Below are 57,671 nucleotides of genomic sequence, written 5' to 3' on the forward strand. Positions count from 1 at the left end.
AATTCACTCCTCTAAAAATATTTCTATCTGCCATCAGGCAAAAATAATAAATTGCGACCTAAACGCCTATACCTATATTTGAATTTTACTTTTTTCTTAGACATAGAAAACGAAGAATTCATCATTACAGAAGGAGTTTTCAATAAAACTAAAACGGCGATTCAGCTCCGTAAAATCCAACAGGTAAATATCAATCAGTCTTTTATTCAAAAAATAATTGGTGTTTATGAACTCGATGTGGATACAGCCGGCAGCAATAAAAAAGAAGGCGCCATAAAAGCGATTTCACATGAATTGGCGTTGGAATTAAAATCTCGACTATTAGATAATGAAGAAAAAAAGAGTGTAAGTGAATCTGAAGCATTTCAATTTAAGGAAACGGAAGACAAACCACTTGAAGCAGAACATCCTTTTATAAAAATAAGTTTTTTGAGTTTATTAAAAGTTGGAATCACCTCTAACTATGAAAGAAGTATTGCTTTATTGCTGATTTTTTTTACTACTCTTTATGAGAATTTTCAAAATTTTGGAGATGAAAATGGTATTTATAAAGAAAGAGTCGGGTCATACATAGACGAAAATTTAGTTCTTCAAACTATTTTATTATCGATAGTATTCTTTTTTGGTGTTGTTTTGGTTGTGAATGTGATACGTGTTGTTTTTAAATATTTTGATTATAAAATTACTAGACAAAAAGGGTCTTTATTGCTTTCTTTTGGATTGTTAAATACAAAAAGTACCATTATCAAACCCGAAAAAGTTCAGATAACAACTATTACCAGAAATTATTTCCAAAACAAAATGGGTATTTTGGAAATGAAAATAAAGCAAGCAACCAGCGGTGAAAAGGAAGAACGCAAATCAGCGATTGAAATTCCGGGTTGTAGCGAACCCGAGCGGGATGCTATATTGAAATTATTGTTTCATAAAATTCCGGAAAAAGGATTGATGCTTCAGCCTAATTTTCGTAAACTTGTTTTTTCAATTTTCTTGACAATAGGTTTACCTTTGTTTGGTTTTATAGTTGTTGGTTATTGGATTGAGCCAGTTTTTTTTGAGTATGGTTATTTAGTGCCTGTTTATGTTATTTTTATTGGATTGATCCAATATTTTAAATTCATAAATAACCGACTATTCATCAACGATAATTTTATAATAAAGCAGAGTGGGGCCTGGGATGTTAGTAATGAGATTATTGAGCCAAGCAAAATACAGGCAATTTCTACTTCTCAGCTTTTCTGGCATAAAAAGTTGAATATAGGTTCCATAACGTTGCATACGGCTGGAGGAAATATTGCTTTTCAGTTAGGGAATTACATAATAATAAAACAACAAGTCAACCTTTGGTTGTACGAAATAGAAACTTCCGATAGTAATTGGATGTAAACAAAATAGTTTAAGGTTTAAAGTTGTTGTTACGACAAACCTTAAACCTTAAACTTTTAAACAAAAAGATATGAAACACTGGATTGAAGCTGCACGTTTACGAACATTGCCCTTGTCAGTTTCCGGAATAATTGTAGGGAGCATGTATGCTTTGGCACACCCAACGGACAACATATTGACGCCAACGGAAGTCTTTAATTGGAGGCTCTTTGGCTTTGCCATATTAACTACACTTGGACTGCAAATACTGTCTAATTTTGCTAATGATTACGGCGACGGCATGAAAGGAACGGATAACGAAGACCGTGTTGGTCCAAAACGTGCCATACAAAGCGGCGTAATTACGCCCGAAGCTATGAAACGCGCCATTATAATCACATCGGCATTGACGTTGCTTTCGGCGATGTTATTAATTTACTATGCGTTTACAGATACTAATTTATGGTATTCCTTATTTTATTTGGTTTTGGGGATTTTATCTATAGTGTCGGCAATTCGTTATACCGTGGGAAATACAGCATATGGATATCGCGGATACGGAGATTTATTTGTCTTTGTGTTTTTCGGTTTAGTAAGCACTTTAGGGGTTAATTTTTTGTATTCAAAACAACTGGATTTTGAATTGTTTTTACCTGCAACAGCCATTGGATTATTGAGTGTTGGAGTTTTAAATCTGAACAATATGCGTGACGAAGCATCGGATAGAAAATCAAATAAAAACACGATTGTCGTAAAAATTGGCGGAGCCAAAGCTAAAATATACCATTATTTCCTAATTGTTTCAGCTATGATTTTGGTGTTGGTTTTTGCAATTATAAACCATTTTCACTTTGATCAATACTTATTTTTGCTAGCTTATATCCCTTTAACTAAACATTTAATTACCGTTTATAAAAATCACAATACTAAGGAATTAGATCCCGAATTAAAAAAACTATCGCTAAGTACTTTTGCACTTTCTGTATTGTTGGCATTGTGTATGATTTTCTTCTTTTCGGACTTGATTGTCAATAATTATTAAAGGTAAATTAAAACTCAAATCAGTCCATTTTTAGATCTTTAAATTTAATTCAAATGAAAATAACATTTTACGGTCATGCCTCTTTGGGGATAGAAGTTGGAGGCAAATACATAATTGTAGATCCTTATATTTCTGCTAATCCAAATGCATCACATATTGATATCGACACATTAAAAGCAGACTTTATCTTAATAACTCATGCGCACGGAGATCATATTCTGGATGTGGAGGCAATTGCCAAAAGAACCAATGCAGTAATAGTTTCTAATGCTGAAATTGCGGGCCATTATTGCCAAAAAGGTTTTCAGACACACCCCATGAATCACGGAGGAAGCTGGAATTTTGACTTTGGAAGACTGAAATATGTCAATGCCATTCACTCCAGTTCTTTTCCTGACGGCAGTTACGGAGGAAATCCGGGCGGTTTTGTTATTGAAGGGGAACATAAAAATGTATACATTGCTGGAGATACGGCGCTTACTATGGATATGAAACTCATTCCTATGCGTACCAAACTGGATTTGGCGATTCTGCCAATAGGAGATAATTTCACCATGGATGTCGAAGATGCTATTGTTGCTTCTGATTTCTTGGATTGTGATAAAATTTTAGGATATCATTACGACACTTTTGGCTATATCGAAATCGATCATGAAGACGCCATTCGTAAATTCTTCAATAAAGGAAAAGATTTAATGTTACTGGAAATAGGAAGTTCCATCGAATTATAATTTTTTATTTAAAGCTAATCCAGCTATACGTTGCAAATGAAATTCACTGAACTCTTATGAAAATAAAAGTATAGTGAAGTAATCTTTTTTATCCGTTGAAAAGGCTGTAAAAAGGATTTCCACTGCAAACGAAGTTCACTGAACTCAGATGAAAATAGAAATTAAGTGAAGTAATCTGGGCTAAAAAACGTTAATCAAGAAAATGAACATTCAAAAAATTGCTTTAATAGTATTAACAACTATTTCGTTTCAATCTGTTTTTTCTCAAAAAGATGGTTATTGGGATAAAACCCGCGCTACAACTGAAGAAATTACAGTTTCCGCAAGAGATAGAATTATCATAAAAACCCAAGATTTTCCTGAAGGAACTACTGAAGTAGTTTACAGAATAACACTTTTGGATAAAAATCAGCAAATGGCGGGCAGTTTAGTTTCTGTTTTAAAAGCTATTCCAGACCCAACAGGAATCAGTCAGGGTTCAGCAGGAGCTGTTTTTATCTTGTCTAAAATCTCTGGAGATGATAAATGCAAGTATGCTGTTTTTTCTAGCGCAGACTTGGCTGTGAAATACAAAGAAAACGGAAAAACTGACGATGCTTGTTTGGTTCAGGATACTCCTGTAAGCAAAGATGCGAAACGACTTTCTAGAGAGAAATCGGCTTGTATGAAATCCAATTCTGGAAATTTATGGTTTGGTTTCGAAAGTAAAAACTGGATCATGAATCAAAAAATTATTCTCGAAGTCGTGCCGTGGGTTGATAACAAACTCAGCCGCGGATGGACTCTGGAAAACAGAAAACAAATCATTGATCAATGCAAAACATCGAATATGGCTCAAAAAATGACCAATTCAGATGATTTTTGCGTTTGTATTCTGGATAAAATACAATCTAAATATAAGTTTAAGGAATTCCAAAATTTATTAGCGATAGAGCGTTCTAAAGCGTTTAAAGACTTTGGTAACAGTTGTTTTGGTGAAACAAGCTTTTCTAAAGGGGTTTATGATGATTTGCGAAAACAAGCGTCTCTATTGGTAAAACAAGGAGAGCAAGGTGGAGCAATTATGAAATTGACAACTATAATCAATGATGGAAAAGCAACCGCTTTGGATTATAATGCAATTGGAAACAGTTATATTTTAACCAAACAATATGGAAAAGCGATTAAATTCCTAAAAGAAGGCGAGAAGCTCGATGATTCGGAATTATTGATAAAACTGAATTTGGCACACGCATATTTATTGAATGATAATTATGCGTCGGCAAAAGCTATTTACAAAGAATACCAGTCACAAAATGTAACAGACAGTTTGAGCTGGATTCAAAAAGTAAAACAAGATTTTGAGACTTTCAAAAAGGTGGGCATTCAAAATGATGATTTTGAAAGAGTTTTGAAGTTAATCGAAAAGTAGATTCACTTTTCTAAAACTCATATTTTCTTAAATGTCTTATTATGGTTTAAAAACGGATTTATTGTTTTACCATATAAGGAATATAAGGACATTTAAGTCTGGATAAAATTAATTATTTTGATTTTAAATCTTTAAAAAATAATTTCCCAAAATGGGAACTTTTTTATTATCTTTGTAAAATAAATAGAATTTGAGAGTAATTGCAAAAAATACATTGAGAGATTTTTGGGTAGCTCATACTGATGGTGAACAGCAATTAATGTCTTGGTTTCAGGAAACGAGCAAAGCCGAATGGGAAAATCCCAACGTGATAAAACAACAATATCCAAGTGTAAGTATTTTAAATAATAATCGGTTTGTGTTTAATATCAAGGGAAATAATTACCGATTAATAGTTAAAATTAATTTTGACTACCAAATGGTTTGGATTCGGTTTATTGGAACGCATGCAGAATATGATAAAATTAACGCCAACGAAATTTAATTGCAATGGAAATTAAGCCTATAAAAACAGAAAACGATTATAACCAAGCTCTCGAAAGACTTGAAGTTATTTTTGATGCTAAAAACGGTTCGCCTGAAGGTGACGAATTGGAAGTGCTTAGTATTTTAATTGACCAATATGAGAATGACCATTTTCCTATTGGTATGCCAGACCCAATTGAGGCTATAAAATTCAGAATGGAGCAAATGGGATATAATCAAAATGATTTAGCCAATATTGTTGGTTTAAAAAGTCGTGCGAGTGAAATCCTAAATCGCAAACGAAAACTTTCTTTGGAAATGATCCGTCAACTGCATGAGAGGCTAAATATTCCAACAGATGTATTGATTCAGGCTTATTAAAAATAGGTGATTGGGTTATAGTAACTCATAATCTATAATTCATAATTTATAATTTATAATTTCTTGAAAGCAACCTACCACAAATACATTCTTAATTTCAAACGACCATCAGGAACTTCCCGTGGTGTTATGACCGAAAAAGAAACTTGGTTTATCATCTTGGAACAAGACGGTAAAAAGGGAATTGGAGAATGTGGAATTCTTCGTGGATTGAGTATTGATGATCGACCAGATTATGAAGAAAAATTGCGATGGACTTGTGACAATATTCACTTGGGGAAAGACTGGCTTTGGGAAGCGTTATTGGAGTTTCCTTCGATACAATTTGGAGTGGAAATGGCGTTCCAATCTTTGGCTAGTGAAACTCCTTTTTTACTCTTTCCTTCGAACTTTACAAATGGTACAAAATCCATCCCTATAAACGGTTTAGTTTGGATGGGTGAGGAGTCGTTTATGAAGCAACAAATCGAGGAAAAATTAGCAGATGGTTTTCGTTGCATAAAACTCAAAATAGGAGCGATAGATTTCGATAAAGAACTGCAGTTACTACGGTTTATTCGGGAACATTTCACTCCGGAACAAGTTGAAATTCGTGTCGATGCGAATGGTGCTTTTGATGAAAATTTAGCTTTATATAAATTAATACAACTATCTGAATTTAAATTACATAGTATAGAGCAGCCGCTCCAAAAAAATCATACTGACAGTATGGCAGAGTTGTGTAAAATTACTCCTTTTCCTATTGCTTTGGATGAAGAGCTAATCGGTGTATTTACACGGGTAGAAAAAGAGTTGTTATTGGAGAAAATCAAACCGCAATACATCATTTTGAAGCCTAGTTTTGTAGGCGGTTTTCGAGGAACCCAAGAGTGGATTTCATTGGCTGAAAAGCATAAAATTGGATGGTGGATTACCTCAGCTTTGGAGAGTAATATTGGGCTAAATGCCATCGCACAATGGACCTTTTTACAGCACAATTCAATGCCACAGGGATTAGGAACCGGAGCGCTTTATACGAATAATTTTGACTGCCCATTGGAGGTTTCACAGGGGCAATTATGGTATAAAACAGCGTTGGATTGGAAGTTTGATTTTGGTCTTTTAATGTAAATTATTTCGTAACTTTCTTTTGTTCGCCATCTCCCAGTAAAACGGATAATGTCTTTAAACTTGGTGTACGGTCGGCAATCAGTTTTATGATACTAATGAACGGGATAAACAATATCATTCCTGCAGCACCCCATAAAATGCCTCCTACAATTACCACAATAATGATGACAAGTGTATTTATTTTCAAACGGCTTCCCACTGCAAAAGGAAATATGATATAGGCTTCGAGTACTTGTACAATAGAAAAGACTATTATAACACCTAATGGGTACCAAATCGAATTATACGTTATCCAGGAAACTGCAATGGGTAAGAGTGATGAAATCATTATTCCCACGTAAGGTATAAATGTTAGAATTGAGGCTATAAAACCAAACAGAAATGGGTGTGGTACCCCGATAATCAGCAGTCCAATGCTGTTTAAAAGTCCAACTATTAAATATACCACTAACATTCCTTTGATGAAATTGTAATAGGCATGAATGGTTTCAATAAGGATTTCGTGAATGGTGCTTTTTCTTTCTGGTGGAAAAAGTTCATACAACGCATTCGATAACATCTGGCGATGGAATAGAATCAGCGCCGAAAAAACAGGAATCATTAATAGGTAAAATAGAGACTCTGATACAGAATATGCGGTATTTCGCAGCAAGGAAAAAGCTTCTGAACCAGAGTTATTGAGCATATTTTTGATGAATTCCGATTGTTTTTCAAGGCTGATGTCAAATCTTTCGGATAGGAAAGTACTCAATTGATTTATCGTTTCTGTAAGTTTAGCTCTCAAAGATTGCCATTCCTGAAGAAACTCTGAAAACTGTGCGAATAATAGATAAATTACCGCTCCCACCAAAACGGTTACTCCTAAAATGGAAATAATAATTGCAATTCCTTTGTTAATTCCCTTTGTTTGCATCCATTTACATATGGGATACAGAATAAAGCTAATGAGTAATGAAAAGCTTAACGGAATAAATAGTGTTTTACCAAAGTACAGAATCAAAGAGGCCAGTATGATGAGCTGAAGAATTTCTAAAACAGAATATTTTCTGTTTGATTGAAATGGAACGGGTGTTTTAGAAGATTGTATCATACAAATTTATATTGTAACCGTTATTCCTTGTCCCTCTTTAACTTTTTTATTCTAAAAATTAGTTGCGATTAAAGTATTAATCAAAACGAATAGTGTAGGTGTAAATTGTTTGTTAAGGCAAATTTTCAGGAGTCTAATAAACGCCTGTGGTAATTGATTTGTCCCAGATGATAGGCCAGGTGAGTGGTTAAATGAATGAGCATAAACTCAGTTGAAGTCTTGGTTTCAAAAACTAAAAGAGGAAACTCCATTTTTAATTCTTCTTCCGATACGTTATTAAGTGCATTGTTAACGACAACAATGGTTGCTTCGATTTTGTTTATTAATTCTGCTCTCGGAATATCTTTTTGTGAAAATTCGAGCGCTCTGTTTCTGATATAACCGGTTTTTCCAAATTCGGCTCCAATATAGGTATTAAGATTCCCAACCAAATGCAAGCAAAGATTCCCGGCTGAATTAGCTATCCCTTTTTGAATGTGCCAAATTTGACTTTCATTTTGGTAGAGCTCCATTTCTGCTTTAAGCTGTTTTAAATCTCTGTTGAATAGCGATTTTAAAGTTTCAATTAGCATGTTTCGTTTCTTTATACTTCTTCAATGAAAGAAGTGCTTTTTGGTGTATTTTGTTTTGAAAATAACCTGTCCATCCAAATAAATACCCCGGAATTCCTAATGCCTGCTTGGACCATTTCCAGATATCAAAATCATCAGTATGCTTGATAATTAGCCCATCCTTAAACTGAAATTGCGCATGAATAACGTTTACCACTTTTCTATTGGTTTTACTAAAGTTGTAAGTTGCTATCCATCTGACAGAACCAAGATATTCATCTGCTTTTATATCTGAGAATTCAATTTTTATATTTCCTTTGCTTTTTTCCATCAGCATTTTCCACATTTGACAAACATCATTTTCTTTTAATAAACCAAATACAGGATCACGAAACTGAATCGTTGGATGATAATATTCACACATTGTTGAAGCATCAGCATTGGCAAAAGCAGAATAGAATTTAATAAGATTTTGTTTGTTTGGGGTCATATATGCATAAAGTGAATAGTAAAAATAATAATTTTTTTGTTAAAATTTAGGTTTTAAAACACTAATGTAAAAAAAATAGATGCGGTTCATTTCTAATTTGAACAAATCAATGGTGTTGATTGGTTGTAATTCATCGATTTGCTTTGACTATAGATTTTAAATTTTAAACAAAAAAAGAGGATAGACTTTTAAGTTTCTATCCTCTTTTGTAATTTATAAAAATGTATTCTCTGTTATTTTGACTTATTTAGCAGCAGGAATAATATCAATTACTACTGTACGATTGTAAAAACGTTCTTCTGGAGTTTTGTTTTCAAAAGGAGATTTGTTTTCATCCTCACCGTATCCGAGTACTTCAAATTTTACGTCGTTTCTACCCGTTTTAGATAACCCACTTTGAAGAATGCTTTTCACATCGTTTGCACGAGCAAGTGATAAATCTTGATTGTGAACTTCTTCACCAATAATATCCGTATGGCCATGAATAATAACTGTCGCACCAACAGGAATTTTTGGTGTTACTACATCAGTGAGGTATTTTTCATAGATGGTAATCGCTTTAGATTTATTAAATTCATAAATAATACTGTATCTCAGACCTTCTTCCATTTTTGTAGGAGTCCAAAGTACCATATGTACCGAAGTTTCTTTTTCTATAATTTTACCACTTTTAGTTTGACCAATCATTTTCACTTTGTAATCACCTTCCGGACGGCTGCCTAAAATTGATTTTCCAGGAATACTAACTTCTTCCTGAGTATAAGGTCCAAAAGACTGTACTTTTCCTTGTTCGTCAGCTATTTGTAATGACCATGAAGATAATGCTTCACCAGCTCCTTTATTATTGAAGGTAACATAACTTTCAACAGGGGCTTCTTGTAGAGGAACAATTTGTACTGGTTTCAATTGGGTATCAGGGCCACTTTGAAATTCCATCAATAAATCTGGAGAAGCACTTTCGATAGAAACTCTACGATCTCCTTCACGTAGCAATTCTAATTCTAATGTTGCACCTGGTTGTTCAGATGGGATATTTGGTTTGTTTTGACCTTTTGTTGTAATTCTAGAAGGATTTATGACAAATACATTTACCAAATAGGTTTTGATTGATTCTGCCATTGCAAGACCATCTGCAGGACCTTTCTCTGATGAACCTACCAAAGTAATCGTTGAAGAAGGATTTTTTTGCATACGGTCTCCAAGGATGTTTAGTACATTATAATAAACAATCATTTGACGTTTTGAACGATCCGACAAGTTTTTTGGAACAAATACTTCCAATTGATCTTCTTTGAAATCTTTAACCTGATCTTTCGTTAATAAAACATAACGATTTGGGATTTCAGTTGATTCAGTATTGAAAAACACATAGTTTCTAAGTGGGAATATTTCACTCATTCTTCTTTCTCCAGGAATATTAGCAGGAGAATTTACAGAAAATTGAACTTCGCGATCTGGTAAAACATCTGTAGATTCTTGAATATTGCGCCCTTGTCCAAGTTTAAGTGCAACTCCCGCTCTAATTGTAGTTATATTCCATGTTTCTGTTGAACGTGGATTTTGACCAAAATAAGGTTGAAAAGAAACAAAAGGAGACAATACAAACTGTGTCTTGTTACTATCTGAAGAAAGCGGAATATCATAGCCAGCACCAATTTGCATTGACAAAATAGTTTTCTCAATCTCACTAAATTCACCTGTTACTGCTGGAGAAGGTGCCTGATCAGGAAATGCTGGGTTAATACCTAATTGATAGGTAAACGATTTATCTAAGTTGAAAGCCAAACGTGGACCTCCATAAAGATAGAAATTAGATTTGAAAGGAGCAAAGCGCACGCTTGGTTCCACCGTAATGTAACTTAAATCAGTAGATAAATCTGCTGGACAATCACATGCCGTTTTTACTTGGTCAAAAGAACCTTTACGGCTATCATATCCAGCTTGAAGCATAACGCCCCATCTTGAATCAGCAGGACGATATTCTAAAAGTGGTGCAATGAAAAGTCCAACACCATCTCCCTCATGAAACGTAGCCGGAGGCGTAAAACCAGCATTCAACTGATGAGTAGAACCCTCGTAAAAATTGAAATTGGCTCCACCAGCAACACCAAAGTACCAAGAAGGTTTCGCATATTTAACTTCTAGTGTTTGTTGTGCCTGAACTGGTGTTTGAACGCTTAACCATGTCAATGAGACTACTAAAAGTCCTTTGATAGGTAAGTTATTAAGGGACCAAGAATTGCGTAATCCCTTTTTTAAATTATTTATATTGTCCATGTTTTTTTATTTTGTTTGTTTCATTTTTTAAATAATTCCCGTCCTAAGACGGGATAAAATTGTTTGGCTGTAAAAACCTTTAGTATCAAATACCTAGTTATTAGGTACATTAATAGTTGTATTTACCATAGTAACTGAAGCCACTAGAGAAATCGCTCTACCATTTAGTACCGTTAAAAAAGGATTTGTACTATTGGCAGGAGAAGACAAAGTCACTCCAGAATTGGCGATAATGTTTCCAACCATAACTCCACCACCGGCGTAGTTAATAACAGCTGCTGTACCAACATACCAATAAACATTATTAGGATTACCAACACCGTTTAAAAATGTAACACTACTTGGCATTGAATCACCTACTGTTAAAGTCGAAGGTGCTTGAAAGTACCATTTTGCATTGGGATCACCATTCGCATTTAAAGTAAGATTTCCGTTAGTTATGCTAAAAGAGCTAGAGGCTGTATAAATACCAGGAGCTAACGTTAATCCACCTAATTCACCAGCACCCGGATTAGCAACGCCACCTGGCATTGAAGCTGGAGAAATACTGTTATAAAGATCTCTCGCTGCATTCAATCCAGCTAATGCAGTTGCTGCTTTAGTAGCATTTCCTGGTGCAGGTGCATCTGTAAATATTCCATCAGTTACAACTCCATTATTTAATGGGGTTACGGTATAAACATCTCCACTTGTACCATCTGTAAAACCTGTTACTAAAGTGGAAGCGGCGGTTGTACCGATTGCACCGTTAACCACAGTTAATAATCCTTGATTGGTTATTCCGGCATTTCCTCCAAAAACTCCAAAAAACAAACCGCTTGTAATTATTGGGGATGGAGTAGCTACATTTGCTGTGGTAAAATTCCAAACATAGTTATTCGCTAATGGAATACCTGCTGCACTTTTAGCACCAGTTGTAATGGTAGCTGTATAAACAAGTCCTGGATCAAGTGAATTTACCGGGTTAAATGAAGCAGTATTGCCACCGGTATAAGTAACAACACCCGGAATTATTGTAGTACCTTGTTTCAAAGTAAAAGTAGTTGTATTTATAGTCAAAGGATCCATTGCTAAGCTAAAGTTAGCTGTAACTGTTTTGTTTAAATCAACTGCTATAGCATTATTAAGCGGATCTGTAGCAGTAACTGTTGGTGCAGGCACTGTAGTAAAACTCCATACATAATTAGTAGCTAATGGTGTTCCTTGTAAACTTTTAGCACCTGTTGTTAAAGTAACGGTATAAACAGTATTAGTGGTTAATGGATTTGTTGGTGTAAAAGATACTGTTGATCCAGTATAAGTAATTACTCCGGCAATCGTGTTTGTTCCTTGTTTTACAGTAAATGTTGAATTGTTTATTGTCAAAGGATCCATTGGTACACTGAATGTTGCAGTAATTATTTTATTAAGAGCTACGTTTATTTCATTATTTGTTGGATCTGTAGTAATCACGACAGGAACAATAATCATCCCGGTAGCAAATGTCCAAACATAATCTGTTTGAAGCGCATTACCCATTACATCTTTAACTCCTGTTGTAATTCTAGCAGTATAAGTTGTATTAGGACTAAGAGGACTTGCTGGAGTAAAGGTAGCTGTTGTCCCACTATACGTGACAATACCGGTAACAGCAGTTCCATCAGCTTCTGTAATAATAAAAGTAGATAGGTTAATCGTTGATGGATTTACTGCTTCATTGAAAGTTGCAGAGATTATCTGATTAAATGGAATGCCTAAAGCGCCATTTGCAGGAATTGTAGATTCTACAATAGGGCAAACGCCTACTGTCTCTACGAAATCGTCTTCTGCACAACCAGAAATTAATGCAATAAATAGTATTGCAAAGGTTAATAGTAAATTTTTAGTTTTCATTTTTTTTTGATTTTAGGGATTAAGTATTTTGTATAGCAAAGATTGTTTTGTTATTGGATAAAAGAGTTATACAATTAAAAATAGAAGTTGTAAAATTCACACATCTAAAACGTTAATGCTTTATGTATATAGTTAAAAATCAATAACTTGTTTGATTTTATTATGTTAACATTGTGTTACAGTACTTAAATTGTTCTTTAAAAAAGGCTGAAATAGACAAAAAAAGTTTGTATAGAAATGAATTGTAGTAGTAATTTTTTTAAGAAAAAGGTCTAATCTAAAATTGAAGTTATAAATGAAATGGTGTTTAAATATCTAAAATAGTTACCTTAAAAATGGAATTCATTTTTTGGATTGTAACAAAAAAAAATCGAGATTTCTAATTCTCGATTTTATTGTATTATTATTTTAAATATGACAGTCTGCAATATGTTCCAAAGGATAAAGTATGGCACACAGATAACACGGATTGAACGGATTTTGCACAGATTTAAATAACAGTTTGATTCACCAAGTAAAAAAATCCGTGTAAATCGGTATAATCTGTACAATCTGTGGGCTAATATTTATGCTTTATAAATGTACAAACGACGAAAATTGTATTCGAAATGATTTTAGTCCGCATTACGGATAGTCATAATTTTAAAAATTAAATGCCCAAAATGATTTTAGTTAAGCATATTTTTTATTTTTTCCTTTTTGTTCCAAATGGGAAATAAATAGGGTTAGTTCTTTTATGAAAGAATCGAGCATCAAAGCCGATTGTTTTATGTGATTTAAGAATTGGATATGTTCATCAGGTGAATTTATTGTCTGATCAAGTAAATAAGATAAACCTAAAATATTGGCTATGGGCTGTCTGACTTTGTGTGAGGTCATAAACATCATTTCCTCTAATCCTTTTATATATTCTTTTTGATATTCTTCGGCTCTTTTAAGCTCTAAGTTAGTTGTTATTAACTCAGCTGCCCGTTTTTCTTTTTCTTTATTTTGAAAAAGAAGTTCTCTGTTAGCAATGTTTAGTTCTGCTGTCTGAATTCTTCTTTCTTGGTTTTTAAAAGCAAGTTTTTTATTTGCAGTATCTAGTTCTTTAGCACGTTCTTCTTTCTCCAGGTTTTGAAAAGCAAGTTCCTTATTGGCGATAATTAATTCTGCAGCTCTTTTCTCTTTTTCTTCGTTTTGAAAAACAAGTTCCTTATTAGCGATAATTAATTCTGCAGCACGTTTTTCTTTTTCATCATTTTGAAAAGCAAGTTCTCGATTAGCAATAATCAATTCAATAGCTCTTTTTTCTTTTTCGTCGTTTTGAAAAGCGAGTTCATTATTGGCGATAATTAATTCAGCGGCTCGTTTTTCTTTCTCTATGTTTTGAAAAGCAAGTTCCGTGTTTGCAATAATTAGTTCAGCAGCTCGTTTTTCTTTTTCGTCGTTTTGAAAGGCAAGTTCCGTGTTAGCAATAATTAGTTCGGCGGCTCGTTTTTCTTTTTCATCGTTTTGAAAGGCAAGTTCCGTATTCGCAATAATTAGTTCAGCAGCTCGTTTTTCTTTCTCTTCGTTTTGAAAAGCAAGTTCCGTGTTAGCAATAATTAATTCAGCAGCTCTTTTTTCTTTTTCGTCGTTTTGAAAGGCAAGTTCAGTATTAGCAACAATTAGTTCAGCAGCTCTTTTTTCTTTTTCGTCGTTTTGAAAGGCAAGTTCAGTACTAGCAATAATTAGTTCAGCAGCTCGTTTTTCTTTCTCTTCGTTTTGAAAAACAAGTTCCTTATTCGTAATTATTAACTCTTCCTTTTTTATTCTCGTGTTCATTTCCGTTTAATTCAAAGTTTTTTAAGAAAAAATAATGCGAACTTATAAAAAGACTTTCGGCTTTAATTGTGTAAGTCTATTAATTTTTTTGAAGTATAAAGTAATTAATAGTTTTCCGTCTGGTTATAAAGATAAACTAAATAATTTATAATCAGAATTCAATTTGTAAGTGAATTTTTAAGATTTTAAAGTATCAGAATGTTTTGTAGCAATATTAGTTATAACGAATTGTAATAGTGTACCTAATATTTTTTTTATTGGATTATGGGTTGATCCTACTAAAGCTTTTTTTGTAAAGTATCCCGTTGCCATCCCAATTGCATTATTAATTAAGTTCCCTTTTATATTCGGTGAAGTAGTCATTTCAGTAAAAGCACTTTTGATAAGGTTTAAAAGCTTTAAACTTTCATACGTTAACTCAAACTGTTCCTTTAAAGCGTATAATTCTAAAGCCTGCTTATTTTCTAAATATAGGATAGTTTCATCTAGTAAATCTGTTTGGTTTATCTTTTCCATACTATTTCTTTTTAAGCAGTTTAGTTATAATGAAGTTACTGATAGGAATTTTAATCCATTTATCTTTAAAAGTATATAGTATAATTGAAATTAATAAATAAACACTGGCTACTATAAAAAAGCCAAAATAGGATTTCCCTAATAATTCACCTATCCATAAGGAAAGTCCAATATTTACAAGTAGAACAAACATAACAGCAACAATAGCAACAGTTAATCTTGAGAGCAAAGAAGACATGACATCCGCTGATTTGTCAATTGCATTTAGCTTAACCAATTCTGCGGTTGTTCTTGTATAATCTTCTGCTTTTTCAAAAAGCGTTTCTATTGATGCTGTAAAGTTGTCCATGATTTAATTTTTAATTGAAATTTTTAATATTTAAGTATCTCATTAGATATTTGTATTTTTAATTTCGTTTTTTGCATCATAAAATTTTGATTTTCCTCCAGCAATTAAAGTTTCACCTTCATTCCAAATTTTTTCATATTTTTTATTTATGGTACCTAATAATGTATCCAATTTGTCTTTTAACTCATCGGCATAGTCATTACTTTTATCCATAATTTTTTTTCTCGTTTTCTCGCCTTTATCTGGAGCTAACATAATTCCTAATATTGCACCTACTGCAAGACCACCTAAAACTCCTAATACTATTTTATCAGTTTTCATAATTATTGATTTTATTATTATAATTTATTTTGATTAAATACCTCTACCCTGTATAAGTCTTAATAGTATTGCTATAACTGCAATAACAAGAAGTACGTGAATAATTGATCCTAAGCTAAATGCAAAGAATCCAATTGCCCAAAAGATTACTAAAATAACTGCGATGGTGTAAAGAAGATTTCCCATTATTTCTATTTTTAATGATTTAAATTTTATTTGTTGTCGTATATTTTTATAATAACGATTGATTATGTTTTTCTATCCTGTATAAGTTTAAATAGGATTGCTATAACTGCAATGACAAGAAGAATATGAATAATTGATCCTGCACTGTATGCAAAGAAACCAATTGCCCAAAAGAGGATTAAAATAACTGCGATGGTGTAAAGAAGGTTACTTATGATTTCTATTTTTAATGATTAATAAGTTAAATTTTTTGTTTAGTAAAGTTATAAAAATAAATTATATAGTACTGTTTTACAGTATTTTATAATATAAAAATTAACTTAATATTAAAAATTTATTCTGTTGTTTTCAATTTGATTAAAATGAAAATGCAGCATAGAAACTCAAGACACTGTTTTTAGCATCTGGAGAAGTAAAGTTATTTGCTGAATCATCTTTTCCAATTTTAGTCAATCCATAATTGTAACGTACTCCAAAACTAACCGGCTCTAAATCTAGACCAACACCTCCTGCAAGGCCTGCATCAAATCTGTTGAAATCATCTGTGTCAATATTGTCTTCGAAGTTATAACTACCATCATCTGATTTATTAGTCGTTTTACCACTAATCAAATAAGCAGCATAAGGTCCAGCATGAATATTGAAATTCTTGGTAACATTTACCACTAATAAAAGCGGCACTTCAATATAATCTAATTTAAATTGTGCAGTTCCACTTACAAAGGCGTTATTGTAAACTAGTTCGGCTCCTTTTCCAGTGTAAGAAATCTCAGGTTGTAAAGCGATATTATCTGCAATAGGTAATTTAGCATAAAAGCCCACGTTAAATCCAGTTAACACATCATTGTCATCAACATCGTCAGTGTATAGGTTAGAGAAATTTACTCCACCTTTTATACCTGTTTTTGTTTCGTTTTCTTGCGCTTTGGAACTGGTAAAAGCCATAAAAGTTAATACTAAGGAAGCGTAAATCAGTGTTTTTGAATTTTTCATATCTGTTTTCATTAGATTTAATTTATTGTAAATTTGATACTTACAAAGTTGAGAATGATAAAGAAGAAAAGTGTTACAATACTTTTTATAAAATTTATATTATTCACACCTTTTAGTAATCACGGGGTTTCTTAAAAGTTTGTTTTATACTATTCAGGAATAATTTGAACAAAAAAAGGCGAGTTAAAAAAACTCGCCTTTTTAAAAATTATTTCTTTTTTGTATTAATTTTTATTGTCAACCGTCATGTCTTTTAAAGCCTTACCCAGTTCACTCATATCATGATTGTATTCGCGTTTAAATGATTCCCAATCACTGCTTCTATCATTTTTATAGGTTTCAACTTTAGCTTCAATATCGTTGTTTTTTTGTTCCAGTTCCTCAATTTTTTTTGCATACATCGCATCAATTGAATTCCCGGTTTTTTTCATCTTGGCTTTCAACTCCGCTATTCTAATTTCATTTTCATTGACTTTTGCAGCAGTTTCGTTTTTGAATGTTTGCCATTCTTCTGCAGTTGCTTCTTTTCTTGCTTCCATCAATTCTTCTTTGGCTTCTTGCACATCTCCTCGAGCATCAGCTACTTTATCTTTAGCTTCCTGTTCTTTTTTTGTAGAAGTCTGACATCCCACTAGTACTGATCCTGCCATAAATGTTGTTAGAGCAAGAGTATAAATTGTTTTCTTCATTTGGAATAATTTTAAGTTTAATTTTTTTGAAGTGATTGAAAAAGCTTTTTCTTTTACCATTTTATAATTCAGCCTAGAACAATTTAGTTATGCTAGGTTGAATTATTTAACGGTATTAACCTAAGATCAATGAGATAGAAATAGTTGCAAATAATAGGAAATATTAAAATGCAATTATTTAAAGGGATTTAATAATTTTAAGTAATTCCTCCTTGGTTTTACTTAATTTTATTTGAAGTTTTCCAATCATTTCCTCTTTCATACCTTCTTTAAAAAGTAAATCATTTTCAGTTAAAGCTGCGAATTTTTGTTTTAATTTTCCTTTTTGCTCTTCCCAATTTCCTTCAAGTTCTATAGTATTCATTTCAATTTTATTTAAGTCACAAAAAAATATTCGTAACACTACAAAGATGCGAGAATAGGTAATAAAATGACTTATAGAATTTTAGATAAGACTTATATTATTCACATATTTATTTCAGAAACGAGACTTAAAATTGGATAATAATTAAATAGGAATCGGTATTTCAATTATTAAATATTGTGATTTTTCTTTCAGGATTATTTAAGAAAAATTTATTGTTTTTGGAAAAATGATAAATAAAATATTTTCATCAAATTCTCTGTTTTTATAGAAAGCTCTATTGTTTTTCGTTCCGGTTTTATTTCTGAATTTATTAGGTATTGTTGGCTGTTTTAAGGCATAATTACCAGTTAAGCGGAAAATTGGTTAAATGATTTTTGGATAATAACTAAACTTAAAAATATAATTTCATAAATAATGGCTCCAAATTATTTATCTTTTATGTCAATATGATTTGGAACATATTCTTTTAGTATTGAATTCAAAGATTCATAATAATCTTTCAGCGTTTTAATATTTATTTTAGGATTAATGATATCAGGAATAGTCACAGGCATTTCAATTAAATATTTTGATAATTCAGGATATTCATTTTGAATTTTCAAAGTCATTTTTAGAATAGCATCATTAAGTTCTTTTTCAGTTTCCATAATAAATTGAAATTTTAGTTATTTAGAGAAGTATTTTTATTCGAATCCTAAAAAAATTAAATCATTAAAAGCATCGAATATTAATGATGCTTTTAATGATTTAAAAATTTATTTTCTTGTTAAAATTGACACTCGATTTCCATTTGAAAATGGAGTGTCAATTTAAATGTAACCTGTAATTGCTTTTATAACAGTGTTATAGTTCCTATGTCAGCTGTTGCACCTGCTGTTACAATAATATCAGTTTTGGTAGCAGCGACAAAAGGTGAAGCAGGAGTAATGGTTATGCTATAGGTTCCAGGAGGAAGTCCCATAACTAAAAATTCGCCATTCTCATTTACATTTGTTGAATAGGATAGAGCTGTGGCTGAAGTTGCTTCAACTACCGCCATTGTACCTATTGGAGTAATTTTACCTTTTATAGAACCACTTATTGCGGTTTCTATTGTTCTGATAACCGGTTTTAATTTATAAGTCCCATTGCCTGTACTAACAATAGATTTGTTTGCATCAAAATCAAGAAGAACACTATACAAGATACCTTGTTGAAGCGTTTGATGAACTTGAAGTTTTAATCCGCTTTGCTCAGCACTTGGAGTGCTCAAAGGATAACTTACATTATTAAGGACAACCGTATTGTTTGTTCCTAATATAAGTCTTATTTGTCCCACTTTGGATACTTCTAATGAATCAGTAGCAATTAGAGTATCAACTCCGTTAGAAAAATCAAGTAGGTTATAAATACCTTTTTTTACATTTAGTGAAACAGTTTCTCCTCCTTCGCCAGTTATTTCTACACCTTGTATGTCAACATTTACTTCATCATATGGGCCTGGTGCATCAGTCAATCGTACAGCATAAGGATAACTGGATTTTGTATCATCACTGTTACATGAATTTATTAATAATCCAAGCATGATGAAAGACAGAATAATTTTCATTTTTTTCATTTTCATTTTTTTTAAGTTTATAAAACATTTTCTTAACTAAGTAAAGATAGTACCAACTTGAAAGCGAAGTGTTATAGAATTTTAGTATAAAGTTGTAGGATTCACTCTTTGAAAGTTTGAAAAATAAGTATTTTCTTAAACTATAGATTTTCCTATTTCGGTAAAAAGTTCTAATTTTCTTTTTAAGCTGCAATAAATTAGAATACATTCTTTGTAATATTTTTTAACGATACTTTTAGTTTTGAATGTTTAATTGCCAGCGAACTTTTTAAAATTAAATTATTTTGTCACTTCATTTTCATCAACAATTTTTAATTCCTTTTTCATTTCTAATTCTTCCTGTCGATCTAATTCCTCCAGTTTTTTATTTTCCTCTTTTCTCTTTTTATTGAAATAGCCTCTTAATAGAAAATTATGTTTAGCAGCCTCTATAACTTCATTAAGTCCCTCTGTTCCTGTTTTGACATTTGTTAAGGTTGAATCAATCGTTCGCCCCATTTTTTCATCAGTAACTAATTTGGATAAAGCACCTTTTCCACTATTCATTTTAGTAGTGAAATTGGCAAATTCATTTGAACTGCTTTCTAAGTTCGCAAGCGTTTGTGTTATACTGTTAGCAAACTCTTTGTCCGTCATCAATTTAGATACCATACCATTTCCAGTGTTCATATTGGAACTAAATTTTGCAAGTTCGGTTGTAATAATTCCGGCATTATCTACACTGGTTTTCACACTGCTCATAACGTCTTCCATATCTATAGCTTTTCTCGAGGCAATTATGTCATTGTCTTTTACCATTTGCTTAGAGTTAGCACCAGCATAGATAGTTAATACTTTATCCCCCATTAATCCATCCGAACCAATACTGGCTATAGCATCAGTTTTAATAAACTTTCGTACCTCCTCTTTTATCAATAATTTCACTACCACAGATGAATCTGTAACTAATTCTATTTCGCTTACCGTTCCTATATTGATACCTGAAAACCGTACATTATTACCCACTTCAAGACCGCTTACGGATTTAAAGTTTGATTTTAAATGAAACGTTGAACCAAATAGATTTTTTTGTTTTCCAACAAAATATAATGCTGAAACAAAAAGTACTAATCCAATTATAACAAACATTCCCAATTTCCATTGAAACCCAGATTCTTTATTCATAACTTTTAATTTATTTTTTATTAACTAAAAAAAGAACGTACCCATTCGTCGTCACTTTTCTCGAGTTCTTCATAACTGCCCTCAGCATGAATTACACCATCTTTTAAAATCATTAATCTATCGCTGGTGTGTTTTGCACAAGCCATATCGTGCGTAATTATAATAGAAGTTGTTTTGTTTTTTTTCTGTATATCTAATAATAATTCACTTATTTCTCTGGAAGTTATTGTGTCCAATCCTGTTGTAGGTTCATCATACAATACTATTTCAGGTTTTAGAATCAGTGTTCTTGCAAGTCCAATTCTTTTTCGCATTCCGCCTGATAGTTCAGAAGGCATTTTATCAATAGCATCCGCTAATCCTACATTCTCTAATACTTCTCTAATTTCAAGCTCTAACTCTTTAGGAGATAAACCCTTTACATGCCGTTTTAAAGTAAAACCAAGATTTTCCCGAACGCTCATCGAATCATATAAAGCCGCATTTTGAAAAAGAAATCCAATCCTTATCCGAATCTCATTGAGTTCGTTAGTATCTATTTTTGTGATGTCGGTATCAAATACCTTTATTTCTCCCTTATCTGCAACTACCAATCCCACTAAACACTTTATAGTTATTGATTTGCCTGATCCGGATCTTCCTAAAATCACTAAGTTTTCTCCTTTATTTACGGAAAGATTAATTCCTTTCAACACCTCATTTTTCCCAAAAGATTTATACAAATCCTTTATTTCTATTACGGGAACATTTTTATTAGTTGCTGTCTGAGAATCTGTATTTGTTTTTTCTTGTATCATTTTTAGAAGAATAAATCAGTTAATTGAACCGCAATCATGTCTATAATAAATATAGTCAGTGAAGCTGTTACTACTGCTGAATTGGCTGCTTTACCCACGCTTTCTGTTCCATTTGCTGCCATATAACCCTTATAACAACCTATCATTCCAATAAAAAAACCAAAGAAAAAAGTTTTAATAGTCGCTGGAAAAATATCCAAAAATGTAATTGATTCCAGAACTTGGGAAGTGTAACGAAAGAGGGTAACATCACTATGCATATTCAAACCTATATATCCACCATACATTCCAATACCATCTGCGAATATCACTAAAAGAGGAACCATGATTGTAGTGGCCAAAATCCGTGTAACTACAAGGTATTTATAAGGATTTATAGCTGCAACTTCCATAGCATCAATTTGTTCTGTCACTTTCATCGAACCTAACTCTGCACCAATTCCGGAAGAAATTTTCCCGGCACAAATTAAGGCTGTAATCACGGGAGCAATTTCTCTTATTAGCGAGAGCGCAACCATACCAGGTAACCAAGATTCTGCACCAAATTTTGCCAATGTTGGTCTCGATTGGAGTGTAAGTACTAATCCCATTATAAAACCAGTAATAGTTACTAAAGGCAGAGATTTATAACCAATTATATAGCATTGTTTAATAAACTCTTTTATTTCATATGGGGGTGTAAAGACTTCGCGAAAAAACTGTGTTGTAAACAGCGTTACTTTACCAACATCGTTAAAAATATTTTTTAAATAAATAATCAAAATAGTATGTTTTAATTGAGATTAATGAATTGTATGCGGTTGATAGATTTTATAATTTATTTGATTTTATGAGTAGAATAAAATCACATTTCTAATTTTAATAATTTCCAGATTGCCGAACGCAAGAGGAGGTATGTAGGAGGTAGGATTCAATCTTGGTTTCTTAAACCAATGATTTCTATTAGACAACAATAAAGCCCTAGAAAGTATCTTCAGAATCTTCAACACTTAAAAAAACAATATGTATTTTGCTTATTTAGAGTACTATACTTTCAAAAGATGACTATTCCTTAATTTAAATAATGTTTAATAGAAATGTTTATTTTTTATTAATACATCTCTTAAAACTCTTATTTTATTATTGTCTATATTGATTAATAGGTATTGCTTTCTTAACATAATCTGTTGTTCAAAATTTAGATTTTCAAGATTATGAATTAATACATTATTATAGTGTTCTTCGGCTCTGTTTTCATTAGACTCACATGAATTAATTATGTCCTTACAATCTTTACAAATAAATGCAGTCTTTAGATTAATCCAAAACTTAAAGAAAAACCCATTAATTTTAATTGCTTCTTTTGGAATTCCTCCTAATTTTTTAATTTCCTTTATAAGTTCTGATTTGCATTTTTGACTGGTTTGTTGAAATTCAAAAAACATGTTTTTTAAGCTATATTTTTCTGTCGCTTTTGAAGCAGTTTTATACCCTTCGATTCTATCGTTATTAATTTTGATGAGTGTATTTAACACTTCAATTGATTTATCTATATTCATTTTTTTTATTTTTAAATTATTGATTACCAATTTTATGCATTCTAATTAAAACATAGTAAAGGTGAGAAGATAGAAAATAAAAAGTGTTACATAACTTTATAAAGAAATTATAATATTCACAGTTTTTTAGAATAGTTAAACGCTTTTTTTATTGCCAATAACAATCAAAACAACGCCAACTACAGCTAGTACAACACCTACGATGGGTGACCATTCTAATGGATGATTTACTTCTTTATTTATTTGGATTGGACCTAAGTCAACTACTTTTTCAGTAGTTACAAGATTGAAGCTATTGTATAGCAACATAAGTACTCCTATTATTGTCATTATGATTCCTATGGTTCTTGTTTGCATTTTTTTTATTATTTAAAATTATTTATGTTTAAAAGTGATTTTGTGAAAATGAAATTAGGCCCTTGAAAAATACTCTCTAACAAAATCATGTTGTTGATTTTCCGTCATTTTATCAGTATTTTTAATTTCGAATTTAATTTTTAAAAAACGTTCATCTTCACTCAAAATATCAAATAGCTCCACTTTTGCATCAGTAGGACCAAAGAGAATTACACGTTTATAATTTTTTATCGCTTCACCTATCTTTTTGTAATAATCAGAAAGTTGTTGCTTCTGTTTATTATGCATCAAACTTTTGCTCTTTGCTAAACTTTTGTTTTTCAGTTGATTTGTAAACTTTGATTCAATGGTTTCTATTTCAAAGTGTTTTGATGTAAATTCCATTAAATGAGCAATGGAATGATCCATCCAGACACCTAATTTTTTTGTTGTTTTCATATTGATTTTTTTTATGATAATAGATGTTATATGGTTTAGCAGCTAATTATAATTAATGAATTACAATACTCTAAAGTTCAGTGATCTATTGCTAAAAATCATTATATAACTTTATGGAAAGATTATATAATTCACATGTTTTTAAATTATGAGTAAATTAATTAATTTAAAAGAATTGGAATTTTTATGGAATTGTTTAGACTTTAATTCGAACTGATTTTAGAATTGACATTTGAGTGTTTATTAATTCAAATAACAAATTCAAATGGTGTGATTCATTAAAATAATAATTGAAAAAACTATCGTTACTCCACAAAAAAAGGCTGTTATCACCAACAGCCCCTTAACCAAACCCAAAAAACCAACCTAATCTTACTATCTTTAGTAGTTCATTTTCAACTCTACTCTTCTATTTTTTGCACGACCTAAAGCAGTTTTGTTACTCGCTATCGGTTTACTTTCACCAAAACCAATTGCTGTCAATCTAGAGCCCACAATATCTTTTTCCATTAAATATTTTTTTACACATTCAGTATGTTTTTGAGATAATTCTAAATTGAATGCATCGCTACCATTGCTATCTGCATGACCTTCAGTAACTAGTTTTATTAATTAAATTTACTAATTCATCCAATTGTACTAAAGAAGCAACTTTTAATTTGTTGTTATTATTTAAAGCAAAGATGGCTAACATGGAAACGATAAATGTTATAGAACTTCAGTAATAAGTTACATCATTCCCACATTTTATTATTGCGTTTTCAATTCAAAAAAAAATTAGATAATCCTATTATAAATTTCAAAAAAAATAGAACCATTAAAAACTAGTTTTCAATTAACCGCTCTGGGAGGGAGGTTTGAAAAAAGTTTTTTAATGGTTCTAATTTATATTTAAAAAATAGAGAGAACTTGATTAAGTAAACAATTACATCATTTTGCCGTTTACGATTTCATCATATTTGGCAAAGTTTTCTTTTTCAAAGTCAGTTTCTATTGTCGATTGATCTTCTTCAAGATATTTTTTGGGAGTTATTTTTCCAACTTTACAATAACTATTTGAGGCTAAGTAAACTTCGTTTTCTGATTTTTCCATTTTATTTATGAATTAATTTTTTAGTTTAAATTAGTCTAAATATCTCCTTAATATCCAGGACATTGTTTCGTGTGCTTCCATCAAACCTGTTAGGAAATCTGCAGTTCCTGCATCCATGTTTTCTTCAAAACTTATGTCAACATCTTTTCGTAAATGAAGAATAATAATTTCATGATCTTGTAATAATTCCCTCAACATATCTTTTTGAGCAGGATAATGATTTGGTGATTCTCTGATTATTGTTAAATCTGAAAACTCTTTCATTGTTCCAATAGTTTTTCCGCCTAATTTGCTGACACGTTCCGCAATTTCATCAATTGATTCTTCCAACTGTTTGTATTGACCTTCAAATAATTTATGAAGTTCCATAAAACTTTCTCCTGATACGTTCCAATGGAATTTTCTTAATTTGACATAAAGAGTCATTTCATTTGCTAAAATTGAAGAAAGAATCGCAATGCTATTTTTTAAATGTGCTTCTGTTATTCCAATTTGTGGTTTCATAATTTCCATAATTTTATTTAAGTTATTATACTTTTTTAATGATTTCATCCAAATTCTTTGTTTTTTAATTATCAAAGCAGCGCAGGACAATTAAAAAGAATTTTATTTTACAAAGTTCATTTTATTTCTTTCGAAAAGTATTATAAAATTACAAAAATAAGTTACATCATTCACACCCTTTAGTTTTTATATTATTCTGATATTCATTATTTTAACTGTTTTTTGTAGTTTGTATTTAGCAGTGAATAAATTTTTAAAGACAGATGTTTTAAACGTAATTATCCTAGATTTTCGCCAGACTTTATAATTTTGGCAATAATCAAAAGGATATGAATATGAAGTATTAATGAATGGAGAACTACGCTATTGAAACTTCTTTGGCCAGATAAATTTCCTGTACTGCATGTATGAGATTTACGCCTTCGCTAAAGGGACGCTGAAAAGCTTTTCTTCCCATAATCATTCCGGCTCCACCAGCGCGTTTGTTTATCACCGCTGTTTTTATGGCTTCCGCCAAATCGGTTTCGCCTTTTGATTCTCCTCCTGAATTAATCATGCCAATACGTCCTGAATAACAATTTATTACCTGATATCGGCATAAATCTATAGGATGGTCACTGGTTAATTTGGTATACATATCTGGATTTGTTTTGGCAAATTTTATCGAAGTAAAACCACCGTTATTGGTTGGTAACTTTTGTTTAATAATATCCGCCTGAATAGAACCCCCTAAGTAATTGGCTTGGCCGGTAATATCAGCCGCAGTATTGTAATCGATGCCGTCTTTTATAAAGCCATCATTTCTGGAATAGCACCAAAGAATTGTCGCCATACCTAAATTATGTGCTTCTTCAAAAGCCTTTGCTATTTCTATAATTTGCCTATTTGATTCTGCAGAACCAAAATAGACAGTTGCTCCCACAGCGACTGCCCCCATGTTCCAGGCATCTCGAACACTTCCAAACATAATTTGATCGTGTTTATTAGGGTATGTCATCAGTTCGTTGTGATTAATTTTTACCACAAACGGAATTTTATGCGCATATTTTCTCGATAGCATGGCCAGTCCGCCCATTGTAGAAGCAACTGCATTACAACCCGCTTCAATGGCTAATTTTACAATATTTTCAGGATCAAAATAAATGGGGTTTGGAGCAAACGAACTTCCTGCAGTATGCTCAATTCCCTGATCCACGGGTAAAATAGAAATATAGCCCGTATCCGAAAGTCGGCCCTGATGGTATAATTGTGTCAAACTCCGAATCGCTTGTCCATTTCGATTACTTTGTAAAAAAGTAGTATCTATATGGGACGGATTCGGCAAATGAATTTGATCCTTTGAAATTGTTTTACAGACATGATTTAACAAAGAGTCTTTTTCATCACCTAATAAAGCTAACAATTGGGATATATCTTTCATTTTAACTTTGATTTGAATGAGTTTCTAAAAACAGACAAGCCTATTCTTTTAATTAACTTTTATGAACCGGATAATCAGTATACCCTTTTTCATCAGCAGTATAAAATAAATCCATATTAAGATCCTCCTGGGATAAGGGCCAATTGTTTTCAAATCTTTCCACTAAATCCGGATTATTTATAAATGGGCGCGCAAAAGCTACCAGATCCGTTAATCCGCTCTCAATAGCTTCTTCGGCACTTTCTTTGTCATAGCCACCGCAGAGAATCAAGGTGTTTTTGAAGTTATGACGTATCAATGTTTTAATTTCCAAAGGAACTGCAGGTGCTCCCATTGCGGAATGATCCACAAGGTGAATATATGCGATGTCCAGTTTATTGAGTTCTTTTGACAAGTAATCATAGGTGGCATCGATTTCAGGATAATGCGGCATATCACTCGCTACTCCATAAGGCGATAAACGAATGCCTGCTTTTTCTTTTCCAATGGCTTGCGCAACAGCACTTGCAACTTCAATCACAAAACGGCATCGGTTTTCAATACTTCCACCATAATTATCTGTTCTGATGTTGCTTACTGGAGAAAGGAATTCTTCTAATAAATACCCATTAGCCGAATGTAATTCTACACCGTCAAATCCTGCAAATAAAGCATTTTCGGCTGCGGAAATATATTCTGTTTTGGCATGTAAAATATCTTGGAAAGTCATTTCATTTGGAACAACAAAGTCTTGCAACCCTTTGGAATCCGTCCACATTTGCCCGGCTGCTTTTACTTGAGAAGGAGCCTGTATATGAGCATCTTTAGGCATATTGAGCGGATGACTGATTCTTCCGGAGTGCATTAATTGAACAATTATTTTACCTCCGTTTTTATGAACGGCCTTCGTTATTTTTTCCCAGCCTTCTACTTGTAGTGCATTAAAAATACCAGGAATTCGGGCATATCCAAGACCATTTGGGGACGGTGAAGTACCTTCGGTTATGATTAAACCGGCACTGGAACGTTGATTATAATATTTAGCCATTAATTCATTAGGAATATTTCCAATTGCCCTACATCTTGTCATAGGTGCCATAACAATTCGATTTTTTAATGCTATGGAACCCACTTTTTTTGGTGTAAATAACTCATATGTTTTCATGGTTTTTTAGTATTAAAAAATGGATATAAAGATAATTATATTTAGGGACTTACATATTTAAAATACTAATTAAAATGATGTATTAATCATGATATGAGCTAATTACAATTTAAAAACACTCCTGCTTTAACAATCATTTTTATTGGATTTATCCTATAAATAATTCAAGTAACGCTTTTATAAATTATTCAAAAGCAAGCTTAATAGTTTCTGTGAATTTTAGTGCGTATACTTTCAGAAAACTCGCTTTGATAATTACCAACGATAAAGCCTTGTTTCAGCATACTTCGGGTCAGTAGAATTTATTTTTAAGCGAGATTCCTTAAGTATTCAGTAATAAATTTAGATGTATCACTTTTTATTAGAATCAGTGATGCAAACTATTGAATTCAATAACAATACTTGACTCATTAATTTGAAAACAATTTTATTAATGTAATTTGAATCACAGAAATAAAATTGTAATCAAAAAATAAGTTAGATAACATTCTTTTTAAAATGTTCTGATTAACGGTTATCAAGCTCGTGTACCAATTCGTTGGTCATAGACGGAAGGTTGGAAAACCTCTATGTTCTTGATGCCGTTTCGCCAACCTGGCAAACCAGAAAAGGCATTACCTAACTAAATTTACTGATTATTTTTGTTCTAATCAAAGCTATAAAGGATTTGAAAGTCCGCTAATGCGAATGAGTTTCTTGTTTACAAATTCTTGAATCCCTAATTCAGAAAATTCTATGTCAATAGATTAATTCTCGATTTTTTTGATGTCGCACAGCATTCTTCATTTTAATTATTTAGAATAACATTAAGCTTCTTTATTTCCGGGCTTAATTAATCCATACATCGCTTCATATTTTAATATAATAGTAGCTTCACCAATCGAAGTAAAAAAATCTTCTAAGCGCTTTATATGATCTTGTGTAAATTGCAGATGTACTTTGAGTGCGTCTACTAATTCATCAGTAGCAGCCTTTTTAATCATTACTGGAATGGAGATAATTAGCGCTTTTTCAGCAAAGTAAATTTCTTTTAATTCCTCTACAAAAATATTACGGTACCCTTCATTTCTTTCTGGTGTAGCTTTTTCTGAATTTCCTTTACCTTCTTGAAGCGTTTCTTTTTTATCAGTTTTGGTGGTTGTACTTTTCATTTGTTTTTATTTAATTGTTGTTTACTTTCAATAGTATAAAGTTGGGTTTTAATACTTTTTAATGTTTTACATAACTTAAAGTATGACTTACAATTTTTACATATTTTTATAAAAAAAAGGGTTGAAAAAAGAGAATTTGATTTTTAATCACAAATAAATCGCTATCATTCCCAAAGTTTACATACTGCTGATTTTTATTTAAAAAAAACAGTTATAAACTATTCCATTACATTGTTATTTGATCAAATTCCTTTTTTTAACAATCTCTTTTTAAATTAAAGCGTTATGCTATCGTCTATTTTCTTCTCAATAATAATGGTATTGAGATTTCATCAATTAATCTGGAATATTAAACTATAGTTTCACCTCATTTTCCAATGGTAATCTATTCTCAAAATCCGTAAAGTTTTTTAAAGTAGTTTGCGCAATTTGGTCTAATGCTTCATTGGTAAAAAATCCTTGATGTGGCGTAATCAATACATTATGAAAAGCCATTAATCTTTCTATTAAGTCATCTTGAATAATACTTTCAGACAGATCTTTAAAAAACAGATTTTCTTCTTGCTCATAAACATCGATTCCTAAATAGCCTAATTGTTCATTTTTTAACGCTTCAATTGCATGCGATGTTTTAATTAATGCTCCTCTGCTAGTATTAATTAGCATAGCTCCTTTTTTTATTTTAGAAAATGCTGCACGGTTAAAAAGATGTTTCGTATTAATATTAAGAGGGCAGTGGAGGGAGATAATATCGGAGTTTTTAAATATTTCATCCAATGTTTTATACTCAACACCTTTTGCTATTAGCTGCTCTGATTCCTTAATATCATAAGCAATGACTTTACAACCAAAACCTAGCATTATTTGACAAAATGCAGTGCCTATTTTCCCCGTTCCAATTACTCCAACAGTTTTTTCGTAAAGATTGAATCCGGTAAGGTTTTCTAAAGAAAAATTACTTTCTCGAACTCTATTGTAGGCTTTATGCGTTTTCCTGTTCAAAGTCAAAATTAATGCTACAGCATGTTCCGCAACGGCTTGTGGAGAATATGCAGGAACTCTCAGTACTTTAATATTTTGTTTTGTTGCTGCTTCAATGTCTACATTGTTAAATCCTGCGCAACGCAAATCAATAAGTTTAATTCCAATTTCGGATAATTTATCTATAGTTTTTTTATCGATTTTGTCATTTACAAATATGCAAACGCCTTCAAATCCTATAGCCAAATTTGTGGTGTCAGTATTTAAAGGAGCTTCAAAATAGATCAGTTCGTGTTTATTTTCAATATTAAACTTGTCTAGATATTCTCTATCATAGGGTTTTGTACTGAATACGGCTATTTTCATAGTATGATTTTATATTTATTCTCTTTAGGTTTACCAATTGGTTCTTTTATTTTGAAAGATTCTCTGAATCAATATCAATTTATTTTCGATTTTATTATAAATATCTTCTGAAGGAAGATAAACAGGATAACCCGGAAAATTATTTTTTTCTTTCTTTTTAAGGGTAACTATGTTTACTTTCGGAATGTTGATTGTTTTTTTCATTTGCTTAATATTCAGGACACTAAGTTGATGATAATTTTTGTAAAATGTATTATATAATTATTATAAAGAGTTATATGATTCGCATTTTTTTGATTGATGTTTTTTTTCTTTAAGATTTAGAAGCAAATTTGTTGACTGATAAATAAAATAAAATGGATTTTTTTATAAGTAAAACTTCAAAAAATAAAAGATAGGAATAAATGAAGTTTCAATAATCAAATTGGACAAAGAATCAAATATTTAATAATTTCTCTCTGAATTTAAAAAAGTTCAGAGAGATTTATTTTGTAATATAAAGTCGATAAAATAAGAGAATTACGTCTCATTATTCTATTTGGAGGAATCCGTCCTATTTCTTGAAGAAAAGTTGGAATTAATTGTGATCAGAATCTTTTTATGCAAGTCTAATCAAATGCATTTTTGCAATCATTAATGATTTTAATTTATAGCTATAGAATTGACTATAATTTTTTTGTTGCATCCGGGACTTCATGACACCTAAACAAAGATGTGATAAAAATATTTGTTTAAAAGTAAGGAAATATGTTCTATAAATTTATTAAATAGTAATGATTTATAACCCATTGCACCAAGGAATATTGAATGTAAATATCTAATATATTGACAACATTCATGATATGGCATTTTTAATTATTTTAAGTTCTTCTTCTAGTTCGATACAAGCCTGTAAACAAACTTCTTCAAGTTGTAGTACTAATTCCTGTATTCCTTCATTTTTTTCTTGTGCTGTCGCAAATTCCTGAATTTTTTTTGCCATATTTTCATAGTCAGGACTGATTCCCATTATTGAAAAAGACGGAATCATTTTATGAGCCGCGGCACCTAATACATGCCAATTTTGCGCTTCCAAACTTTGTTTTATTGTGTCTAATAAAAGAGGCGTTTGTGCTAAATATAATGATATCATTTCCGTCATTAATTTTGGATTTGACTTTGTTCTTTGATTTAAATAAACCAAGTCAATGCATCTTAGTTTTTTCTTTGTATGCTGTTCTTCTTCCAAAATTTCATTGATTTTTGCAAGTTTCGATTTGTTTAAGATACCAACTATTTTACTATACAATAGTCTTTCGTCAACTGGTTTAGCAAGGTAATCATCCATTCCTACCGCTTTGCATTTTGCTAAATCAGCAGTAGTTACGTCAGCGGTTAATGCAATAATAGGAATTGTAGAATTCATCGTATTTCTAATATATTCTGTAGCTTCAAATCCATTCATTTCTGGCATTTGCAAATCCATAAGAATAACATCGTAGTCTTTTTCTTTAAGTTTTTCAATAGCTATTTTACCATTTTCAGCAATATCACGGGCAAATCCAAAATCATCTAAAAGTGTTTTCATCAATAATTGATTGAGCGCAATATCTTCAACCACTAATACCTTAATGTTCTTTATTTCGGTTTCTAATTCTATTAATTCTTTTTCCAATTCTGCATCGGCATTTGTTTTTTGAAAAGGTAATGTGAAACTAAATGTGGAACCCTCGTTGATAGTGCTTTTTACACGAATACTACCTCCTTGTGGTTCTATTAATTGTTTAGCGATAGCAAGACCTAATCCGGTACCGCCATACAATCTTGAAGTTTCGCTGGTGGCCTGTTGAAAATTTTCAAATATGGTTCCAATTTTTTCATTGGAGATACCAATTCCGGTATCTGTTACAGCAAATTTGAGAATTACTTTATCATCATCTTCATGCAGTAAATTAACGCTCACCGTAATTTTTCCTTTTGTAGTAAATTTTACGGCATTACTTACCAGATTTAAAATTACTTGGTGCAAACGAACCGGATCTCCCACCAGAACATCAGGAATTTTACTGTCGTATTCCTTAACTAATTTTAAGTTTTTTTCCTGAATTTTTGTTTCAAATAGATGAAGCATGGCTGAAATGGAAGACTTCATTTTGAAAGGTGTTTTCTCGAATGTCATCTTACCTGCATCCACTTTTGCCAAATCGAGTATGTCGTTGATAAGTACGATTAATGCATCACCACTTATTTTAATTGCGTTTAAATACTCTTTTTGTTTTGTTGACAAATCTGTTTTTAATACCACTTTTGTAAATCCGATGATTGCATTCATCGGTGTACGAATTTCGTGGCTCATATTCGACAAGAATTGCTGTTTTGCCTTTACCGCATTTTCAGCTATGATAGTGGCACTTTCTGCATTTATTTTTGCTTCTTCTGCAATTGCTGTGGCTAATTCAGCAAAAACTCTAGCCTCAATTAATTCAGTAGCAATTCTTTTTTGATCTGTAACATCTCTGGCAACAATGACTACTCCCAGTACATTTTCTCTATCATCTTTATATACTGATCCATTGAATAATACATCAATCAACTTGCCTTTTTTATGACGAAGTATTAGTGGAGAATCAGAAACAGATCCTTTTTCGAACACTTTCTGATATACTTCACGAGCCTTTTGTGGTTCAGTGAAATAATCAAAAAAATCGGTTCCAATTAATTTTTCGCGTGATATACCAGTTACTTTTACCGATGCATTATTCATATCGGTTATTTTCCCTTCGGGGCTAATTGCAAATAAAGGGTCATGACTTGCTTCAATAAGACTAAGAGAATATTCAGAAAGTAATTTTTGGGCTCTAAGATCGGTGTTAAGCCTTTTCAGTTGTTCTGCCTGAACTAATAATTCCTGATTTTTCTTATGCAAATCGACAAAAATGGCCACTTTTGCTTTTAATATCTCCGGCGAAAGCGGTTTAATCATATAATCAACTGCACCAGCCTGATAGCCTTTAAAAATTTGTATGGAATTATCTATGCTGGCCGTTAAAAAAATTATCGGAACATGTTTGAGTTTTTCGATTTGGCGAATTAATTCTACGGTTTCAAATCCATCCATTATCGGCATTTGTACGTCTATCAATATGATGGCAAAATCTTGTTGGTGGAGAAGAATTTTTAAGGCTTCATTACCGGAATTTGCTTTTACACATAAATAATTTTCGTTAGAAAGAATTACTTCTAAGGCAAACAAATTTTCGGGTAGATCGTCTACCAATAAAATTTTAACAGGGCTATTTTTTTTCATTTTCAATTGTAAAATAAAAGTTTGAATGTTGAATATTCAATAACGAATGTTGAAATACCAACAAAAAAAGGTTAACTTAATGACATTGGGATATACCGCCTTCCCAATGACGTTTTATTATTTGCTTAACCATATGCGCATCAATGATAGCAAGCGTTTCACATCAATAGGTTTCGTGATGTAATCGTTGGCACCTGCATCAATACATTTTTGTTTATCGTCTTTCATGGCTTTTGCGGTAAGGGCAATCATAGGTAAGTTTTTGAATTTTATCTGAGATCGTATTCGTTTCATTGCTTCGTAACCATCCATTTCTGGCATCATAATATCCATTAATACCAGATCAATGTCAGTATGCGTATCCAGCATATCCAAAGCATTCTTCCCGTTTTCTGATTTTATGACTTCCATTCCACGTTCTTGTAATATTTTGGATAAAGCAAAAACATTACGCATATCATCATCTACCAACAATATTTTTTTTGAATGAAATATAGCTTCTTTATCGTACAAACTATTTATAATCATTTGTTTCGATTTCGGTAAATTGCTTATTGTCCGGTGAAGGAAAAGAGCTGTTTCATCCAGCAATCGTTCTTCGGATTTTATACCTTTTATAATAATGCTCTCCGCATATTTCTGAAGCAGATTATTTTCTTCTTTTGTAAGTTCCTTTCCGGTATAAACAATAATAGGGGGCATGTTATGGCCTTTTATATCCTCCAGTTTATGTATAAGGTCAAAGCCGCTCATATCAGGCAATCCAATGTCCAGTATAATACAATCGATGTAATTCTGCTCATACAATTCCAAAGCCTCTTTGCCGGTTGCTGCTTCAAAACATTTTACATCACCATTGCCAATGAGTATTTTCATTGCTTTTCTGGAATTTTCATTGTCTTCTATAATAAGCAGGTTTTTTATTTTTCTATTGACAAAATTTTCAATTCGGTTAAAAGCTTCTTCCAGACCATCTTTAGATATCGGTTTCATCAGGTATTCTACGGCACCTTCTCTGATTGGTTCCAGCGAACGGTCATTTGCCGAAATAATATGCACCGGTATATGCCTTACGGATGGATTTGCTTTTAACTCATGCAATACTTGTTTCCCTTTGATTCCTGGTAAACCCATATCAAGAATGATTGCTTGAGGTTTGTATTTTGAAGCAAGCAATAGACCATCTTCTCCAGTGGCAGCCGACAAACATTTGAATCCTTTTTTGTTAGCTTGCTTTAAAAGTATAGAAGCAAAATTTCGATCATCTTCAATAATGAGTACTACTTTATCATTTTTGTTTATTAAATTTCTGTCATCTTCTATGGTGGCATAATTTAGATAGGTTGATTCATTTTCGGAGCGAGGTGTATACAAAACAGGTTTCAATGGAATTATACTGACAGACTCTTGTTCAGGGTGTATTTCCAGCGGAATAATAAGAGAAAAAACAGACCCTTTATTTAATTCACTACTCAATTTAATTTCTGCTTCCAATAGTTTTGCAAGTTGACGTGAAATGGAAAGTCCTAGTCCCGTACCGCCATACTTTCTGGAAGTACCACCTTCTGCCTGTTGAAAAGCTTCAAATATAGCTGTTTGTTTGTCTTCTGATATTCCAATACCTGTATCGGTAACAGAAATACTCAAAGTAGTTTCAGTATTTGGGTCAATGCGTATCGTTACACTTCCTTTTTCGGTGAATTTTATGGCATTGGATATAAGATTTTTCAGTATCTGATTCAAACGTTGCGAATCGGTATAGATAAATTCGGGTAAAGCTCCAGCCAATTTGCAAACAAGCTTCAATCCTTTTTGTTGCGCTTGATGTTTAAAATCGCGAAGGAGTTCATCTGTGAAATTTTTCAGTGATACTTTTTCAATGTTTATAGACATTTTACCTGCTTCAATTTTAGAAAGGTCTAAGACTTCATTAATTAATATAAGAAGGTCATGACCGCTTTTATAAATTATTTCTGCACTTTCAACCTGTACGTCATCCAGATTTTTCTTTCTGTTTTCTGATAAATCTTTTGATAGAATAAGCAAACTATTAAGAGGCGTTCTTAACTCATGTGACATGTTTGCAAGGAATTCTGATTTATACTTGCTGCTAATTTCAAGTTGTTTTGTTTTTTGTTCAATGTCATTTTTTGAAGCTTCAACTTCTTTGTTTTTCTCTTCTAATGATTGGGTCTGCTCTTCCAATTCTTCATTGGTCATTTGCAACTCCTCCTGCTGTTGTTTAAGATCTTGCGCCTGTTGTTCTAATTCTTCATTCAGTTGTCTGAGCTCTTCCTGCTGTATTTGAAGTTCTTCAGCTTGATTCGAAAGCTCTTTGTTGGCAAAACTTAATTCTACAGCTCTTTTTTCTTTCTCGTCATTTTGATAGGCCAGTTCTTTGTTGGCAATTCCTAACTCTGCTGCTCTTTTTTCTTTTTCATCATTTTGATAGGCTAGTTCTTTGTTGGCAATGGCTAACTCTGCTGCTCTTTTTTCTTTTTCATCATTTTGATAGGCGAGTTCTTTGTTAGCAATTCCTAATTCTGCTGCTCTGTTTTCTTTTTCATCATTTTGATAGGCGAGTTCTTTGTTGGCAATTCCTAACTCTGTTGCTCTTTTTTCTTTTTCGTCATTTTGATAGGCGAGTTCTTTGTTGGCAATTCCTAACTCTGCTGCCCGTTTTTCTTTTTCGTCATTTTGATAGGCTAGTTCTTTGTTGGCAATGGCTAACTCTGCTGCTCTTTTTTCTTTTTCGTCATTTTGATAGGCTAGTTCTTTGTTGGCAATGGCTAACTCTGCTGCTCTTTTTTCTTTTTCTTCAGCTTGTTGAACAGTATTAACGCTGATAGCAATACTGTTCATAGAAACACTGATGAATTCTTTTTCTGTTTCGTTGAAATCAGTAAGCTTGCCTATTTCTATTACGCCTATCGTTTTACCTTCAAGCAAAAAAGGAGTAATGAGCAAATTTTTTGGTTTTGCATTCAGAACGGATGAAGTGATGCGTATTTGATCTTCAGATATATCTGTTAAAGAAATCTGTTTCTGTTCCCATGCAGCCTGGCCAATTAATCCCTCATTTAATTTAAATTCTTCTTTAGTGTCTTTAGCAGACGAAAAAGCAAATTTTCCGCTAAGTATCAGGGTATTTTCTTTGTCATTAAACAGGTAAACAGCTCCTATATTGGCTTTTAGGTAAGTACATAAAAAACTAATGGTACTGTTTGCCAACTGTGCTATATTTTGGTCTCCTATTAATTTTTCATTAAGTTCGGAGTTACCTGTAAGCAACCAGTTTTTGTTGGCAGTTTCTGACTCGGAACTTTTAAGCGCTTTCAAATTTTCAGTAACGATAGTGTATACAACGACAAGAATCATAGCAATGATTAATAATAAAACAGTAAAAACAATATTAAACCTGCTGGCATCGTCTTCACTGATTTGTATTCTTTCGGCAAGTAAAGTATGTTCTAATTCCTGTGCTTTATCAATTGTTTTTCTTATTTCATCCTGTAATTGTTTTCCTTCGCCTGAAGCAACAAACTCTATAGCTTTTTTAAAATCCGTTTTACGAAGGGCTATGCATTTATTTAAATTATCAAAACGCATTTTGATCTCTTTCGCAAGTTCCTCAATATACTTTTGCTGATTAGGATTGTCTTTTGTTAATTCCTTTATTTTGTCAAGTTGCTCTGTTACTTTTGTATTGGCAGATGTAAAAGGGTTCAGAAAATCGTCATCGCCCGTAATGACATAACCTCGTACTCCTGTTTCTGCATCAACGGAAGACATCAGTATTTGTTCGAATTCATATAATACCTGATTGGAATGATTTACCAAGGCATTTGAAGCGACAAATTTTTCACTGTTTTTAAAAGAGAAAATTGCAACTCCTAAAAGTACCAATGCACAAGCAATGAATCCGATTACTATTTTTCTACCAAGGGTCATTTCCATTCTATAATATTTGTAAAGTTTATCGAAATTATTCTTTTTGTTTATCCATTTTTATCAGCAACTCAACTATATTCTCCAATGATAAAATATAATCAGGTTCAATAGCTGCAATTGCTGACTTTGGCATATATGCGGATTCTGCTGTTTTCGGGTCCTGAATAATGGCTAGACCCCCGCATTCCTTTATTTGTTTTATACCTTTTGTCCCGTCATTATTAGAGCCCGTGAGCACCATTCCAATTAATTTATTTTTATAGGCTTCGGCCGCTGATTCAAACAATACATCAATTGAAGGTCTTGCAAAATTTACACGCTCGTCTATGGTAAGGGAAAAGGTTTTATCCTTTTCGATTAGCAAATGATAATTAGGTGGAGCAATATAAATTTTGCCTTTTTCAATTTTCTCTTTTTCATCCGCTTCTTTGATATCAAGATGACTTTTTTCATTTAAAAGTTTTATCCATTGGCTATCGGAATGCGCCCCTATATGCTGGACTATGATAATTGGGATATTGAAATCTACCGGTAATGCTGAGAATATAATTTTCAAAGCATTCATGCCGCCGGAAGAAACCCCTATTACAATTGCTTCATAATGCATTTTTAATATTTCTTTTTAAATATGCGTTGTTTTGTGTCCAACTCAATATATTCCTCATGCAAATCGGTAAACCGTAAACTTTCTTTAGATCCTAAACATAAAACGCCACCATTAATGAGACTATTATAAAAAAGAGTCTGGACTTTATTTTGTAAATTTTTATCAAAATAAATCAGCACATTTCTGCATAATATCAAGTGTACTTCTGCAAATACGCTATCGGTTACCAAATTATGATTGGCCCAAACAATATTTTTTTTCAATGATTGATTCATAATAACGTTATCATAGTTGGAAGTATAATAACTGGAAAATGATTCTTTTCCCCCCGACAATTGATAATTAAGCGTGTAATCTTTTATCATTTTGTTCGAAAAAATTCCATCTTTTGCACGGTTCAAAGCCATCTGGTTAAAATCAGTGGCATAAATGGTAGTTCTGTCATACAAGCCTTCTTCTTGCAAAAGAATAGCCATCGAATAGGCTTCTTCTCCTGTTGCACAGCCAGCATGCCATATTTTTATAAAGGGATATGTTTTTAAAATAGGGACAACCTTTTCTCGTAATGACCTATAAAAGGCAGGGTCACGAAACATTTCGGTTACTGTTATTGATAAATCCTGTAAAAGTTCGGAAGCAAATGGTTCATCATTCAGAACCTTTGATTGCATTTGAGAAACATCTTCGAATCCCGATATCGCCATTCTGTTCATGATTCTGCGCCTGATATGAGCTTGGGAATACTCTCTGAAATCATAACCGTATTTCCGATAGATAGCTTCCAATAACAATGAAATTTCTAGATCTGATGTGTCTTTATACCGCATTTTTTTAAAATAAATTTGGTTTTAATTTTGACCAAATCAGGAGTGATTAATCTTATTTATTGATGAAATTTAAACAAAGTTATAGTGTAAAATGGATTACATACGATCCATATACCAACTTAATTCTTTTTCCATTTTTTGGTATTTAAAAATAGCAGTGATTATTTTTTGCAAGCGAACAAAAGCAGTTTCACTTTTCACTACATAATCAAATGCCTTGTGATGCATGCAGTTTATGGCCACTTCAATTTTATCTTGGGAAGACAACATTACAACTGGAATTTCTGGATTGAAAGCTTTTATTTTATCCAAAGTTTCAAGGCCGTTCATAGCATTTTCTACAATACCATCAAGTTGATAGTCTAATATTACTACATCAGGATTATGGGATAAATTTGCAATACAGAGTTCCCCAGTAGGATAGGTTTCAACTATAAAGTCAGCATTCTCCAAAAATTCAATTTCTAAAGATTTTAAAAATAAGGCATCATCATCTACAAGAAATATTTTTACTTTATTGTTGTTGTTCATTATATGGTATTTTTAATTATATTAAGTTCTTCTTCTAATTCGCTGCAGGCTTGTAAACAAACTTCTTCAAGTTGGAGAACTAAGTCGTGTATTCCTTCTGATTTTTCTTGTGTACTTGCAAATTCCTGAATTTTTTTTGCTATATTTTCAAAATTAGGACTGATTCCCATTATTGAAAAAGAAGGAATCATTTTATGTGTCGCAGCACCTAATAAAGACCAATTTTGATCTGCTAAACTTTGTTTGATTGTATTTATTAAAGGAGGTGTTTGTGCTAAATACAACGATATCATTTCCATCATTAAAGCTGGATTCGATTTTGTTCTCTGATTTAAATATACCAGATCAATACATTTTATTTTTTTCTTTGTAGTATCTTTTTCTTCCAAATTTTCATTAAGTTTTGCACTAAGTTTTGCAAGTTTTGGTTTCTTTAAGATCCCTACTATTTTACTATACAATAGTCTCTCATCAACGGGTTTTGCAAGGTAATCATTCATTCCCACCGCTTTGCATTTTGCTAAATCAACAGTAGTGACATCAGCCGTTAAAGCGATAATTGGAATTTTTGAATTCATAGTTTTACGAATGTATTCTGTAGCTTCAAATCCATTCATTTCAGGCATTTGTAAGTCCATTAGAATGATATCATAGTCTTTGCTTTTTAGCTTTTCGATGGCTATTTTACCATTTTCGGCAATATCCCGATCAAATCCAAAATCATCCAATAGTGTTTTCATCAATAATTGATTGAGGGGAATATCTTCAACCACCAATACTTTTATGTTTTTTATTTCAGTATCTAATTCCATCATTTCATTTTCTAATTCAGCATCGGCATTTGTTTTTTGAAAACTTAAGGTAAAACTAAATATTGAACCCTCATTAATTTTACTTTTCACACGAATACTGCCTCCTTGCGGTTCTACTAATTGTTTTACAATTGCAAGGCCTAATCCTGTTCCGCCATACAATCTCGAAGTACCGCTTGAGGCTTGTTGAAAATTGTCAAATATTTTTCCTATTTTATCTTCGGGGATACCAATTCCCGTATCAGTTACGGCAAATTCGATAACTACTTTATCTTCATCTTCATGTAATAAATGAACGCTTACCGTAATTTTTCCTATTGCTGTAAATTTTACTGCATTACTTACCAAGTTTAAAATAATTTGGTGCAAACGAACTGGATCACCCACAAGAACATTAGGGATTTTATTGTCATATTCCGTAACCAATTGTAGGTTCTTTTCTTGAATTTTTGTTTCAAATAAATGGAGCATGGCTGATATGGAAGACTTCATTTTGAAAGGTGATTTCTCAAAGGTCATCTTACCCGCATCTACTTTTGCCAAATCAAGTATGTCGTTGATGAGCACGATTAATGCATCACCACTCATTTTTATTGCGTTTAAATATTCTTTTTGTTTCGTTGACAAATCTGTTTTTAATATCACTTTTGTAAATCCGATGATTGCATTCATCGGTGTACGAATTTCATGACTCATATTAGACAAAAATTGTTGTTTTGCCTTTACTGCATTTTCAGCTATGATAGTGGCACTTTCAGCATTTATTTTTGCTTCTTCTGCAATTTCTGTGGCTAATTCAGCAAAAACTCTTGCCTCGACCAATTCAGTAGCAATTCTTTTTTGATCCGTTACATCTCTGGCAACTATCACAACACCAAGTACGTTTCCTCTGTCATCCTTATATACCGAACCGTTGAACAATACATCCGTTAGTTTACCATCTTTATGGCGAAGTGTAAGTGGAGAATCAGCAACGGAACCTTCAGCAAATACTTCCTGATAAACTTCACGCGCTTTTTGCGGTTCAGTAAAATAATCAAAAAAGTCAGAACCAATCAATATTTCACGATCGATACCTGTAATATTTACCAAAGCCTCATTCATATCAGTAATCTTCCCTTTGGTATTTATAGTAACCAAAGGATCACGACTTGCTTCAATCAAACTAAGAGAATATTGCGAAGCTAATTTTGCAGCGTAACTAAGCTCTTCAAGTTCTTTATGTGCAATTTCCCGTTTTACTTTTTCTTTATTTTGAAATAGAAGTTCTTTGTTGGCAATGATTAATTCGTTAGCTCGTTTTTCTTTCTCATCGTTTTGAAAAGCAAGTTCTTTATTGGCAATCACTAACTCAGCTGCCCGCTTTTCTTTTTCATCATTTTGAAATAGAAGTTCTTTGTTGGCAATGATTAATTCGTTAGCTCTTTTTTCTTTCTCATCATTTTGAAAAGCAAGTTCTTTGTTAGCAATCACTAACTCAGCGGCACGTTTTTCTTTCTCATCGTTTTGAAAAGCAAGTTCTTTGTTGGCAATGATTAATTCGTTAGCTCTTTTTTCTTTTTCATCATTTTGAAAAGCAAGTTCTTTGTTAGCAATTACTAACTCAGCGGCACGTTTTTCTTTTTCATCGTTTTGAAAAGCAAGTTCTTTATTTGCAATTATTAATGCAGCGGCCCTTTTTTCTTTAACTTTGTTTTGAAAAGCAAGTTCTTTGTTAGCAATGACTAATTCAGCAGCCCGTTTTTCTTTCTCATCGTTTTGAAATAGTAGCTCATGGTTAGCAATGATTAACTCAGCAGCTCGTTTTTCTTTTTCATTGTTTTGATGCGCCAGCTCTTTGTTAGCAATTTGTAAATCTAATGCCCATTTTTGCCCGGCAATATCTCTTGCCACTATAACTACTCCTAATACATTTCCCTGATTATCTTTATAAACGGAACCATTGAACAGTACATCAGTCAATTTCCCATTTTTATGTCGAAGAGTAAGCGGGGAATCAGCTACAGAGCCTTTTTCAAACACTTCCTGATAGACTTCGCGTGCTTTTTGTTTTTCGGTAAAATAATCGAAGAAATCGGAGCCGGTGAGTTCTTTTCGTGTTATACCTGTAATGTTGACTAATGCCTCATTCATATCAGTAATCTTGCCTTCAGTATTTATGGTAACCAATGGATCAAGACTGGCTTCAATCAGACTAAGGGGATATTGTGAAGCTAATTTTTGTGCTGTAATATCTGTTGCTGCTGCAAAAATTCCTAGAACATTTCCTTCTTCATCTTTATAAACGGAAGCATTGTATAACATATCTGTTAATTTTCCGTTTTTGTGTCTTATCGTCAGCGGATAATCTGCAATAAATCCTTTTTCAAAAACTTGTTGGTATCCTTTTTTGGCTTTCTTTTGCTCTGTAAAATAATCAGAAAAGTCACTACCTATTAATGCTTCTCGTGAAACTCCCGTGATTTTTATTGACGCCTCGTTAACATCAGTAATTTTTCCTTCCGAACTAATAGTAACAAAAGGACCTAAACTGGCTTCAATTAAATTTCTGGTATATTGAGATTTATGCATATTTGTACTTTGACATTTATTCATTTGCATTTACATTTCCAATTTCTTCAATTGGATTTCGTCTTTTATCTTTCATTTGTTTAAAATGAGAAGGGGAGAGTCCCGTAACTTTTTTAAACTGACTGGAGAGATGAGCAACACTGCTGTAATTCATTTTCCAGGCAATTTCAGTGATGTTCAATTCGCCATAGATAATTAATTCTTTTATTCGTTCTGTTTTATGTGAGATGATAAATTGTTCGATTGTAGTTCCTTGTACTTCCGAAAATAAGTTGGACAAGTACGTATAATCGTGGTTTAATTTTTCACTTAGATAATCAGAAAAATTTACTTTTATATTTTCAGTGGAATGATGGACCATTTCAATAATCACATTTTTTATTTTCTCAATGAGCATGGCTTTCTTATCATCCATTAATTCAAGTCCTGAATTCAATAACGATAATTTAAGTTTTTCCCGTTGATCCATAGAAATATTTTCCATAATTTCAACTTCGCCTAAATCAACAACAATGAAGTGTAGTCCAAGTTTTTTCAATTCCTCTTTTACCGCCATTTTACAGCGATTACTGACCATGTATTTGATGTATAGTTTCAAATTATTTGTTTTTAACAGATTATGTAAAAATCGAATAAATTTCATTAGAAAGACTTACATAACTTAAGAAAAAAGTTATATAATTCACACATTATTAATTTTAATACATTTTTTAATAAAGTGAGTTCAGAGAAAACAGGGAATTAAATAGGTGCTGTTTTTAAAACAGAAACATCTAGTCATTATCTTTTTTTGAAATTTAGGAATAAACAGCGACAAAGGGAAGCTATTTGAATTTTTAATGAAATAGTAATGGTGCGGAATAGTACTATTCTTGAAATAACCGCAAAGAGATTACTGTATTAATTGTTTCAGAAAAATGAATAGTTTGGATATAAAATTTTACTAAAAATGTGTCAGTTTTTTTGTTTCTGGCGTGCTATCTGAATAATGTGGTGATTTCTGCTGATGTAGCGTAATTTTTTTTGATTTTATCAGAAGTTGTCGAAAAGTATGTCTTTTTATTAACAGCAGTAAAATTACCTGTTTGACTACTAAATTTACTGCTGATTCCTTTAATGTTAAAACGAATAGATTGAATATCAGTAGTTTTCATTTTATTCATTTCTAAAGGTGAAAAGGAGTAATACGATACAATTTGATTTCCGTTATTTTCCCTAATTCCTTTATCCGAACATGTAATAATGCTATAATCAGTCAAATAAACATAAACGATTCCCGCAATATTGAATGCCGGGTTTGTAGTTTCAACGGTTAATTTCAGAATTCCTCCTTTTTCTGTTTTTGCAATTTGAATAGCTGCAGCTCCAGTTAAAGCATAGTTTTCACAAATAAAATTCCAAGAATTCGTTGCTCGATAGGGTTTAGAGCCTTTAAAACTCAATACTTCCTGACTTTTTACAGAAATGGTTGCGATAAATAATAAAAAAAGCAGGACTTTTTGATTCATGAATTCAGTTCTATTACTTGAAGTTATTTGTTTTGAAAAGTATCTACCCAATCCAGTGATTTAATAGCCGAAACCTTGTTTTCTTGATTGATTGAAACGCGTAGTTCTTTGTTGGCTACTTTTTTTGTATACAATGCCTTATAACGAAAAATAGTTGTTTGATCGGTATTATTTTTGTAGATTTCAACTAATTGTAAGTCTTTAAAAGTCCCATAATACTGACGGAATTTGGTACAAGTTTTTGTCAATCGTTCTTCGGTTGTATTTTTAATAACCGAGGCCGTTGCTTCACTTTCGTTAAAAGGTTTAAACTTGGAAGTATTGCAGGTCATTAGGACTCTTTTTCCTAATTCGTAAGCTTTGTCTTTTTGAAATTCACTGATTCCAGAAAGCGTTAGTTTAACGATTTTAGCTTCTTCAGGTATAGGAACATTAACAACGGTTTTAGATTTGCAACCAATAAGCAAAACGATGCTTAAAATGAGAATTATTTTTTTCATATGTAGATAATATTTGTTTTTTATAGGAATATGGTATCGCCATTCTTCATTATTGTTTATCTCACAATATATTTATTATTAGTTGTGTTCGATGATTATTTGAATCATGGCGATTTCATAATTTATGTAATTTTTAATAATAAGTTAGGATCAGGGCAGTTTTCTAAATAATAACCCAGATCACTTTTGCTGCAAACACCTGGATAATCTCCAAAATTTTCTCCTATGGTTTTTATAATTTGAAAGTGTAAATGGGGTGCATAATCACCATTAACGGATGCATCACCCAATGTTGCCAATTGTTGTCCTTTCTTAACAACATCCCCAATTTCAATTCCTGTAATACTTTCTAACGACAGATGTCCATACAAAGTATAAAAAATATGATTTTCTATTTTGTGTTCTAAAATTAGGGTTGGACCATAATCTCCCAAACCAGCATTATAATTAAAGCTGTGAATTATTCCATCAAGTGCTGCTAGTACAGGAGTTACCGCTTTTATCCATAAATCTAATCCAATATGAATATTTCGTTCTTCGGTTTTAGTATCATTAAAAACAGCACTTCGTTTGTACAAATTTCGTTCCTCATTGTAACCTCCAAATGCTACTTGTGCTTTGTTTGCCGTCAAATAATTTTCAATGTATTTTTCAAAATCAATAGCATTGCCAATATCCAATTTTGATAATTCAACATTAAAGGTTGATAAATCCAAAGGAATATAATTTTTATGAGCAATAGAATGATCTATCACTTTGACATTTTGTATGCTTTTTAAAATAGTTTCCAAAGTGTTCATTTTCTATTATTTTTTAATAAAGTTTAAAATAAAATAAAAAATGCCAACATAAAAAATTTACATCGGCATTATAACTTTTAATTAAGAGAATAATTGAATGTTATTTTTTTATTTCAATTTTTGCTTCACCACCAGAAACACTAACATTGGTTTTAGTATTTCCGTCTTTAGTACTAACATCTACACCATCAGTACCTACTTTTATAGAGGTACTGTCTTTCGCTTCCCTAGAAACTGCCGGAGTGGAAGTTGTTGTTGTTGCATGTGGAGTTTCCGCTTGCGGAACAAATGGTTTGTCCTCTTTTTTCTTGCAGGAAACAATTGTTAGAATCGAAAGTACTCCTAAAATCAGTATTGTTTTTTTCATATTATTTTTTATTATGGTTATTGACTAATTGATTGATTACCAATTTACTATTTTAATTATTTAAAAACAAACTATTTGTTAATAGTTAAAAAAAAATCCCAACCTGAATTAGATTGGGATTTCAATTTATAAATAATTAAGTTTTAATACAAACTTGGATATTTCAAAGGATTTACCTCATTCATCATTCCATATACTTTTTCAAAAATGTCTTCTGAAGAGGGTTTAGAGAAATAATCACCGTCTGTGCCATAAGCTGGTCGGTGCGCTTTTGCGGTTAATGTTTGCGGTTTGCTGTCTAAATAATTATAAGCATCTTGTTGTTCTATAATTTGCTGTAAGATATAAGCGGAAGCACCACCAGGAACATCTTCGTCTATTACTAAAAGACGATTTGTTTTGGCAATACTTTTTACGACATCTTGGTTAACATCAAAAGGCAATAAAGATTGTAAATCGATAATCTCGCAATCAATACCCACTTCGAGTAATTCTTTGGCTGCTTGTTGTACTAATCTTAAAGTAGAGCCATAAGAAACTAGTGTAATGTCAGTACCTTCTTTCAAAGTTTCGATAACTCCAATTGGTGTTTTGAATTCGCCATAATTCAACGGCATTTTTTCTTTTAATCGGTAACCATTCAAACATTCGATCACTAAAGCAGGCTCATCACATTCCAACAAACTATTATAAAAACCAGCTGCCTGAGTCATGTTTCTGGGTACTAGCACATGTATTCCTCTTACGGCATTTATAATCATTCCCATAGGGGATCCAGAATGCCAGATCCCTTCCAATCGATGACCACGTGTTCTTATGATAAGTGGTGCTTTTTGTTTACCTACCGTACGGTATCTCAATGTTGCCAAATCATCACTCATGATTTGGATAGCGTACAATAAATAATCTAAATATTGAATCTCGGCAATAGGACGTAAGCCTCTTAATGCCATTCCAATACCTTGACCAATTATAGTTGCTTCACGAATTCCAACATCGGCAACACGAAGTTCTCCATATTTTTCCTGCATTCCTTCTAAACCTTGGTTTACATCACCAATGTTCCCGGCATCTTCACCAAAAATTAGTGTTTCAGGATGTTTTGTAAAAATAGCATCAAAGTTATCACGCAAAATCATGCGTCCATCGGTATCTTCTTTTGCATTTTCTGAATATTCAGGCAACACTTTTTCTACTGAAAATACATTTAAATCCGTTTCCGAAAATAAGTTACTGCTGAATTTTTGTTGGGTTTTATTGGTATACGAAGTGATCCAAAGAGACAGCTCCTCTTTGCCAGTTTCGTTCATTACTAAACGCAGTACTTTTCGGGCAGTTACAAGAATCTCTTTTTTCAAAGGCGATTTTATACTGTTCAAATCAGTAATCAATTTTAGTATTCTTTCTTTGTTTTTACTTGTTTCGGCTATTTTTTGCAATAAACTAACAAGCTCTTTTTGTTCTTCAACTATAGGCTCAATGAAAGCATTCCATGCTGCTTTTTTGGCTTCAAAAACGTCTTTCTTAGCTTGTAAATCAATCGCTTCAATTTCTTCAGGTGATGCAACATTGATAGCAATCATCCACAGTTTCATTTGACGCAGGCAATCAAAATCTTTTTCCCATGCCAATCGATTCGAGTCTTTATATCTCTCATGAGATCCTGAACTGGAATGTCCTTGCGGTTGCGTCAATTCGTTTACATGAATTAAAACCGGAATGTGTTTTTCACGAGCAATATTGGCGGCTTTTTCATAAGTAGCAACTAAGTCGGCGTAATCCCAACCTTTTACTTTTAATATTTCAAAACCATTAGTATTACTTTCTCTTTGATATCCTTTTAAAATTTCTGAGATACTTTCTTTGGTTGTTTGATGTCTTGCATGAACGGAAATACCATATTCATCATCCCAAACACTCATCACTAAAGGTACTTGTAAAACACCGGCTGCATTTATAGTCTCAAAGAATAATCCTTCAGAGGTACTTGCATTTCCTATTGTTCCCCAAGCGATTTCATTACCATCGACAGAAAAATTTGCTGCATTGGTAATTCCTGAAACTTGACGGTATATTTTTGATGCTTGCGCTAATCCCAGTAATCGGGGCATTTGTGCAGCCGTAGGAGAAATATCAGCACTTGAATTTTTTTGTTTGGTTAAATCTTTCCAAGTTCCATCGTCATTCAAACTATGCGTGGCAAAATGCCCGCCCATTTGTCTTCCTGCTGACATAGGTTCTTGTTCAATATCAGTATGTCCATATAAACCGGCAAAAAATTCTTGTATGGTTAACTGACCAATGGCCATCATAAAAGTTTGATCACGATAGTATCCAGAACGGAAGTCTCCATTCTTGAAAGCTTTTGCCATAGCTAACTGAGGTACTTCTTTTCCATCGCCAAATATTCCAAATTTAGCCTTTCCAGTCAATACTTCTTTACGTCCTAACAGGCTGCATTCCCTGCTTATTGTGGCTATTTTGTAGTCACTTAAAACTTCGGTTTTGAAATCTTCAAATGTAAGTGGGGTATTGGTTTTTTCTTTTATCATAATTGAAAAGTATAACTTTGTGCTGCAAATTTAATTAAAAACTAGCTATTTTCATAATTCATTAAAAAAAATATAATTTAATTATTAGTAAATAATATCTAATTAGCATGTGTTATTTTTAGTAATAGTTATTTTAATAACTATATTATGGAGAATAATGTAATTAATGTTGGTTTTTTTATGAGATTAAAACCATTTTCGATTAAAAAGATTGATTAATGTTTTTGGAGCGAATGTAACCAGAAACCGTATTTTTTCATTGTAATTATTTTGGGCAATTTCCCATCCATTGTTGGAATAAATTGGAAAATACAATTCGAAATAGTCTGTTACTAAATTCAAACGAATTCCGCTATCATATACAAATTTCTCATTTTGGTTTTTATTTTTGATAAGTCCCACATCTCCATATAGTTCCATCCAATTCCAAATATTAAAACTTCCGTTTAATGTAGTGATCCATTGATTGGCAAAAGGGGTGTCCAGTTTTGATTTAAAACCACCTTCAGCTAATATAAATTGTTGGCTATAAAAACCCTTGCTTTCAGATCTACCATAATAGTTATAATCAAATAGATAATCGGTTGGGTGGTCTAATGCAAAACTAAAAAAGTCTGAAGCGGTTTTATTGTATAAAAAGCTACCGGCATATAATCGTAAATTAATCTGAAGATTATTTTCAAATAATTTTCTATATTCGAATTCAGTCGCAATTTTTCCAAATTTACCTGATAGTTGTACATCAGACATGAAACTAAAATGATTGGTAACTTCTGTTCTGGTGTTGAAATATTTGGCGTTAAAAACAGAATAATTTTCTGTTGAATTATCGAGAACAAAAGCACTTTTTTCTCTATTTACCAATACTTGGCGCAGCAGTATTAGCTGTTTTCTATTGTCTCTAAAGCTTTGTTCCCGGATTCGCAATTGAACCATAGGATTTATTTTTAGATAAGTGGCGTCCGGTGCATAATGAAAGAAAGAGCCACTAGCAGAATATTTTACATTGAACAAAGTACTATTTCGGTAGTTTTTATTGACGACAAAAGAAGCAAAACCAGATAGATTATCTGATTTAGTCGAATAGGATGGATTGATATCAAAGGTAAAAGGCTTTTCTAAAATAGTTTTATTATGAAGCCTTAATCCTGGACTAAGTCCATCATAATAATTATAAGTCAGCGTAGGCACGTATAGAACTTGATTGTAATATGGATCTTCCAAATCCTTCATAAAGACAAATTTTACCGGACGATTGTTTGGAAAAAAGCCTTCTAATTTTTTCCAGTTATTTCTCAAATTATATTCCGGCACTTCGTTTTTGTAATTTAAAATAATTTTGTAGGCATTTTTTCTTTCAATTGTAAAAGTACTGTCCATTTCATTGGCATCAAGCCATTTCTTAAAAACCACTTCACCTTTTTTTACCCCATAAACAGGAATTGGCACCAAAACATTAGTTTTGTTTTTTACGGAAAAAGTAATACTGTCTTTTGTTTTTGAAACGCCCGAAAATTTATAATCAATGATTTCACGGGAATCGGTTATCGTTTTAAAGAACCAGTTAATATCTTTATCAGCATTCGATTTCAGTATCCTTTCAAAATCAGTTCTCGAAACTTGTTTTTCCTTATTTTCAACGTAAAATTGGCGAATACTATTGTTAACAGTCCCATGCTCCAGATAATCGTCTAAAAATCTAAAACTCAATCCAGCTCTATATTTACTGGCAATTTGTTCGTTGAATTTTATTAAACTGTTTTTTGGATCTCCAAGCGGTTGGTCCAAGTTTTTCCGGGCCATAAGCATATAAAAATAGCTGTATTGCTCATTAAAATTTAAATTGGTTAAGTTATAGCTTTTCAATAATCGAAGTTTAGAAACACTACCAAACATTTTCGTATTTGGATGATTTTCATCAATATATTTCATCATGGCATAAACCTGGATTCCATCATAAATCCAGTTGTCTTTTCTTGGATCTAAACGCAAACTAGTCTTTAAATACGAGTTCAAATAGGTTTTCAAAAATTTAATCTCAAATATAAATTCATCCGAAAAGGGACTTAAAAATGAAGGCAATTGATTCAATCCATAAAAAGGATTTCTCTCATAATCAGTTTGGGAAACTATTATTTTTTCATGTGGATATTTGCCAACAAGCGTATTTACATAATTCATCACACGATCCACAATAACTGCTTTTTGAATAGCACTTATTTTATTTTCTTTGAGATTAGTCAGTACTTCGTTAGCATTATTTTTAAAACTGATGAAACCAGATTTTGCTTCTACAAAAAGACTAAAATCAGTTCGGTTATTTCCAGACAATTTATAGCTTGAAAAAGTTTCAGTCTTGTTTGGCAAACTACTATTTAAATCCGAAATGATTTCTAAAGTTGCAGGAATTTTCAGGTCAATGTCAAAATTAGAAACCGCATTGGTAATATCATCCAAATTATTGTTGCTGTATCGAATAAAATTATGATTTTCATAACGAGCGGGGGTAAGGAACCAGTTTTTAAGGTTCATTTCACCGTTATTATTATACCCATATTTGGTGAATTTATCACTGGGAATTTTAGAAATATAGGTAAGATGTAAAGTTGTTTTCTGATTTGGAAGTAATTTGTCTCTTAATTTAACTTCAATATAATCTGGATTTTTCTCTGTTCTTTCCCACGAAAGAAATAATTGATTAGCATCAATAATGGTTAAATTATTCGTACTTCCTCGTTCTTCTTCTTTTGCTAGATGGAAACCTCTATAAAATTCATCCGAAAAACGTTTGGCTAAAGGTGTGTTTTTATCAGAATAGGCGTTGTTCCAATCATTCAAAACTATGGAAGTCAACGTATCGTCTGATTGATTAAAAAAAGTAATTTCTTGCTGGATATTCAATGTTTTACTCTCTGAATTCAATTCAACAATCATTTTAGAATGATGTTGTGCATATTGTTTTATCGATGTTAATAAAACAAGAACATAAAATGCAATTTTAAAGAATGATTTCAAGTGTTGGCATTAAAATTATAAAAAATAAATATACTTATTATTAGACTAAAATGGAATAAAACTATCTTAAAAATTAGCTAAAAAAAGAAAGCTGTTGGTTAGACAGCTTTTTAATTAAAAATTTGGAGTTAAATCATATTTTTTATAGAATTTATCTAACACATCAACCACTTCATCTTCAGTATCTACAATTTTGAATAAATTCATATCTTCGGCACTTACCGTGTGTTCCTTTTCTATTAAAACTGTTTTTATCCATTCAATTAATCCTGCCCAAAAGCTGGTTCCAACAAGTATTATAGGGAATCGTGCAATTTTTTTTGTTTGAATTAAGGTCATCGCTTCAAACATTTCATCCAAAGTGCCAAAACCGCCCGGCATTACAACAAATCCTTGGGAATATTTTACAAACATTACTTTGCGAACAAAGAAATAATCAAAATTCAGGTTTTTATCGTTGTCAATATACGGGTTAAAATGTTGTTCAAAAGGCAGTTCAATATTCAATCCCACAGAGGTTCCTCCGCCAAGATGTGCGCCTTTATTTCCCGCTTCCATAATTCCTGGACCGCCACCAGTAATCACGCCATAACCGGCTTTACTTATTTTATAGGCAATTTTTTCGGCAAGCAAATAATATTTATCTTCCGGTTTTGTTCTTGCCGAACCAAAAATGGTAACACACGGGCCAATGCGTCCCATACTTTCATAGCCATTTACAAATTCGGCCATGATTTTAAAAATCGCCCAACTGTCATTGGTTCTTATTTCGTTCCAGGTCTTTCTTTTCAGTCTGTCTTGGATCACTTTATCCTCGTCATTATCAAAATCTTCTAATCTCATTTTCTTTTATTTTTTATCTTGAGCGAAGTCGAAAGATGGAGCTATTTCCAGCTATTCGTTTCAATCTTATGAGCCGAACCCCGGCTCATAAGGATTTTCACTACTATCTGGGCTAGGGCATCCGTTTTCAATTCAACTTTTTGTTTTTAAAATTAATCTTTGTTAAAGACATTTTTACTAAGATAACTCTTTTTTCAAAAACTGTGATGATAGCTCTTGTTATTTTTAACGATTTTTTCTGGAGTTCCTTCCAATAGAAGTTGTCCCTCTGTTTTTCCCCTCCTTTGGAGGGGTGCCCGGAGGGCGGGGTGGTTTTATTGTCGAAAATTTTCAGATATTGGTCGCTTTATTTCCAAATTCTACAACAATATATTTCTCTAGCTCCATCATCACATTATTCAAATCATGTTTTACCCTTAAATCAGAGATTCTATAAACCTTTAATCCTAAAGAAAGGAGATAATCTTCTCTTTTTTGGTCGTACTCTTCTTTGTTATCATGGCTTGAACCGTCAATTTCGACTACCAATCCTAAGGCTTTTACATAAAAATCTACGATAAAATTGCCTATGATTCTTTGTCTGTCAAAATCTATTTTCCAGAATATCCCTTTGTGTACTTGCAACCAAAAAATGACTTCTGATAGCACACCTGCTTTACGCAATGCTCGAGATCTAGCTTTTAGTTTTATGTTGTAGGGTAAGTTTTCGATGAAATTTCTATAAATAGGCTGTGTGTTTATATAAGCCGTTATTTCGCCATTGTTTTCCATACGATTTGCTTTTTATTCCTCTCCTTTGGATGTGTTGTCATTTATGGTGGGGTGGTTTTTAGGATTGAATTTACAAAAAAATGTCAATTGTAGCGAAAATGAAAGTAAATAAAAACCACCCCGCCCTTCGGGCACCCCTCCAGAGGAGGGGAATTTAAGCCAACTCTTTTTTCAAAAACTGCGCAGTATAGCTTTTTTTATTTTTCACAATTTCTTCAGGAGTTCCTTTAGCAACGAGTTGTCCGCCGCCTTTTCCACCTTCAGGACCGATGTCTATAATGTAATCGGCCAGTTTAATCACGTCCATATTGTGCTCGATAATCAAAATCGTATTTCCTTTATCAACCAGTTTATTGATGACTTCCATCAACACCCGTATGTCTTCAAAATGCAATCCTGTTGTGGGTTCATCCAGAATATAAAACGTGTTTCCGGTATCTTTTTTAGACAATTCACCCGCCAGTTTGATACGTTGTGCTTCACCACCGGAAAGCGTTGTGCTTTGTTGTCCAAGCGTAATATAGCCCAAACCAACATCCTGAATCGTTTTTACTTTTCTATAAATCTTCGGAATCATTTCAAAAAATGGAACTGCTTCATCTACCGTCATATTCAACACATCCGAAATGGATTTTCCTTTATATCGAATCTCCAATGTTTCTCTGTTAAAACGTTTTCCTTGGCAAGTTTCACATTCCACATACACATCTGGTAAAAAGTTCATCTCAATCGTTCGCACACCCGATCCTTCACAGGTTTCACAGCGTCCGCCTTTCACATTAAAACTAAATCGACCCGCTTTATATCCCCGAATCATACTTTCAGATGTCATCGTAAACAGATTTCTGATTTCGGTAAAAACTTCGGTGTATGTTGCAGGATTACTTCTTGGCGTTCTACCAATAGGGCTTTGGTCAATATCAATCACTTTATCGATATGTTCCAATCCTTCAATTTTTTTATACGGCTGTGGTTTTTTGACGCCATTAAAATAATACGCATTCAAAATAGGGTAGAGCGTCTCATTAATCAAAGTTGATTTTCCACTTCCCGAAACTCCGGTCACGCAAATCATTTTACCCAAAGGCAATTCTATCGAAACATTTTTCAGGTTATTTCCTGTTGCCCCCGTCAATTTTAAGAATTTTCCATTTCCTTCACGACGTTTTTCCGGAACTTCAATTTTCATTTCGCCATTCATGTACATCGCCGTTATGGTATGATGTTTCAGGATTTCGGCAGGCGTTCCTTTGCTGATGATTTCACCTCCGTATTTTCCTGCTTTTGGGCCAATATCAATCACATAATCGGCACGTTCAATCATGTCTTTATCGTGTTCCACTACAATTACTGAATTTCCAATATCTCGTAATTGTTCGAGAGAATGAATCAATTTATCATTGTCTCTTTGGTGTAAACCAATACTCGGCTCATCCAGAATATATAAAACACCAACGAGTTGCGAACCAATTTGAGTAGCCAAACGAATACGTTGTGCTTCTCCGCCGGAAAGTGATTTGGAGCTTCGGCTTAAAGCCAAATAATCCAAACCTACATTCATCAAAAAGTTCAATCGATCCTTAATCTCTTTGATTACTTCAGTAGCGATACGCTTTTGTTTATCAGACAGATGGTTCTCTAAATCCAGAAACCAAGCTGTCAAATCTGAAATATCCATATCGCATAATTCGGCAATATTTTTTTCATTGATTTTAAAGAACATCGCTTCTTTTTTCAAACGGGAACCTTCGCAAACAGGGCATTTTATTTCGTCCATAAATTCCTTTGCCCAACGTTTTATAGTTGTAGAACCACTTTCGTCATGTTGGTTTTTTATGAAATGTGAAATCCCTTCAAAATCAATTTTGTATTCTCGTGCAACGCCTAAATCTTTGGAGTTGATGGTGAATTTTTCTTTTCCGCCATTCAAAATCATTTCCATCGCTTCCTCTGGAATGGTTTCCACGGCATCCGTCAATTTAAAACCATATTTTTCTCCTATGATTTCCAATTGTTTAAAAATCCAAGAGGATTTGTATTCTCCCAAAGGAGCAAAACCGCCATTTTTTATGGACAATTTCGGGTTTGGAATAATCTTTTTTGTATTGATTTCGTTCACAGTTCCTAAACCATTACAATGATCACAAGCGCCTTTTGGGGAATTAAAAGAAAATAAATTCGGTTCGGGATTTTGATAGGAAATTCCGGTACTTGGACACATCAGATTTCTGCTAAAAAACCGTACTTCATTTGAATCTTGGTCCAAAACCATCAACACATTCTCCCCGTGATGCATAGCAGTATTGATGCTTTCACTTAGTCGTTTTTCATTTTGCTTCGCCAGTTCGTCCTTTGTCCTCGGGTCAGGAGTATTTTCAATCACCATTCTATCCACAACAATTTCTATATCGTGCGTTTTATAACGGTCTAATTTCATTCCTAAAGTAATGTCCAGCACTTCGCCATTCACTCGAACCTTAAGAAAACCCTGCTTGGCTATTTGTTGGAAAAGCTCGGCATAATGCCCTTTTCTAGCTCTAATAACAGGAGCTAAAATATTGATGCGTTTTCCTGTAAAATCTTGAATAATCAAATCCTTTATTTGCTCATCATTATAACTCACCATTTTTTCGCCTGTATTGTAGCTGTACGCATCGGCACCACGAGCGTAAAGCAAGCGCAGGAAATCATAAATCTCAGTAATTGTTCCTACGGTTGAACGCGGACTTTTACTGGTCGTTTTTTGTTCAATGGCAATTACTGGCGAAAGTCCGTCAATTTTATCCACATCAGGGCGTTCTAGACCACCCAGAAATTGACGCGCATAAGCAGAAAAAGTTTCTACATAACGGCGTTGCCCTTCGGCATAAATGGTATCGAAAGCTAAGGAGGATTTCCCAGAACCCGAAAGACCGGTAATTACGACCAGTTTTTCACGAGGAATGGAAATATCTATGTTTTTTAGATTGTGAACGCGAGCGCCTTGAACTTCAATGGTATTGTCTTTGTCTAACATAATTTTTGCAAAAAAGCAAAGTTACCATTTTGATTTATTCTTTCGATAGAACAGTTTAGAAGTTTATGTTAAAATGGGATATAAAAAAACGCCAACTTAAGTTAGCGTTTTCTTTTTCTGGTTGCCATGTAATCCTCGACGGCTTCTCTTGTTGTAAGCCAGTTCCGACCTTCTTTGTAAGCATCAATTTTTCCTGTCCTGGCTAATAAACTAATGTATTCTTGACCATAAGGCATATTAGGTTCTTGAACTAAATTTGAAATTGCTACATATTCTTTGTCATTTCCGGGCAATGAATTGATATAAATATTCAGCGTCCTTTCAAGGGATTGACACATCAAAAGGGTAAGTTTTTGATAATTACCGCCATTAGCTTGATTAAGAGCTTCATAATATTTCTTTCTGTCATTTTTTAAGATTATGGCAGGTGGAAAACCAGAACGCATCAATAATAAATTCATTGCCAAGCGAACCGTACGACCATTTCCATCAAAGAAAGGATGTATCCAAACTAATTTATGATGAAAAACAGTTGCTAGCTCAATATCATTAAGCTGCAAAGGATTTGTATTTATGAAATCAATTAATTCATCCAGTAAATCTGGAACTTTATTTGCATTTGGCGGAGTAAAATTTGCTCCTGTAATACGAACACCTCCATTGCGAATGCGCCCCGCAAAGTCATCTTCAATAGAACGTAAAACTAATCCATGCAAAGACAAAATGTCTATACTTCTTAAATTATAATCTTCATTTACAATGGAATATAAATAGTTAATGGCTTTATCGTGATTGTGGGTTTCAAAATGTTCTCTAAGTGATTTTCCTTTAATGGTAATACCTTCTTGAATAACCATTTGTGTCTCCCGAAGACTCATTGTATTTCCTTCAATGCTATTAGAGTTATAGGTCCATTCAATGGAGAGACTTTCCCTGATTTTATGCAAAGCGATATTTGGCAATGGTCTGCTGGTTTGCAAAACTTGCTTTTTTTCATGCAATCTTTCAAAAGATGTTTGAAATTCTTCTCGATAGTTTAAGTCTATGTTCCACATAATGACAACAAAGATACTTATTAATATCGGATAAATAATATTTTAATACTATCCGATATTAAAATTAATCTATTGTCATTGATTTCAGTTTGGTTCT

55 protein-coding genes (1 of these 55 running past the window's edge) are annotated in these 57,671 nt (G+C 32.5%); 7 read left to right on the forward strand and 48 right to left on the reverse strand.

Annotation, left to right across the window (positions count from 1 at the left end):
• Positions 1 to 78: 78 nt before the first annotated feature.
• The 7 genes from FNW38_RS07875 (at position 79) to FNW38_RS07905 (ending at position 6,505) form a co-directional block, all read left to right on the forward strand.
• Complete coding sequence (locus FNW38_RS07875) at positions 79 to 1,386, forward strand: PH domain-containing protein (RefSeq protein WP_235890169.1); 1,308 nt, start codon at positions 79 to 81, stop codon at positions 1,384 to 1,386.
• A gap of 70 nt (positions 1,387 to 1,456) precedes the next feature.
• On the forward strand, positions 1,457 to 2,407 hold the full coding sequence (gene menA, locus FNW38_RS07880; protein WP_143387336.1) for a 1,4-dihydroxy-2-naphthoate octaprenyltransferase: 951 nt from the start codon (positions 1,457 to 1,459) through the stop codon (positions 2,405 to 2,407).
• A 53-nt stretch (positions 2,408 to 2,460) separates the two neighbouring features.
• Positions 2,461 to 3,138: a metal-dependent hydrolase gene (locus FNW38_RS07885; RefSeq protein WP_143387337.1), complete on the forward strand. Its 678-nt coding sequence runs from the start codon at positions 2,461 to 2,463 to the stop codon at positions 3,136 to 3,138.
• Between the two features lie 202 nt (positions 3,139 to 3,340).
• Entirely contained in the window at positions 3,341 to 4,549 is a 1,209-nt protein-coding gene (locus tag FNW38_RS07890) for a tetratricopeptide repeat protein (RefSeq protein WP_143387338.1), read from the forward strand.
• 190 nt (positions 4,550 to 4,739) lie between these two features.
• Positions 4,740 to 5,033: a type II toxin-antitoxin system HigB family toxin gene (locus FNW38_RS07895; RefSeq protein WP_143387339.1), complete on the forward strand. Its 294-nt coding sequence runs from the start codon at positions 4,740 to 4,742 to the stop codon at positions 5,031 to 5,033.
• Between the two features lie 5 nt (positions 5,034 to 5,038).
• On the forward strand, positions 5,039 to 5,395 hold the full coding sequence (locus FNW38_RS07900) for a helix-turn-helix domain-containing protein (RefSeq protein ID WP_143387340.1): 357 nt from the start codon (positions 5,039 to 5,041) through the stop codon (positions 5,393 to 5,395).
• 63 nt (positions 5,396 to 5,458) lie between these two features.
• Positions 5,459 to 6,505, forward strand: a complete 1,047-nt coding sequence (locus tag FNW38_RS07905; RefSeq protein ID WP_143387341.1) for an o-succinylbenzoate synthase — start codon at positions 5,459 to 5,461, stop codon at positions 6,503 to 6,505.
• A 1-nt stretch (position 6,506) separates the two neighbouring features.
• Here FNW38_RS07905 and FNW38_RS07910 read toward each other — a convergent pair whose 3' ends face one another.
• From FNW38_RS07910 to FNW38_RS08135, 48 genes are all read right to left on the reverse strand, one after another.
• A complete protein-coding gene (locus FNW38_RS07910) occupies positions 6,507 to 7,595 on the reverse strand; it encodes an AI-2E family transporter (RefSeq protein ID WP_143387342.1) in 1,089 nt (362 codons plus the stop codon).
• Positions 7,596 to 7,720: 125 nt separating this feature from the next.
• Positions 7,721 to 8,167, reverse strand: coding sequence for a DUF1572 family protein (locus FNW38_RS07915; RefSeq protein WP_143387343.1), 447 nt, complete (start codon positions 8,165 to 8,167; stop codon positions 7,721 to 7,723).
• Positions 8,157 to 8,636, reverse strand: a complete 480-nt coding sequence (locus tag FNW38_RS07920; protein WP_143387344.1) for a nuclear transport factor 2 family protein — start codon at positions 8,634 to 8,636, stop codon at positions 8,157 to 8,159. Before FNW38_RS07920 ends, FNW38_RS07915 begins: the two co-directional genes overlap by 11 nt.
• Positions 8,637 to 8,879: 243 nt before the next feature.
• A complete protein-coding gene (locus FNW38_RS07925) occupies positions 8,880 to 10,913 on the reverse strand; it encodes an OmpA family protein (protein ID WP_143387345.1) in 2,034 nt (677 codons plus the stop codon).
• A gap of 93 nt (positions 10,914 to 11,006) precedes the next feature.
• A complete protein-coding gene (locus tag FNW38_RS07930) occupies positions 11,007 to 12,785 on the reverse strand; it encodes an Ig-like domain-containing protein (RefSeq protein WP_143387346.1) in 1,779 nt (592 codons plus the stop codon).
• 672 nt (positions 12,786 to 13,457) lie between these two features.
• Positions 13,458 to 14,591, reverse strand: coding sequence for a hypothetical protein (locus FNW38_RS17750; protein ID WP_235890170.1), 1,134 nt, complete (start codon positions 14,589 to 14,591; stop codon positions 13,458 to 13,460).
• A 177-nt stretch (positions 14,592 to 14,768) separates the two neighbouring features.
• Complete coding sequence (locus tag FNW38_RS07940) at positions 14,769 to 15,107, reverse strand: hypothetical protein (protein WP_143387347.1); 339 nt, start codon at positions 15,105 to 15,107, stop codon at positions 14,769 to 14,771.
• 1 nt (position 15,108) lies between these two features.
• A complete protein-coding gene (locus FNW38_RS07945) occupies positions 15,109 to 15,456 on the reverse strand; it encodes a hypothetical protein (protein WP_143387348.1) in 348 nt (115 codons plus the stop codon).
• A gap of 42 nt (positions 15,457 to 15,498) precedes the next feature.
• On the reverse strand, positions 15,499 to 15,777 hold the full coding sequence (locus FNW38_RS07950; protein ID WP_143387349.1) for a YtxH domain-containing protein: 279 nt from the start codon (positions 15,775 to 15,777) through the stop codon (positions 15,499 to 15,501).
• A gap of 33 nt (positions 15,778 to 15,810) precedes the next feature.
• Complete coding sequence (locus FNW38_RS07955; RefSeq protein ID WP_143387350.1) at positions 15,811 to 15,963, reverse strand: lmo0937 family membrane protein; 153 nt, start codon at positions 15,961 to 15,963, stop codon at positions 15,811 to 15,813.
• A gap of 62 nt (positions 15,964 to 16,025) precedes the next feature.
• Complete coding sequence (locus FNW38_RS07960) at positions 16,026 to 16,187, reverse strand: lmo0937 family membrane protein (RefSeq protein WP_317130164.1); 162 nt, start codon at positions 16,185 to 16,187, stop codon at positions 16,026 to 16,028.
• A gap of 133 nt (positions 16,188 to 16,320) precedes the next feature.
• A complete protein-coding gene (locus tag FNW38_RS07965; RefSeq protein ID WP_143387431.1) occupies positions 16,321 to 16,956 on the reverse strand; it encodes a porin family protein in 636 nt (211 codons plus the stop codon).
• Positions 16,957 to 17,180: 224 nt separating this feature from the next.
• Positions 17,181 to 17,645: a sll1863 family stress response protein gene (locus tag FNW38_RS07970; protein WP_143387351.1), complete on the reverse strand. Its 465-nt coding sequence runs from the start codon at positions 17,643 to 17,645 to the stop codon at positions 17,181 to 17,183.
• 178 nt (positions 17,646 to 17,823) lie between these two features.
• Positions 17,824 to 18,009 carry a CsbD family protein gene (locus FNW38_RS07975; protein WP_143387352.1) on the reverse strand — a complete coding sequence of 62 codons (186 nt, stop codon included), beginning with the start codon at positions 18,007 to 18,009 and terminating at the stop codon, positions 17,824 to 17,826.
• A 428-nt stretch (positions 18,010 to 18,437) separates the two neighbouring features.
• The gene (locus FNW38_RS07980; RefSeq protein WP_143387353.1) at positions 18,438 to 18,659 is read right to left on the reverse strand and encodes a hypothetical protein; all 222 of its coding nucleotides are present in this window, start codon (positions 18,657 to 18,659) and stop codon (positions 18,438 to 18,440) included.
• 185 nt (positions 18,660 to 18,844) lie between these two features.
• On the reverse strand, positions 18,845 to 19,609 hold the full coding sequence (locus FNW38_RS07985; protein WP_185963110.1) for a DUF4382 domain-containing protein: 765 nt from the start codon (positions 19,607 to 19,609) through the stop codon (positions 18,845 to 18,847).
• A gap of 279 nt (positions 19,610 to 19,888) precedes the next feature.
• A complete protein-coding gene (locus FNW38_RS07990) occupies positions 19,889 to 20,773 on the reverse strand; it encodes an MlaD family protein (protein ID WP_143387355.1) in 885 nt (294 codons plus the stop codon).
• Positions 20,774 to 20,793: 20 nt separating this feature from the next.
• Entirely contained in the window at positions 20,794 to 21,570 is a 777-nt protein-coding gene (locus FNW38_RS07995; protein ID WP_143387356.1) for an ABC transporter ATP-binding protein, read from the reverse strand.
• 2 nt (positions 21,571 to 21,572) lie between these two features.
• Positions 21,573 to 22,331, reverse strand: coding sequence for an MlaE family ABC transporter permease (locus tag FNW38_RS08000; protein ID WP_143387357.1), 759 nt, complete (start codon positions 22,329 to 22,331; stop codon positions 21,573 to 21,575).
• 306 nt (positions 22,332 to 22,637) lie between these two features.
• The gene (locus tag FNW38_RS08005) at positions 22,638 to 23,108 is read right to left on the reverse strand and encodes a PA2169 family four-helix-bundle protein (RefSeq protein WP_143387358.1); all 471 of its coding nucleotides are present in this window, start codon (positions 23,106 to 23,108) and stop codon (positions 22,638 to 22,640) included.
• A gap of 135 nt (positions 23,109 to 23,243) precedes the next feature.
• Positions 23,244 to 23,465, reverse strand: a complete 222-nt coding sequence (locus tag FNW38_RS08010; protein ID WP_143387359.1) for a hypothetical protein — start codon at positions 23,463 to 23,465, stop codon at positions 23,244 to 23,246.
• A 54-nt stretch (positions 23,466 to 23,519) separates the two neighbouring features.
• Positions 23,520 to 23,903 carry a hypothetical protein gene (locus tag FNW38_RS08015; RefSeq protein WP_143387360.1) on the reverse strand — a complete coding sequence of 128 codons (384 nt, stop codon included), beginning with the start codon at positions 23,901 to 23,903 and terminating at the stop codon, positions 23,520 to 23,522.
• A 381-nt stretch (positions 23,904 to 24,284) separates the two neighbouring features.
• The gene (locus FNW38_RS08020; RefSeq protein ID WP_143387361.1) at positions 24,285 to 24,512 is read right to left on the reverse strand and encodes an OmpA family protein; all 228 of its coding nucleotides are present in this window, start codon (positions 24,510 to 24,512) and stop codon (positions 24,285 to 24,287) included.
• A 316-nt stretch (positions 24,513 to 24,828) separates the two neighbouring features.
• Positions 24,829 to 24,996, reverse strand: coding sequence for a hypothetical protein (locus FNW38_RS17465; protein WP_185963111.1), 168 nt, complete (start codon positions 24,994 to 24,996; stop codon positions 24,829 to 24,831).
• A 30-nt stretch (positions 24,997 to 25,026) separates the two neighbouring features.
• The gene (locus tag FNW38_RS08025; protein WP_143387362.1) at positions 25,027 to 25,500 is read right to left on the reverse strand and encodes a Dps family protein; all 474 of its coding nucleotides are present in this window, start codon (positions 25,498 to 25,500) and stop codon (positions 25,027 to 25,029) included.
• Positions 25,501 to 25,858: 358 nt separating this feature from the next.
• A complete protein-coding gene (locus FNW38_RS08030; RefSeq protein WP_143387363.1) occupies positions 25,859 to 26,920 on the reverse strand; it encodes a class I fructose-bisphosphate aldolase in 1,062 nt (353 codons plus the stop codon).
• A 52-nt stretch (positions 26,921 to 26,972) separates the two neighbouring features.
• A complete protein-coding gene (locus FNW38_RS08035) occupies positions 26,973 to 28,064 on the reverse strand; it encodes an alkene reductase (RefSeq protein ID WP_143387364.1) in 1,092 nt (363 codons plus the stop codon).
• 806 nt (positions 28,065 to 28,870) lie between these two features.
• Positions 28,871 to 29,215 carry a DUF892 family protein gene (locus tag FNW38_RS08040; protein WP_143387365.1) on the reverse strand — a complete coding sequence of 115 codons (345 nt, stop codon included), beginning with the start codon at positions 29,213 to 29,215 and terminating at the stop codon, positions 28,871 to 28,873.
• Between the two features lie 354 nt (positions 29,216 to 29,569).
• On the reverse strand, positions 29,570 to 30,562 hold the full coding sequence (locus FNW38_RS08045) for a 2-hydroxyacid dehydrogenase (protein WP_143387366.1): 993 nt from the start codon (positions 30,560 to 30,562) through the stop codon (positions 29,570 to 29,572).
• A 30-nt stretch (positions 30,563 to 30,592) separates the two neighbouring features.
• Positions 30,593 to 30,766, reverse strand: coding sequence for a hypothetical protein (locus tag FNW38_RS17470; protein WP_185963112.1), 174 nt, complete (start codon positions 30,764 to 30,766; stop codon positions 30,593 to 30,595).
• Between the two features lie 631 nt (positions 30,767 to 31,397).
• A complete protein-coding gene (locus FNW38_RS08050; RefSeq protein WP_144064750.1) occupies positions 31,398 to 33,848 on the reverse strand; it encodes a response regulator in 2,451 nt (816 codons plus the stop codon).
• Between the two features lie 117 nt (positions 33,849 to 33,965).
• The gene (locus tag FNW38_RS08055; protein ID WP_143387368.1) at positions 33,966 to 37,805 is read right to left on the reverse strand and encodes a response regulator; all 3,840 of its coding nucleotides are present in this window, start codon (positions 37,803 to 37,805) and stop codon (positions 33,966 to 33,968) included.
• A 28-nt stretch (positions 37,806 to 37,833) separates the two neighbouring features.
• Positions 37,834 to 38,406 carry a chemotaxis protein CheB gene (locus FNW38_RS08060; RefSeq protein WP_143387369.1) on the reverse strand — a complete coding sequence of 191 codons (573 nt, stop codon included), beginning with the start codon at positions 38,404 to 38,406 and terminating at the stop codon, positions 37,834 to 37,836.
• Positions 38,407 to 38,408: 2 nt separating this feature from the next.
• Positions 38,409 to 39,233, reverse strand: a complete 825-nt coding sequence (locus FNW38_RS08065) for a CheR family methyltransferase (protein ID WP_143387370.1) — start codon at positions 39,231 to 39,233, stop codon at positions 38,409 to 38,411.
• 96 nt (positions 39,234 to 39,329) lie between these two features.
• Entirely contained in the window at positions 39,330 to 39,764 is a 435-nt protein-coding gene (locus FNW38_RS08070) for a response regulator (RefSeq protein ID WP_143387371.1), read from the reverse strand.
• Positions 39,764 to 43,147 (reverse strand): PAS domain S-box protein, encoded by a 3,384-nt coding sequence (locus FNW38_RS08075; protein ID WP_235890172.1) that lies wholly within the window; start codon positions 43,145 to 43,147, stop codon positions 39,764 to 39,766. Before FNW38_RS08075 ends, FNW38_RS08070 begins: the two co-directional genes overlap by 1 nt.
• 16 nt (positions 43,148 to 43,163) lie before the next feature.
• Entirely contained in the window at positions 43,164 to 43,724 is a 561-nt protein-coding gene (locus FNW38_RS08080; protein ID WP_143387433.1) for a helix-turn-helix domain-containing protein, read from the reverse strand.
• Between the two features lie 400 nt (positions 43,725 to 44,124).
• A complete protein-coding gene (locus FNW38_RS08085; protein ID WP_144064751.1) occupies positions 44,125 to 44,655 on the reverse strand; it encodes a hypothetical protein in 531 nt (176 codons plus the stop codon).
• Positions 44,656 to 44,678: 23 nt separating this feature from the next.
• Entirely contained in the window at positions 44,679 to 45,155 is a 477-nt protein-coding gene (locus tag FNW38_RS08090; protein WP_144064752.1) for a hypothetical protein, read from the reverse strand.
• Positions 45,156 to 45,277: 122 nt separating this feature from the next.
• Positions 45,278 to 45,955 carry a peptidoglycan DD-metalloendopeptidase family protein gene (locus tag FNW38_RS08095; RefSeq protein WP_144064753.1) on the reverse strand — a complete coding sequence of 226 codons (678 nt, stop codon included), beginning with the start codon at positions 45,953 to 45,955 and terminating at the stop codon, positions 45,278 to 45,280.
• 100 nt (positions 45,956 to 46,055) lie between these two features.
• On the reverse strand, positions 46,056 to 46,322 hold the full coding sequence (locus tag FNW38_RS08100; RefSeq protein WP_143387375.1) for a hypothetical protein: 267 nt from the start codon (positions 46,320 to 46,322) through the stop codon (positions 46,056 to 46,058).
• A 143-nt stretch (positions 46,323 to 46,465) separates the two neighbouring features.
• Positions 46,466 to 48,874, reverse strand: a complete 2,409-nt coding sequence (locus FNW38_RS08105) for an alpha-ketoacid dehydrogenase subunit alpha/beta (RefSeq protein WP_143387376.1) — start codon at positions 48,872 to 48,874, stop codon at positions 46,466 to 46,468.
• A 186-nt stretch (positions 48,875 to 49,060) separates the two neighbouring features.
• Positions 49,061 to 51,808: a gluzincin family metallopeptidase gene (locus FNW38_RS08110; RefSeq protein WP_143387434.1), complete on the reverse strand. Its 2,748-nt coding sequence runs from the start codon at positions 51,806 to 51,808 to the stop codon at positions 49,061 to 49,063.
• Between the two features lie 195 nt (positions 51,809 to 52,003).
• Positions 52,004 to 52,732, reverse strand: a complete 729-nt coding sequence (locus FNW38_RS08115) for an LOG family protein (protein ID WP_143387377.1) — start codon at positions 52,730 to 52,732, stop codon at positions 52,004 to 52,006.
• Positions 52,733 to 53,062: 330 nt separating this feature from the next.
• Positions 53,063 to 53,503: an endonuclease domain-containing protein gene (locus FNW38_RS08120; RefSeq protein WP_144064754.1), complete on the reverse strand. Its 441-nt coding sequence runs from the start codon at positions 53,501 to 53,503 to the stop codon at positions 53,063 to 53,065.
• Between the two features lie 154 nt (positions 53,504 to 53,657).
• Positions 53,658 to 56,519: an excinuclease ABC subunit UvrA gene (gene uvrA / locus FNW38_RS08125; protein ID WP_143387379.1), complete on the reverse strand. Its 2,862-nt coding sequence runs from the start codon at positions 56,517 to 56,519 to the stop codon at positions 53,658 to 53,660.
• A 101-nt stretch (positions 56,520 to 56,620) separates the two neighbouring features.
• Positions 56,621 to 57,574 carry a Fic family protein gene (locus FNW38_RS08130; RefSeq protein ID WP_143387380.1) on the reverse strand — a complete coding sequence of 318 codons (954 nt, stop codon included), beginning with the start codon at positions 57,572 to 57,574 and terminating at the stop codon, positions 56,621 to 56,623.
• Between the two features lie 64 nt (positions 57,575 to 57,638).
• On the reverse strand, positions 57,639 to 57,671 hold the final stretch of the coding sequence (locus tag FNW38_RS08135; protein ID WP_143387381.1) for a chloride channel protein. The gene runs 1,752 nt beyond the window's last position; only the last 33 of its 1,785 coding nucleotides appear in the window; the start codon falls outside the window, past its right edge; the stop codon is at positions 57,639 to 57,641.

The organism is Flavobacterium gawalongense, assembly GCF_007097265.1.
In the GTDB taxonomy this organism is placed as follows: domain Bacteria; phylum Bacteroidota; class Bacteroidia; order Flavobacteriales; family Flavobacteriaceae; genus Flavobacterium; species Flavobacterium gawalongense.

What these genes read in the sequence shown, in the direction of transcription:
- FNW38_RS08050 (WP_144064750.1), bottom strand. Translation starts at nt 33,848, where the DNA reads ATGAAAAAAAATAGCCCTGTTAAAATTTTATTGGTAGACGATCTACCC.
- FNW38_RS08075 (WP_235890172.1), bottom strand. Translation starts at nt 43,147, where the DNA reads ATGCATAAATCTCAATATACCAGAAATTTAATTGAAGCCAGTTTAGGT.
- FNW38_RS08095 (WP_144064753.1), bottom strand. Translation starts at nt 45,955, where the DNA reads ATGAACACTTTGGAAACTATTTTAAAAAGCATACAAAATGTCAAAGTG.
- FNW38_RS08005 (WP_143387358.1), bottom strand. Translation starts at nt 23,108, where the DNA reads ATGAATATAGATAAATCAATTGAAGTGTTAAATACACTCATCAAAATT.
- FNW38_RS07945 (WP_143387348.1), bottom strand. Translation starts at nt 15,456, where the DNA reads ATGGACAACTTTACAGCATCAATAGAAACGCTTTTTGAAAAAGCAGAA.
- menA (WP_143387336.1), top strand. Translation starts at nt 1,457, where the DNA reads ATGAAACACTGGATTGAAGCTGCACGTTTACGAACATTGCCCTTGTCA.
- FNW38_RS07890 (WP_143387338.1), top strand. Translation starts at nt 3,341, where the DNA reads ATGAACATTCAAAAAATTGCTTTAATAGTATTAACAACTATTTCGTTT.
- FNW38_RS08085 (WP_144064751.1), bottom strand. Translation starts at nt 44,655, where the DNA reads ATGAATCAAAAAGTCCTGCTTTTTTTATTATTTATCGCAACCATTTCT.
- FNW38_RS08065 (WP_143387370.1), bottom strand. Translation starts at nt 39,233, where the DNA reads ATGCGGTATAAAGACACATCAGATCTAGAAATTTCATTGTTATTGGAA.
- FNW38_RS07915 (WP_143387343.1), bottom strand. Translation starts at nt 8,167, where the DNA reads ATGCTAATTGAAACTTTAAAATCGCTATTCAACAGAGATTTAAAACAG.
- FNW38_RS07955 (WP_143387350.1), bottom strand. Translation starts at nt 15,963, where the DNA reads ATGGGAAATCTTCTTTACACCATCGCAGTTATTTTAGTAATCTTTTGG.
- FNW38_RS08105 (WP_143387376.1), bottom strand. Translation starts at nt 48,874, where the DNA reads ATGATAAAAGAAAAAACCAATACCCCACTTACATTTGAAGATTTCAAA.
- FNW38_RS07975 (WP_143387352.1), bottom strand. Translation starts at nt 18,009, where the DNA reads ATGAATACTATAGAACTTGAAGGAAATTGGGAAGAGCAAAAAGGAAAA.
- FNW38_RS08035 (WP_143387364.1), bottom strand. Translation starts at nt 28,064, where the DNA reads ATGAAAACATATGAGTTATTTACACCAAAAAAAGTGGGTTCCATAGCA.
- FNW38_RS07940 (WP_143387347.1), bottom strand. Translation starts at nt 15,107, where the DNA reads ATGGAAAAGATAAACCAAACAGATTTACTAGATGAAACTATCCTATAT.
- FNW38_RS07910 (WP_143387342.1), bottom strand. Translation starts at nt 7,595, where the DNA reads ATGATACAATCTTCTAAAACACCCGTTCCATTTCAATCAAACAGAAAA.
- FNW38_RS07990 (WP_143387355.1), bottom strand. Translation starts at nt 20,773, where the DNA reads ATGAATAAAGAATCTGGGTTTCAATGGAAATTGGGAATGTTTGTTATA.
- FNW38_RS07950 (WP_143387349.1), bottom strand. Translation starts at nt 15,777, where the DNA reads ATGAAAACTGATAAAATAGTATTAGGAGTTTTAGGTGGTCTTGCAGTA.
- FNW38_RS08015 (WP_143387360.1), bottom strand. Translation starts at nt 23,903, where the DNA reads ATGAAAACAACAAAAAAATTAGGTGTCTGGATGGATCATTCCATTGCT.
- FNW38_RS17470 (WP_185963112.1), bottom strand. Translation starts at nt 30,766, where the DNA reads ATGAAAAAAACAATCAACATTCCGAAAGTAAACATAGTTACCCTTAAA.
- FNW38_RS07925 (WP_143387345.1), bottom strand. Translation starts at nt 10,913, where the DNA reads ATGGACAATATAAATAATTTAAAAAAGGGATTACGCAATTCTTGGTCC.
- FNW38_RS07965 (WP_143387431.1), bottom strand. Translation starts at nt 16,956, where the DNA reads ATGAAAAATTCAAAAACACTGATTTACGCTTCCTTAGTATTAACTTTT.
- FNW38_RS07885 (WP_143387337.1), top strand. Translation starts at nt 2,461, where the DNA reads ATGAAAATAACATTTTACGGTCATGCCTCTTTGGGGATAGAAGTTGGA.
- FNW38_RS08115 (WP_143387377.1), bottom strand. Translation starts at nt 52,732, where the DNA reads ATGAGATTAGAAGATTTTGATAATGACGAGGATAAAGTGATCCAAGAC.
- FNW38_RS08025 (WP_143387362.1), bottom strand. Translation starts at nt 25,500, where the DNA reads ATGAAACCACAAATTGGAATAACAGAAGCACATTTAAAAAATAGCATT.
- FNW38_RS08110 (WP_143387434.1), bottom strand. Translation starts at nt 51,808, where the DNA reads ATGATTGTTGAATTGAATTCAGAGAGTAAAACATTGAATATCCAGCAA.
- FNW38_RS08030 (WP_143387363.1), bottom strand. Translation starts at nt 26,920, where the DNA reads ATGAAAGATATATCCCAATTGTTAGCTTTATTAGGTGATGAAAAAGAC.
- FNW38_RS08060 (WP_143387369.1), bottom strand. Translation starts at nt 38,406, where the DNA reads ATGCATTATGAAGCAATTGTAATAGGGGTTTCTTCCGGCGGCATGAAT.
- FNW38_RS08130 (WP_143387380.1), bottom strand. Translation starts at nt 57,574, where the DNA reads ATGTGGAACATAGACTTAAACTATCGAGAAGAATTTCAAACATCTTTT.
- FNW38_RS07930 (WP_143387346.1), bottom strand. Translation starts at nt 12,785, where the DNA reads ATGAAAACTAAAAATTTACTATTAACCTTTGCAATACTATTTATTGCA.
- FNW38_RS07980 (WP_143387353.1), bottom strand. Translation starts at nt 18,659, where the DNA reads ATGGAAACTGAAAAAGAACTTAATGATGCTATTCTAAAAATGACTTTG.
- FNW38_RS07985 (WP_185963110.1), bottom strand. Translation starts at nt 19,609, where the DNA reads ATGAAAAAAATGAAAATTATTCTGTCTTTCATCATGCTTGGATTATTA.
- FNW38_RS07920 (WP_143387344.1), bottom strand. Translation starts at nt 8,636, where the DNA reads ATGACCCCAAACAAACAAAATCTTATTAAATTCTATTCTGCTTTTGCC.
- FNW38_RS17465 (WP_185963111.1), bottom strand. Translation starts at nt 24,996, where the DNA reads ATGGAAAAATCAGAAAACGAAGTTTACTTAGCCTCAAATAGTTATTGT.
- FNW38_RS08070 (WP_143387371.1), bottom strand. Translation starts at nt 39,764, where the DNA reads ATGAACAACAACAATAAAGTAAAAATATTTCTTGTAGATGATGATGCC.
- FNW38_RS08055 (WP_143387368.1), bottom strand. Translation starts at nt 37,805, where the DNA reads ATGGAAATGACCCTTGGTAGAAAAATAGTAATCGGATTCATTGCTTGT.
- FNW38_RS17750 (WP_235890170.1), bottom strand. Translation starts at nt 14,591, where the DNA reads ATGAACACGAGAATAAAAAAGGAAGAGTTAATAATTACGAATAAGGAA.
- FNW38_RS08090 (WP_144064752.1), bottom strand. Translation starts at nt 45,155, where the DNA reads ATGAAAAAAATAATTCTCATTTTAAGCATCGTTTTGCTTATTGGTTGC.
- FNW38_RS08100 (WP_143387375.1), bottom strand. Translation starts at nt 46,322, where the DNA reads ATGAAAAAAACAATACTGATTTTAGGAGTACTTTCGATTCTAACAATT.
- FNW38_RS07970 (WP_143387351.1), bottom strand. Translation starts at nt 17,645, where the DNA reads ATGAAGAAAACAATTTATACTCTTGCTCTAACAACATTTATGGCAGGA.
- FNW38_RS08010 (WP_143387359.1), bottom strand. Translation starts at nt 23,465, where the DNA reads ATGCAAACAAGAACCATAGGAATCATAATGACAATAATAGGAGTACTT.
- uvrA (WP_143387379.1), bottom strand. Translation starts at nt 56,519, where the DNA reads ATGTTAGACAAAGACAATACCATTGAAGTTCAAGGCGCTCGCGTTCAC.
- FNW38_RS07995 (WP_143387356.1), bottom strand. Translation starts at nt 21,570, where the DNA reads ATGATACAAGAAAAAACAAATACAGATTCTCAGACAGCAACTAATAAA.
- FNW38_RS07900 (WP_143387340.1), top strand. Translation starts at nt 5,039, where the DNA reads ATGGAAATTAAGCCTATAAAAACAGAAAACGATTATAACCAAGCTCTC.
- FNW38_RS08120 (WP_144064754.1), bottom strand. Translation starts at nt 53,503, where the DNA reads ATGGAAAACAATGGCGAAATAACGGCTTATATAAACACACAGCCTATT.
- FNW38_RS08045 (WP_143387366.1), bottom strand. Translation starts at nt 30,562, where the DNA reads ATGAAAATAGCCGTATTCAGTACAAAACCCTATGATAGAGAATATCTA.
- FNW38_RS08080 (WP_143387433.1), bottom strand. Translation starts at nt 43,724, where the DNA reads ATGGTCAGTAATCGCTGTAAAATGGCGGTAAAAGAGGAATTGAAAAAA.
- FNW38_RS08040 (WP_143387365.1), bottom strand. Translation starts at nt 29,215, where the DNA reads ATGAAAAGTACAACCACCAAAACTGATAAAAAAGAAACGCTTCAAGAA.